This window comes from Cytobacillus mangrovibacter (assembly GCF_042865275.1).
GTDB lineage: Bacteria > Bacillota > Bacilli > Bacillales > Cytobacillaceae > Cytobacillus > Cytobacillus mangrovibacter.
On record NZ_JBIACJ010000016.1, the window covers coordinates 1 to 57671 of the forward strand.

General features: G+C 37.3%; 54 protein-coding genes, 1 rRNA gene, 1 pseudogene and 3 riboswitches (1 of these 59 running past the window's edge). Of the genes and pseudogenes, 16 read left to right on the forward strand and 40 right to left on the reverse strand.

Going from position 1 to position 57671, the window contains the following annotated elements; translation table 11 throughout:
• The 21 genes from ACFYKT_RS19635 to ACFYKT_RS19735 all read right to left on the reverse strand — a co-directional run.
• Positions 1-217 (reverse strand): 16S ribosomal RNA (locus tag ACFYKT_RS19635); the annotation flags it as partial.
• Between the two features lie 381 nt (positions 218-598).
• Positions 599-2659: a glucose-specific PTS transporter subunit IIBC gene (gene ptsG, locus ACFYKT_RS19640; protein ID WP_389222995.1), complete on the reverse strand. Its 2061-nt coding sequence runs from the start codon at positions 2657-2659 to the stop codon at positions 599-601.
• Positions 2660-2835: 176 nt separating this feature from the next.
• Complete coding sequence (locus tag ACFYKT_RS19645) at positions 2836-4164, reverse strand: NCS2 family permease (protein WP_389222998.1); 1329 nt, start codon at positions 4162-4164, stop codon at positions 2836-2838.
• A gap of 243 nt (positions 4165-4407) precedes the next feature.
• A riboswitch (purine riboswitch) is annotated at positions 4408-4509 on the reverse strand.
• A gap of 278 nt (positions 4510-4787) precedes the next feature.
• Positions 4788-6341 (reverse strand): glutamine-hydrolyzing GMP synthase, encoded by a 1554-nt coding sequence (gene guaA, locus ACFYKT_RS19650; protein WP_389223001.1) that lies wholly within the window; start codon positions 6339-6341, stop codon positions 4788-4790.
• A 165-nt stretch (positions 6342-6506) separates the two neighbouring features.
• Positions 6507-6608, reverse strand: a riboswitch (purine riboswitch).
• A gap of 198 nt (positions 6609-6806) precedes the next feature.
• Complete coding sequence (locus tag ACFYKT_RS19655) at positions 6807-9011, reverse strand: DUF4129 domain-containing transglutaminase family protein (RefSeq protein ID WP_389223004.1); 2205 nt, start codon at positions 9009-9011, stop codon at positions 6807-6809.
• Entirely contained in the window at positions 9008-10225 is a 1218-nt protein-coding gene (locus ACFYKT_RS19660; RefSeq protein ID WP_389223007.1) for a DUF58 domain-containing protein, read from the reverse strand. The genes ACFYKT_RS19655 and ACFYKT_RS19660 overlap by 4 nt, the downstream gene beginning before the upstream one ends.
• Positions 10226-11182, reverse strand: a complete 957-nt coding sequence (locus ACFYKT_RS19665) for an AAA family ATPase (protein ID WP_389223010.1) — start codon at positions 11180-11182, stop codon at positions 10226-10228.
• Positions 11183-11367: 185 nt separating this feature from the next.
• A complete protein-coding gene (locus tag ACFYKT_RS19670; protein ID WP_389223013.1) occupies positions 11368-12012 on the reverse strand; it encodes an OmpA family protein in 645 nt (214 codons plus the stop codon).
• Positions 12013-12068: 56 nt separating this feature from the next.
• The gene (locus ACFYKT_RS19675) at positions 12069-12794 is read right to left on the reverse strand and encodes a hypothetical protein (protein WP_389223016.1); all 726 of its coding nucleotides are present in this window, start codon (positions 12792-12794) and stop codon (positions 12069-12071) included.
• Positions 12795-12805: 11 nt separating this feature from the next.
• A complete protein-coding gene (locus ACFYKT_RS19680; RefSeq protein WP_389223019.1) occupies positions 12806-13606 on the reverse strand; it encodes a hypothetical protein in 801 nt (266 codons plus the stop codon).
• A gap of 61 nt (positions 13607-13667) precedes the next feature.
• A complete protein-coding gene (locus ACFYKT_RS19685; protein ID WP_389223022.1) occupies positions 13668-14969 on the reverse strand; it encodes a hypothetical protein in 1302 nt (433 codons plus the stop codon).
• A 37-nt stretch (positions 14970-15006) separates the two neighbouring features.
• On the reverse strand, positions 15007-15660 hold the full coding sequence (locus ACFYKT_RS19690; RefSeq protein WP_389223025.1) for a pilus assembly protein TadG-related protein: 654 nt from the start codon (positions 15658-15660) through the stop codon (positions 15007-15009).
• On the reverse strand, positions 15657-16052 hold the full coding sequence (locus tag ACFYKT_RS19695) for a TadE/TadG family type IV pilus assembly protein (RefSeq protein ID WP_389223028.1): 396 nt from the start codon (positions 16050-16052) through the stop codon (positions 15657-15659). Before ACFYKT_RS19695 ends, ACFYKT_RS19690 begins: the two co-directional genes overlap by 4 nt.
• 42 nt (positions 16053-16094) lie before the next feature.
• Positions 16095-17495 (reverse strand): VWA domain-containing protein, encoded by a 1401-nt coding sequence (locus tag ACFYKT_RS19700; protein ID WP_389223030.1) that lies wholly within the window; start codon positions 17493-17495, stop codon positions 16095-16097.
• Between the two features lie 85 nt (positions 17496-17580).
• On the reverse strand, positions 17581-17784 hold the full coding sequence (locus ACFYKT_RS19705; protein WP_389223033.1) for a hypothetical protein: 204 nt from the start codon (positions 17782-17784) through the stop codon (positions 17581-17583).
• Positions 17785-17877: 93 nt separating this feature from the next.
• Positions 17878-18813 carry a type II secretion system F family protein gene (locus ACFYKT_RS19710; RefSeq protein WP_389223036.1) on the reverse strand — a complete coding sequence of 312 codons (936 nt, stop codon included), beginning with the start codon at positions 18811-18813 and terminating at the stop codon, positions 17878-17880.
• 4 nt (positions 18814-18817) lie between these two features.
• Positions 18818-19744, reverse strand: coding sequence for a type II secretion system F family protein (locus ACFYKT_RS19715; protein WP_389223039.1), 927 nt, complete (start codon positions 19742-19744; stop codon positions 18818-18820).
• A complete protein-coding gene (locus ACFYKT_RS19720) occupies positions 19722-21098 on the reverse strand; it encodes a CpaF family protein (protein WP_389223042.1) in 1377 nt (458 codons plus the stop codon). Before ACFYKT_RS19720 ends, ACFYKT_RS19715 begins: the two co-directional genes overlap by 23 nt.
• Positions 21099-21124: 26 nt before the next feature.
• Positions 21125-22294 (reverse strand): AAA family ATPase, encoded by a 1170-nt coding sequence (locus tag ACFYKT_RS19725; protein ID WP_389223045.1) that lies wholly within the window; start codon positions 22292-22294, stop codon positions 21125-21127.
• Between the two features lie 95 nt (positions 22295-22389).
• Entirely contained in the window at positions 22390-23139 is a 750-nt protein-coding gene (cpaB, locus tag ACFYKT_RS19730; protein ID WP_389223048.1) for a Flp pilus assembly protein CpaB, read from the reverse strand.
• A gap of 1000 nt (positions 23140-24139) precedes the next feature.
• A complete protein-coding gene (locus ACFYKT_RS19735) occupies positions 24140-24814 on the reverse strand; it encodes a GntR family transcriptional regulator (RefSeq protein ID WP_389223052.1) in 675 nt (224 codons plus the stop codon).
• Between the two features lie 233 nt (positions 24815-25047).
• Here ACFYKT_RS19735 and ACFYKT_RS19740 point away from each other — a divergent pair, with 233 nt between their 5' ends.
• The 4 genes from ACFYKT_RS19740 to ACFYKT_RS19755 all read left to right on the forward strand — a co-directional run bounded on the left by ACFYKT_RS19740 (position 25048) and on the right by ACFYKT_RS19755 (position 28605).
• Positions 25048-25845 (forward strand): transporter substrate-binding domain-containing protein, encoded by a 798-nt coding sequence (locus tag ACFYKT_RS19740; RefSeq protein WP_389223055.1) that lies wholly within the window; start codon positions 25048-25050, stop codon positions 25843-25845.
• Positions 25846-25961: 116 nt separating this feature from the next.
• On the forward strand, positions 25962-27116 hold the full coding sequence (locus tag ACFYKT_RS19745) for a saccharopine dehydrogenase family protein (RefSeq protein WP_389223058.1): 1155 nt from the start codon (positions 25962-25964) through the stop codon (positions 27114-27116).
• A 51-nt stretch (positions 27117-27167) separates the two neighbouring features.
• On the forward strand, positions 27168-27824 hold the full coding sequence (locus ACFYKT_RS19750; RefSeq protein ID WP_389223061.1) for an amino acid ABC transporter permease: 657 nt from the start codon (positions 27168-27170) through the stop codon (positions 27822-27824).
• A 28-nt stretch (positions 27825-27852) separates the two neighbouring features.
• Positions 27853-28605, forward strand: a complete 753-nt coding sequence (locus ACFYKT_RS19755; protein ID WP_389223064.1) for an amino acid ABC transporter ATP-binding protein — start codon at positions 27853-27855, stop codon at positions 28603-28605.
• 194 nt (positions 28606-28799) lie between these two features.
• On the opposite strand, the gene ACFYKT_RS19760 is transcribed toward ACFYKT_RS19755, so the two are convergent.
• The 6 genes from ACFYKT_RS19760 to ACFYKT_RS19785 all read right to left on the reverse strand — a co-directional run bounded on the left by ACFYKT_RS19760 (position 28800) and on the right by ACFYKT_RS19785 (position 33712).
• On the reverse strand, positions 28800-29339 hold the full coding sequence (locus ACFYKT_RS19760; protein ID WP_389223067.1) for a DUF2812 domain-containing protein: 540 nt from the start codon (positions 29337-29339) through the stop codon (positions 28800-28802).
• Positions 29336-29656, reverse strand: coding sequence for a PadR family transcriptional regulator (locus tag ACFYKT_RS19765; RefSeq protein WP_389223070.1), 321 nt, complete (start codon positions 29654-29656; stop codon positions 29336-29338). Before ACFYKT_RS19765 ends, ACFYKT_RS19760 begins: the two co-directional genes overlap by 4 nt.
• Before the next feature lie 186 nt (positions 29657-29842).
• On the reverse strand, positions 29843-31006 hold the full coding sequence (locus tag ACFYKT_RS19770; RefSeq protein ID WP_389223073.1) for an MFS transporter: 1164 nt from the start codon (positions 31004-31006) through the stop codon (positions 29843-29845).
• Complete coding sequence (locus ACFYKT_RS19775) at positions 30999-31430, reverse strand: MarR family winged helix-turn-helix transcriptional regulator (RefSeq protein WP_389223076.1); 432 nt, start codon at positions 31428-31430, stop codon at positions 30999-31001. Before ACFYKT_RS19775 ends, ACFYKT_RS19770 begins: the two co-directional genes overlap by 8 nt.
• A 228-nt stretch (positions 31431-31658) precedes the next feature.
• Positions 31659-32135, reverse strand: coding sequence for a hypothetical protein (locus tag ACFYKT_RS19780; protein WP_389223079.1), 477 nt, complete (start codon positions 32133-32135; stop codon positions 31659-31661).
• A gap of 140 nt (positions 32136-32275) precedes the next feature.
• Positions 32276-33712, reverse strand: coding sequence for a DHA2 family efflux MFS transporter permease subunit (locus ACFYKT_RS19785; RefSeq protein ID WP_389223082.1), 1437 nt, complete (start codon positions 33710-33712; stop codon positions 32276-32278).
• 171 nt (positions 33713-33883) lie between these two features.
• Here ACFYKT_RS19785 and ACFYKT_RS19790 point away from each other — a divergent pair, with 171 nt between their 5' ends.
• Positions 33884-34429 (forward strand): TetR/AcrR family transcriptional regulator, encoded by a 546-nt coding sequence (locus tag ACFYKT_RS19790; RefSeq protein ID WP_389223085.1) that lies wholly within the window; start codon positions 33884-33886, stop codon positions 34427-34429.
• 144 nt (positions 34430-34573) lie between these two features.
• On the opposite strand, the pseudogene ACFYKT_RS19795 reads toward ACFYKT_RS19790, so the two are convergent.
• Both ACFYKT_RS19795 and ACFYKT_RS19800 read right to left on the reverse strand, forming a co-directional pair.
• Positions 34574-35143: pseudogene (locus tag ACFYKT_RS19795) on the reverse strand (spore photoproduct lyase family protein); the annotation flags it as partial.
• A complete protein-coding gene (locus ACFYKT_RS19800; protein ID WP_389223088.1) occupies positions 35140-35406 on the reverse strand; it encodes a transcriptional regulator SplA domain-containing protein in 267 nt (88 codons plus the stop codon). The pseudogene ACFYKT_RS19795 and the gene ACFYKT_RS19800, both read right to left, overlap by 4 nt.
• 163 nt (positions 35407-35569) lie before the next feature.
• Between ACFYKT_RS19800 and ACFYKT_RS19805 the strand changes: the two genes are divergently transcribed.
• Positions 35570-35998 carry a YugN family protein gene (locus tag ACFYKT_RS19805; RefSeq protein ID WP_389223091.1) on the forward strand — a complete coding sequence of 143 codons (429 nt, stop codon included), beginning with the start codon at positions 35570-35572 and terminating at the stop codon, positions 35996-35998.
• A gap of 87 nt (positions 35999-36085) precedes the next feature.
• Here ACFYKT_RS19805 and ACFYKT_RS19810 read toward each other — a convergent pair whose 3' ends face one another.
• The 5 genes from ACFYKT_RS19810 to ACFYKT_RS19830 form a co-directional block, all read right to left on the reverse strand.
• Entirely contained in the window at positions 36086-36886 is an 801-nt protein-coding gene (locus ACFYKT_RS19810; RefSeq protein ID WP_389223094.1) for an EAL domain-containing protein, read from the reverse strand.
• Positions 36887-37063: 177 nt separating this feature from the next.
• Complete coding sequence (locus ACFYKT_RS19815) at positions 37064-37906, reverse strand: CheR family methyltransferase (RefSeq protein ID WP_389223097.1); 843 nt, start codon at positions 37904-37906, stop codon at positions 37064-37066.
• 3 nt (positions 37907-37909) lie between these two features.
• On the reverse strand, positions 37910-41170 hold the full coding sequence (locus tag ACFYKT_RS19820; RefSeq protein ID WP_389223100.1) for a response regulator: 3261 nt from the start codon (positions 41168-41170) through the stop codon (positions 37910-37912).
• Between the two features lie 43 nt (positions 41171-41213).
• Complete coding sequence (locus tag ACFYKT_RS19825) at positions 41214-43727, reverse strand: EAL domain-containing protein (protein WP_389223103.1); 2514 nt, start codon at positions 43725-43727, stop codon at positions 41214-41216.
• Positions 43728-43830: 103 nt separating this feature from the next.
• A riboswitch (cyclic di-GMP riboswitch) is annotated at positions 43831-43918 on the reverse strand.
• A 661-nt stretch (positions 43919-44579) separates the two neighbouring features.
• Complete coding sequence (locus ACFYKT_RS19830) at positions 44580-45044, reverse strand: PilZ domain-containing protein (RefSeq protein ID WP_083954051.1); 465 nt, start codon at positions 45042-45044, stop codon at positions 44580-44582.
• Positions 45045-45271: 227 nt separating this feature from the next.
• Here ACFYKT_RS19830 and ACFYKT_RS19835 point away from each other — a divergent pair, with 227 nt between their 5' ends.
• Genes ACFYKT_RS19835 through ACFYKT_RS19855 form a run of 5 tightly spaced genes read left to right on the forward strand, consistent with a single transcriptional unit; the run spans position 45272 to position 47586 of the window.
• Positions 45272-45517, forward strand: a complete 246-nt coding sequence (locus tag ACFYKT_RS19835) for a spore gernimation protein GerQ (protein WP_389223106.1) — start codon at positions 45272-45274, stop codon at positions 45515-45517.
• A gap of 16 nt (positions 45518-45533) precedes the next feature.
• Positions 45534-45902 (forward strand): spore coat protein, encoded by a 369-nt coding sequence (locus ACFYKT_RS19840; RefSeq protein ID WP_389223109.1) that lies wholly within the window; start codon positions 45534-45536, stop codon positions 45900-45902.
• A gap of 18 nt (positions 45903-45920) precedes the next feature.
• A complete protein-coding gene (locus ACFYKT_RS19845) occupies positions 45921-47057 on the forward strand; it encodes a zinc-dependent alcohol dehydrogenase (protein WP_389223111.1) in 1137 nt (378 codons plus the stop codon).
• A 16-nt stretch (positions 47058-47073) separates the two neighbouring features.
• Complete coding sequence (locus tag ACFYKT_RS19850; protein WP_066400459.1) at positions 47074-47268, forward strand: hypothetical protein; 195 nt, start codon at positions 47074-47076, stop codon at positions 47266-47268.
• Between the two features lie 18 nt (positions 47269-47286).
• Entirely contained in the window at positions 47287-47586 is a 300-nt protein-coding gene (locus ACFYKT_RS19855) for a spore coat protein (protein ID WP_066400456.1), read from the forward strand.
• A gap of 145 nt (positions 47587-47731) precedes the next feature.
• On the opposite strand, the gene ACFYKT_RS19860 is transcribed toward ACFYKT_RS19855, so the two are convergent.
• Positions 47732-48829 carry an L-dopachrome tautomerase-related protein gene (locus ACFYKT_RS19860; RefSeq protein ID WP_389223116.1) on the reverse strand — a complete coding sequence of 366 codons (1098 nt, stop codon included), beginning with the start codon at positions 48827-48829 and terminating at the stop codon, positions 47732-47734.
• 523 nt (positions 48830-49352) lie between these two features.
• Between ACFYKT_RS19860 and ACFYKT_RS19865 the strand changes: the two genes are divergently transcribed.
• Complete coding sequence (locus ACFYKT_RS19865) at positions 49353-50360, forward strand: DUF3231 family protein (protein WP_389223119.1); 1008 nt, start codon at positions 49353-49355, stop codon at positions 50358-50360.
• Positions 50361-50594: 234 nt separating this feature from the next.
• On the opposite strand, the gene ACFYKT_RS19870 is transcribed toward ACFYKT_RS19865, so the two are convergent.
• A complete protein-coding gene (locus tag ACFYKT_RS19870; RefSeq protein WP_389223122.1) occupies positions 50595-51458 on the reverse strand; it encodes an SDR family oxidoreductase in 864 nt (287 codons plus the stop codon).
• Positions 51459-51662: 204 nt separating this feature from the next.
• Between ACFYKT_RS19870 and ACFYKT_RS19875 the strand changes: the two genes are divergently transcribed.
• On the forward strand, positions 51663-52097 hold the full coding sequence (locus ACFYKT_RS19875) for an Rrf2 family transcriptional regulator (protein ID WP_066400448.1): 435 nt from the start codon (positions 51663-51665) through the stop codon (positions 52095-52097).
• Positions 52098-52431: 334 nt separating this feature from the next.
• Here the strand turns inward: ACFYKT_RS19875 and groL are convergent, their stop codons facing one another.
• Positions 52432-54066 carry a chaperonin GroEL gene (gene groL / locus ACFYKT_RS19880; RefSeq protein WP_389223127.1) on the reverse strand — a complete coding sequence of 545 codons (1635 nt, stop codon included), beginning with the start codon at positions 54064-54066 and terminating at the stop codon, positions 52432-52434.
• 62 nt (positions 54067-54128) lie between these two features.
• A complete protein-coding gene (gene groES / locus ACFYKT_RS19885; protein WP_389223130.1) occupies positions 54129-54413 on the reverse strand; it encodes a co-chaperone GroES in 285 nt (94 codons plus the stop codon).
• 270 nt (positions 54414-54683) lie between these two features.
• On the opposite strand from groES, the gene ACFYKT_RS19890 reads away from it, so the two are divergent.
• Positions 54684-55415 (forward strand): CPBP family intramembrane glutamic endopeptidase, encoded by a 732-nt coding sequence (locus ACFYKT_RS19890; RefSeq protein WP_389223133.1) that lies wholly within the window; start codon positions 54684-54686, stop codon positions 55413-55415.
• Entirely contained in the window at positions 55412-55618 is a 207-nt protein-coding gene (locus ACFYKT_RS19895; protein WP_389223136.1) for a YdiK family protein, read from the forward strand. Before ACFYKT_RS19890 ends, ACFYKT_RS19895 begins: the two co-directional genes overlap by 4 nt.
• A 33-nt stretch (positions 55619-55651) precedes the next feature.
• On the opposite strand, the gene ACFYKT_RS19900 is transcribed toward ACFYKT_RS19895, so the two are convergent.
• Positions 55652-56308 carry a redox-sensing transcriptional repressor Rex gene (locus ACFYKT_RS19900; protein ID WP_389223139.1) on the reverse strand — a complete coding sequence of 219 codons (657 nt, stop codon included), beginning with the start codon at positions 56306-56308 and terminating at the stop codon, positions 55652-55654.
• Between the two features lie 26 nt (positions 56309-56334).
• Entirely contained in the window at positions 56335-56823 is a 489-nt protein-coding gene (gene moaC / locus ACFYKT_RS19905) for a cyclic pyranopterin monophosphate synthase MoaC (RefSeq protein WP_389223142.1), read from the reverse strand.
• A gap of 145 nt (positions 56824-56968) precedes the next feature.
• On the opposite strand from moaC, the gene ACFYKT_RS19910 reads away from it, so the two are divergent.
• Positions 56969-57671, forward strand: partial view of an ABC-F family ATP-binding cassette domain-containing protein gene (locus tag ACFYKT_RS19910; RefSeq protein ID WP_389223145.1) — the start only. The gene runs 1223 nt beyond the window's last position; only the first 703 of its 1926 coding nucleotides appear in the window; its start codon is at positions 56969-56971; its stop codon lies beyond the right edge, outside the window.

A 57671-nucleotide genomic window follows, 5' to 3' on the forward strand; every position in this document is an offset into this window, starting at 1 on the left:
AAGCCATCTTTCAGCTTTCCCTCATGAGAGGAAAAGAATTATCCGGTATTAGCTCCGGTTTCCCGAAGTTATCCCAGTCTTACAGGCAGGTTGCCCACGTGTTACTCACCCGTCCGCCGCTAATCTTTGGGAGCAAGCTCCCTCAGATTCGCTCGACTTGCATGTATTAGGCACGCCGCCAGCGTTCGTCCTGAGCCAGGATCAAACTCTCCAATAAAGAGTTGATTAGCTCATAAATAAAAATTTAAAACGTTGACGTTTTTGTTCGTTCAGTTTTCAAAGAGCAATTTAATTATTTTATTTCGTCGCTCAGAAGCAACTTTATTAATATATCATTTCTCAATCACACTGTCAACTACTTTTTTCACTTACAAAATGTCGTTAACTTGTTCGCGACTGTTTTTATATACTAACATCTTAATGATCCATTCGTCAATAAAAACTTTATTTTTCTTCAATAGTTTTTCAATCCCATAAAATCGTTGTATTTGCTGCCCCTCATAATAAAACAAATACAAACGAAATAAAGTACGTCCGTTCATCCAAATTAAAGAAACTAGCCTCGTTAAAAAAGACTAGTTTCTTCTATAGAATATATTCAGTGTTTTGTTATTGAAATAATTTGTTTTTCCTTAATATCGACCATACCGGATTTATTCATAAAAACAGATTCCCCTTCCTCCAAATTAGTGAAAACAATAGGTGTTATAATAGAAGGAGCATTTTCCTTTATAAAATCAAGATCTACCTTTAACAGCAGCTGCCCTGCTTCCACTCGATCATTTTCAGCAATAAAAGTTTCAAATCCCTCTCCCTTTAATTTAACTGTATCAATTCCAACATGTATCAAAATTTCACGTCCTGAGTCAGAAATAATACCAATTGCATGTTTAGTCGGGAATAGATTAACAATCTTCCCATTGACAGGGGATACGATTGTTCCTTCAGCTGGAATGATCGCGAAGCCATCCCCCATCATTTTTCCAGAAAATACGGCATCAGGAACTTCAGTGATCGGTTTCATTTCACCTTTAATCGGTGAAATAAATACATCTTCACTATACTCAGCTTGAAGAGCCTCAGGATTTATTTCCTCTATTTGCTGCTCCACACCGCCTTCCGGTGCCTTTTCAACTACACGTGGTCTTTTCCCATCTATAATATCTTTCATTTGGCCTTTGATAATTTCAGACCTTGGTCCAAAAATGGCTTGAATATTGTTTCCAACTTCTAATACCCCTGCAGCTCCAAGCTTTTTGAGACGGCCTTTATCCACATTTTTACTATTATTCACAGAAACCCTCAATCGTGTAATACACGCATCTAGGTGTGAAATATTTTCTTTTCCACCCATTGCTTCGAGAACCTCATAAGGCAAATCTCCACCTTTGCCAGTACTAGAGACTTCTTCTTCAGTTTCTTCCTCACGTCCAGGTGTTTTCAAATTGAATTTCCTTATAGCAAAACGAAAGCCAAAATAGTATATAACAGCAAAGACTAATCCAACTGGTATGACGATCCAAGCATTTGTCTGTGGATTAATTAATCCAAACAGAATATAGTCAATGAGTCCTCCAGAAAAGGTCATTCCAATTTTCACATTTAGCAAATGCATTGTCATGAATGACAGCCCTGCAAAAATAGCATGAATTCCAAATAAGACAGGAGCGACAAATAAGAAGGAAAATTCAAGTGGCTCTGTGATTCCAGTCAAAAACGAAGTTAATGCCGCTGATGCCATGAGCCCGCCAACAACAACCTTCTTCTCCGGACGTGCTTCATGATAAATAGCCAACGCTGCTGCAGGTAAGCCAAACATCATGAACGGGAACTTCCCTGTCATAAATGTACCAGCTGTTAGATTTTGAACATTGTCTGTAATTTGTTTCATAAATATTTTTTGGTCACCACGAACCAATTCACCAGCTTTTGTTACATATTCTCCAAACTCATACCAAAATGGAGAATAGAATATATGATGCAGTCCAAAAGGAATAAGCGACCGCTCTATAACCCCAAAAATAAATGCTGATAAAGTTAAATTAGCATGCACCATATTCTGAGAGAATGCATTCAAGCCAGTTTGTATCGGCGGCCAAATAACAAGCATTAATAATCCAAGTAACACAGCCGCCCCTGCTGTAATAATAGGAACAAATCTTTTACCAGCAAAAAATCCTAAATAAGAAGGCAATTCGATTTCATAAAATTTATTATAAAGTGCTGCAGCAATGATCCCTACAATTATCCCCCCAAACACACCTGTTTGAAGTGTTGGGACCCCCAAGACATTCGCATAATTAAGCCCATTTACATCTTCTGCTGTAATCCCAGCTGCAGTTCCCATTGTTACATTCATAATTAAGTAGCCGATTATGGCAGCAAGACCTGCTACACCATCACCACCAGCCAAACCCACTGCTACCCCTACAGCAAAAAGCACTGGGAGATTTCCGAAGACTATATCTCCAGCATTCTGCATAATAGAAGCAACCATATTCACACTGCTATTATCTAAAAATGGTGCTAAATCAAGCAATGCTGGATTTTTTAGCGCTGCTCCTAGCGCAAGTAATATACCCGCTGCCGGCAAAAGGGCTACTGGAAGCATCAACGCTTTTCCTACCTTTTGCAAAACACCAAAAGCTTTTTTAAACATAATTAAACCTCCTAAATATAAGCAAAACTATTCAACCTCTATTTCACGAAGAAACAAAAAAAGAAGACTATATGGGTATCTTCCCCAAAAGTCTTCTAATCATTTACTTTCATCGCTTATACATTAGTCATTGGATCAAAAAAGGAGACTCGTTAGTACGAATCTCCAATACATAATTATTTTAAGAATATAAAGTATAGAACGAAGACAACAAACAAGAAATACATAATTGGATGAATTTCTTTTGAACGTCCTTTGATTATCATTGTGATTGGATAAAAGATAAATCCAATCGCAATCCCTGTAGCAATACTATACGTTAACGGCATCATGACAATCGTTAAAAATGCCGGAACTGCAATTTCAAATTTCGTCCAGTCAATTTTACCTAAAGAAGCTACCATCAATACTCCCACAATAATTAGAGCTGGTGCCGTAACTGCTGATGTAATAACTTCTAAGACTGGGAAGAAAAATAGAGCTAACAAGAAAAGTCCTGCTGTTATAACGGAAGCAAAGCCCGTTCTCGCACCAGCCGCAACTCCAGACGATGATTCAATATAAGAAGTTGTTGTTGAAGTTCCAAAAATAGCACCAACAACTGTTGCAGTTGAATCAGCCAATAGTGCTTTTCCAGCACGAGGCAATTTATTTTCTTTCATTAAACCAGCCTGATTCGCAACACCAACTAAAGTCCCTGCTGTATCAAAGAAATCAACAAAAAGGAAGGTCAATACAACAACTAGCATATTTGTCGTAAAGAAAGTACTATCTCCAAATGCTTGAAATGCAGCTCCAAAGGTAGGCGCCACACTTGGAACAGAATCAACAATCTTTTCTGGAATATCAATTAACCCAAAAATCATTCCGGTAACTGATGTGATGACCATTCCAATGAAGATTCCACCTTTAACCCCTTTTGTCATTAAAATAACAGTAATTATAATTCCGAAAATGGCTAGTAATACATTTCCATCTGAAAAGTCACCTAGCCCTACTAAAACGGCATCATTATTTACAATAAGCCCAGCACTTTGAGCACCTACAAATGTGATAAAGAGTCCAATACCTGCACTAACTGCGTATTTTAATTCAGCAGGAATAGAATTAATAATTTTTTCACGCAATCCTGAAAGTGATAAGATAATAAAAATAACACCTGAAATTAATACCCCACCTAAAGCATGCTGCCATGGAATGCCCATTGTTAACACAACTGTATAAGCAAAAAAGGCATTTAATCCCATCCCTGGTGCAAGAGCAACTGGATATTTCGCTAATATTCCCATTAGTAATGAACCTATAGCAGCCGCAACAGCAGTTGCCACAAAAACAGCTCCATAATCCATTCTCATCGAATCTGGTAAATCCGGGATGTCCATTAACGATAATGTTATAGGATTAACTACTAAAATATAGGCCATAGCTAAGAATGTTGTTAGGCCACCGATTATTTCACGGCGGTAATTTGTACCTAGCTCTTCAAACTGGAAGTACTTCTTCACTTTTTCTTCCCCCTCAATTGTCTATTTGTTTTTCTTTTAAAGACTTTCGTTAAAGTATATTGCTGATTATCAATTAATAGCAGTCTAATTCTCCTAAAAAGAAAGAATTTTCAAAAAATAATTGTAAAGATACAGCAGATCATTAACAGAAAGAAGCATTAAAAAAACGCTGCGGTTTAAAGATACCGGAGCGTTGACAACAGGGTTTATGCAATTAAACGGAAACCTAAATAAGGATATACCTATTAATTACATTTACCTCGTAGTCAAGCTATTTACGGTAGCTCGGTAGAAACTTTTGGGCCATATTCCCCAGATTATACGACGTATTACGACAATATTTAATTCTCTTTTATTCTATCAGCCCTATAAGAGTTCGTCAATAAAAAAACGAACATTTACATGTCCGTTTTTTTAATCGTTCGTATTTATGTTCATTCAAGCAATTGAGCCGCTTTGAATTTTATAATTCGCTGACCAAGCCGCTTTCGCTTTTCTTATTGTCTAGCTACAGCGCCTAGCCCCTCGAGGTCATAATCCAATCCATCAAAAAGGTTAAAGAACAACCTTTTCGCTGGCTTGTCTTATGCTTGTCGGGGCTGACCAAGCCGCTTTCGCTTTTCTTATTCCCACTCAATTGTTGCTGGTGGCTTGCTTGTAATGTCATAGACTACACGGTTGATATGGTTTACTTCATTTACGATCCTTGTTGAAATAACCTCAAGCACATCCCAAGGGATCCTTGCCCAGTCAGATGTCATGCCATCAATAGAGGTAACTGCACGGATGCCAATAGTATAGTCATATGTCCGGGCATCTCCCATTACTCCTACACTGCGGATGTCAGGAAGCACTGTAAAGTACTGCCATATATCACGATCTAGGCCAGCCTTTTTGATTTCCTCGCGGAGAATATAATCTGATTCACGTACGATTTCTAGTTTTTCCTCTGAAATTTCGCCTAGAACTCGAATACCAAGGCCTGGGCCTGGGAATGGCTGTCTCCACACAATTTCATCTGGAATGCCAAGTTCTGTACCTACAGCACGTACTTCATCTTTAAATAACGTGTTTAATGGTTCAATTAGTTTAAATTGCATATCCTCAGGGAGACCGCCAACATTATGATGGGACTTGATTGTCTGCGCCGTTGCTGTCCCACTTTCAATAATATCCGTATAAAGTGTTCCTTGCGCTAAATACTCAATTCCTTCAAGCTTTGTCGCTTCATCATCAAATACATAAATAAATTCATTACCGATAATTTTGCGCTTTTGCTCAGGATCTGCCACACCTTTAAGTTTGCTAAGGAAACGGTCTTGGGCATCCACTTTGATTACATTCATATGGAAACCGTCTGCAAATGTCTTCATCACACTATCTGCTTCCCCTTTACGAAGAAGGCCATGATCGACAAAAATACATGTAAGCTGATCACCGATTGCTTTATGGATAAGAACTGCCACAACAGAAGAGTCCACTCCACCACTCAAAGCACAAAGCACTTTTTTATCTCCAACTAATTGACGGATTTTTTCCATTTCTACTTCAATGAAGTTCCCCATCGACCAGTCGCCTTTACACTCACATACGCCAAATACAAAATTCTTCAAAATGTCGTTGCCGTAAACAGAGTGAAGAACTTCTGGATGGAATTGAACAGCATATAAGCCGCGTTCTTCATTACTCATTGCTGCAATTGGGCATGATGGATTTGTGCCATCAATTGTAAATCCTTGAGGTGCTTCCACGACAAGATCGCCATGACTCATCCAAACGGTTTGTTCATCAGGCAGATCCGCAAATAGCTTTGATTGATTTTCAAGCTTTAATAAAGCTTTCCCATACTCACGATGCTTTGCCTTTTCTACCTTCCCGCCAAAATGCATCGTCATTAACTGCATGCCATAACAGATTCCAAAGATCGGTAAACCAAGGTCAAAGATTTTCTCATCACAATGGAAAGCACCTTCTCCATACACACTGTTAGGTCCACCGGAAAAGATAATTCCCTTTGGATTCAACTGTTTAATTTCTTCAGCTGTAATGGTGTGGGGATGTAATTCACTGTACACACCAAACTCTCTAATTCTGCGTGTAATTAACTGATTATATTGGCTTCCAAAGTCCAATACGATAATCATTTCTTGATTGTTCCATTCTGCTTTCCCCGTCACACGGTTCACCTCATTATGTTAATTAAATTCTTTTACCCTATCTTTATTGTTCTCTTTTGCCAAAATAATATCTCAGATACTAGTTTGTTTTACATAAAAAAAACCAGAATTCTTCCCTCGTAATAAATAGCGAAGGCAGAATTCTGGTTTCCTAAAGAAATGGCAAATAGAATTATCTGCCTTCATAGTCAAATCATTTACGGTGATCTGGTAGAAACTTTCGATCCATATTATCGAGGATATATGAAGGATTCATTTAATTTTTTTATAGAGAATTGTCTAGCTCCAGTGCCTATCGCCTATCAAACTTCAGGTCTCCTCCGCAACGATTGCGTCAACATCGGTTCGCTAGCTCTCACCGTGTTTCCTTTATCGAAAGGAAGAGCCCTTCCAGTTTGTACGGCGATGACCAAGGCACTTGCGCTTTTCTAATAAACCTATTGTATCAACAGGTTATTTTTTTGGTCAAGCGATTGTCTTTTTAATTAAATTTTCCCACAATTCCTTCGTCTCTTTCCAGCTTCCTTCTTTAAGTTTTCCTTTGTAGATGAGATGTTCATAACGAGCAGTTAAACGGCCCATTTCTTTTGAAGAGAAGAAGCGATCAACATAATCCGCGTAATCCCTAAGCGTCTGTCCATCCTTACGCTGCAAGCCATAGCGATCTAATTCTCTTAATAGAATTAAATACGCTTTCGAGAAATTCTCATCTTTTCTTGTCCACTTAAATCTCCAGGCTAAATAATATGGAAGCCACCTTCCACGGATACGATAAATAATGAAAGTAAGCATGGCCAGTGCTAAAATAGCGAACACTGCCAGTTTCCAGTATTCTTTTAATGCATTTTTGATTGGCTCAATAAATGTTTTAAGAGAAAAGGCAGGAGCTTGCTTTTCATTTTCCTCTGTTAATTTTAGCTTTTCCTTTTCTTCATTTTCTGGCGTTTCCACTTCAGGCTGATTAGTATTTTGTGAAGCTGTGTCAAAATTAAATTGTGCACTATTCGAGAAACCCTGTGTAGGCTCAAATGGCACCCAGCCAATACCAGGAAAATAAACTTCGACCCATGAATGAGCGTTATTATTTGTTACCTCAAAAATCCTGCGACCCGATTCACTAAGACCTTTATATTCCCCTTCAGTATAGCCCTTCACCCATCTCGCTGGAATTCCAATCGACCTTGCCATAACCGCCATCGAAGTGGAGAAATTGTCGCAATATCCTCGTTTTGTATCAAATAAAAACTGGTCAACATAATCATCATCTTGATCTGGGACAGCAACATCCTTCTGATCATACGTGAATCCCGCTTTTCTAAAATAGCCTTCCAGTTCCCTTACTTTCTCAAACCAGGAGTTCTTCCCCTTGGTAACTTCTTCCGCCAGTTCACGAATCCTTGGAGGCAAATTCTCTGGAATCTGGGTAAACTTACTGATAAACTCACCATTTGCTGCAATTTTATCATCTGAACTGGCATCCATAAGTGCGGTTACACTATATTTCGGAATATCATATAAAAGTGTATATTGATTTACAGGAATAGGAATATTCCCTTCTAAGGAATGGATTTTTTCTGTTGCAATCTCCATTTCAAAAGAATACAAGGGGGATGCATCGATTTGCTTAATGCCAAGTGGATACACCAAATGTGAATAATTCCCCACAGCAAAGACGGTGCTTGACTCCTCCGCCATTTCTGCAATCTGACTATTGTTAAAGGAGTGGATCGGTACGTCTTCACCATATCCAAACATGACTCTTTCTTCCCGGGAACTAGATGTATCCCACCCTTTTCCTGTATATATATCCTTAGACTCTACTTTCCAATAATGGCGTGACTCAGCCTCCACACTGAATACTAGCTGATTATCTCCAACAAAAGGTCCGCCTAGTTTGGAGTCATCCAATCCATAGCCAACTTTTTGGACCCCACTTCCACCACTCCCACTATCTTTCCCATACGATTTAAGATATGGCACGGGGTCAGGCCAAATAGGTTCTGCTTTCGGGGAAGCAAGTCCGAAGCCAACGCTTAGAGCAATCATTGCGATAAGAGGGAGCATCCACTTTCTCATACGAATCGTCTCTTTGCTAATGGCCTCTTTATCAAGGAGTCGGTAGAGGGTCAGCATACCTAATACAGCAAAGCCCGAAATAACCGTTCGAACAATTGCCCATCCTGCCTCATAAGTAGTAAACGTATCTAATACTGTAATATAGATTAAAGTCATGAAAAAGAAGATAAACATCTGTTTTCGATTAATTAGCCAATATTGAATTAAATAAGTCATCAGCCCAAGCAGGACAAATAACAGAAAACTTCTGAAAGGATTGCTTAAATTGGGCCAATCCCTTGCAAAAAGAACTTGAAAATTCTCGATAAAATCCTTTATAAAAGGAGGTACCCATTTCAATTGAAAAAAGGACTCTTCTACATATAGATAGTGTAGGGCAGATACGATATACACACACTTAATCAATCCGCTCAACAGAAGTGGTACTCTCATGAATGACAATAAAAGTGAGATGAGAATAAATATGAGAAACACCGAAATATTCGATGTGTCTGTCAATTCTTCAAGCGGTCTTAACCACTCCCAAAGAAGAAAAAAGCCAAACACATACATAAAAAAAGTGGTTAAATCTTTTTTTCCCTTTCTTGATGTCATCTTCGAGCCACCTCCGAAAATACAGCAGAAAAGTGGCCATCATGTACCAAAACGACACGTACTCCTCTCGCATTTGCAGCAGCCTTAAGTGTAAGCTCACTCTGTGAGAGTGATTCCTTCTCATTTTTTAGAAGGAATATCGTTACAGCCCCATTCTTCGAAGTAAACCTTCCTGCCTTTTCTATTAAAATTCTAGTAAGCTTTGCTGTTATTAGCATCAGATTATTACTTTGCATTAGATGTGTGTTTTCAACCTCAAGCACCCGGTCAAACGATACAGAGCTGTTATCCTTCACCTTTGCAAGGTGATAAAAAAGCTGCTGCTGCTGACTTTCTCCTCCCCTAATCGGAAAGGCAGTTCGCTCTGCCGCTGAGGAAAGAAAGCCGACATGGGCTCCCTTTAAGAGAATGGCTTTAATAATGGAGGCTGAGAAGGATACAACGGCTTCAAAGCGACTGTCTGGGGAACAATCCATCAGAATATACACATCATGTGACTGCCTCTGTTCAAATTCCTTCGTCATAATATCATTGCGCTTCGCAGTCGCTTTCCAGTTAATCCAAGAAAAGCGGTCGCCAGGCTGATATTCTCTAATACCAATTGCCATAGAAGTATCCCTTTGTACACGCTCTCTTGAAGCCGTCATTCCCTGATCATATTGATTTTCCATCGTCTTATAAATTAATTCCTCATAAGATGGGTAAACAATGATTCTGTCCTCTATTTGGATTTGCTTTTCTTTTTCAATTAATCCAAGCAGATCTCCAGTCTTTACCCGTATGGATTGAAGAAAATGCTCCCCCCTTGGTAATTTATCCACTTGATATTCCCAAGTAATTTCCTTTTGAAAACCAGGAACGACAAGTGCCTTTGATCCATTTCTTTGCTGTGAAAAGATGAGCTTGCCGTTTACACAATCCTCCATGACTAAAAAAAATAACGGGAACGCTGTTTTCCTTCTGATCACAATCGTCACCTTTAATGGTTCTCCGGCATTATATTCGCTCTTAAGAAACGTTCGCTTTACCTCAACAAAATTCATCGGATAAAAGGATAGGAAAAGTGCGTATAACGCAAAAGGCAGAAAACTATAAAATAAAAACCAGCTTACAAACCCGCCTTGAAACATCGCATAAGAAAAGGTAATCACGATAAGGAAAAATAAGACAATTAATTTCCATACCTTTTTTGTTGTAGAAAATAGTTGATTCATTTACTTCACTAACCTTCGAACGGGAACTGGAACGGTAGAAACGACTCGATCCACCACTTCTTCCGCTCTAATTCCTTCAAATTTCGCCTCAGATTTCAAAATGATACGATGGGAAAAAACAGCTGGAGCCAAATACTGAATATCATCGGGAAGGACATAATCCCTTCCGTACATAAACGCATAGACTTGAGCCGCTTTCATTAAAGCAATCGATCCCCTAGGGCTAACCCCAAGATAAACGCTTGAATGTGATCTCGTCCGAGTGGCCAGTTCAACAATATAGCGCTTAATTGTCTCATCTACATGCACTTCTTTAATCTGGTCCTGCAGATCTCTCAGTTCCTCTAGATCAATTACCGGCTCCAGTTCATCAATTGGCTTCACTCGCTGTGCTCGGTTCAATACTTCCATTTCATCCGCCATATCTGGATAGCCCATTTTCATTTTCAGTAAAAAGCGATCTAACTGTGCTTCTGGTAGTGGATAAGTTCCCTCATATTCAATCGGATTCTGTGTAGCCATAACGAAAAAGGGTTTTTCAAGACGATGCGTGACACCGTCAATGGTTACACTGCTTTCTTCCATCCCTTCAAGCAGGGCTGATTGAGTTTTCGGTGAAGTACGGTTTATCTCATCAGCCAAAATAATATTCCCCATAATCGGGCCAGGTCTAAATTGAAATTCCATTTCCTTTGGATTATAAATGGAAACACCTGTTACATCTGATGGCAGCAAATCCGGTGTGAACTGAATTCTTCTGAAGCTTGCCCCTACAGATTTTGCTAACGCACGTACCATCATTGTCTTCCCTACACCCGGTACATCTTCAAGCAGGACATGTCCCTCAGCAAGCAGGGCAATAATACTTAATTCTGCTACCTTTCGCTTGCCAATCATTACTTTTTCTATATTTTCTAATACCCTTTCAATCATTGGGTGGATATGTTCACGAGTCATATAGCCCCTCCTGTTATCTTCCTAGTATTTCTTGCCATTATCATTAGAGATTTTTAATAAACTAGTATCATATATTTATTTAATTCGATATTTTTTGCTAAAATCCTGCGATAATAAAAATTCCCTGAAAAGGAAATTCCTTTCAGGGAGAGGCAGGCTACTCTACAATTACTGTATCTAGGTGTTTATTTATTTTCTAACGGTTCGACAATAATCTCAACACGGCGATTTTTCTCTTTTCCAGCCTCTGTCTCATTCGACGAAACTGGCTTTGTCGAACCATAGCCTTTCGTTATTATTTTTATCTTTTCTACATTTACTAGTTTCTCCAAATAGTGTTGTACTTCTTTCGCCCGCTCTTCTGACAATCGTTGATTATACTCCGGCTCTCCTTGATTATCTGTATGTCCATTAATTAATAGATTCGCACCCTCGTACTCGTTTAAGTCCTCACTTAATTGCTCTAGGGTTTCAATAACATCTGTTTTTAATGTACTCTTGTCAAAATCGAATAGCAAATGACTGGGAATATCAATGACAATTTCATCCTCTTCTACAGAGACTGTTACACTTGGATCGAAATTCCCCGGTGTAAATGTACCAGGTTTAAAGGTGCCTGGCTTAAAAGTGCCAGGTTTGAATTCCCCTGGTGTAAACGTACCGGGTTTGAATGTTCCCGGTTTAAACTTCGCATCTTCTTCCTTCTTTTGTTCTTCACTATTTGTTCTTTCGGTAGTTGCATCACTTGCCGCATCTTTATCTTTTTCACTGCATCCTGCTAAAATGAATAACCCAGCTATAATAAAAATAATCACCCTTGAAAACTTCATAAATGACGCCCCTCCTCTTTAAGGAATTGTCTATGTTTTGCATACGTCAGTAAACCTTAACGATATTGCTCTAATTGTTGAAAATATTCATCTTCATGCAGGAGATCTGCTTCCCCATTCCAGTCCAGATATTGCTTAGCAATGCTAAAAACAAATAGCGGAAGTAAGAACATATTTACTACCATCATCGTCCAGTTTGTAACTGCCATCTGCCCCGAAAAGACAATCGCTAAAAATGAAAATAGATAAGTGCCGATAAAATCAATAGCTGCAAATAAGAGCAGCAGCCCACATAAGCTGATAAAGTTTTCTTTTCCAAATGAGATTGACTTCTTTAATACGACTTTAAAAGACTCGTCTTCTATTACTTTTACAAATGGGATTCCCATGAAAAAGACTAAGAGAATGATGCCTGGAATTATAAACAAAAGAAGCCCTACCGTTGTAAGAATAGAAAATGGGATACTGACTAAATAAATAAAAAAAGCATTCTTTAACAAATCAAGATAAAGCTTGCCTGCCTTAACTTTCCCCGTCCTTGTGTACTGAATAACTAGACTGATCAGTGGGATCAGCATAATAAATACTGCCATCAGCATAAATACACTTTGAAAAGCACTCGGCCATAGCGGAATTTGAAAATAATAAAATGGCATTGAAACGTAATTAACTAGGATCGTATAAAGCATTTGAATTGGCAGGATAACTGTTATTCCAATAAGCAGAACATAGAGGAAATTCCCCTTATAAAGCTTGAAGGCATCTTTGATTGATGCTAACATTTGACCCCCTCCTATTTTGGGTTGCGGAGTTTATTCCACACGCTTTTTGCATTTTCATGCTGCTCAAGAGGAAGATCATCTCCGAGAACCATTTTTCCTAGCTCATCTGCTTGTTTTAGATTTGCTGGTGTATTCTTCATCATATTATTTTGAAACGGCTTGAGCTTAAAATAAATACCCCAACCAGCAGAATTCAACGGCCATCGCTTTGATGAAACAAACGACCAGATTATCTCCCTCTCTTTTTCCGTTTTCAATTGAATTTCATTTTGTTTATATGCTGCACGAGTCATTTCAACAATACATTTTCTCATCTCTACTTGATCATGCTCTGTGGCAAGCTCCTCAGAATTTGTCCGATCCCATATCTCTTTTGCTTTTTGAACGGATTGGTTAATTATCACTTGATATTCAAGCACCTTCTCAGCAGTTATCTTATATGAATTGTAGGCCCCTGATAAATCTGATGGCAAATGTAACTTTTCTTCGATCTCCATCAGAATGCCTATTAACTTTTGGTAATTTTCCCTTTTCCCTGATTTAACCCACTTTTCCCCGATATTGATAATGGTCTCGATGGAAACATTATAACTATTGAAAATAAGTGCTTCTCTTTGTACTTGATGAAAAGGAGGAACAACTCCGTTTTCTCTTATAATTAATTGCTCTGCAGCAGGAGCAAACGTAAAGTAATAATATACCTCATTATTAACATGGAACTTGGAGGGAAATACATCTGGGGTTTCATTTTCCTTGTAATAGGATTTCAATATTGCTTTAATTGGCTCCGGTAAATTATGCATTCTAATCATTCTTGCTCCCCCTATAGAAAGGCCCCTCAATTAATTCAGGGGCCCTTTTCTCACCTTTGTTCTAACCAAACCAGCCGGCTACTTTTTTAAAGCCTGATTTTACTGCATCAATCCCGCCTTTAACCGTATCTCCGACAAATTTAGCCGCCTTCTTAATGCCTTGACCCACTTTCTTCGCAGCTTTCACAATCGTCTCTTTATGCTTAACGACCATTGCTCCAGCCCATAGTACACCTCCAACGACTGCAACCCCTGCGGCTATTGGTGCACCAACCCCAGTTGCAGATAAAACGACAGCACCTGACATTAAGGTTTCACCTAGACTAGCAAAGCCATCCACGTTATTCCCGTTTGCGAAATTCATGATTGTCTCTGCACCTGAGATTCCCGTACTAACGGCCGCCATCCATGGGGCAGCTTTGCCCGCAATGCCTGTGCCCATATCGAAGGATTTCGTAGCATTTGATAAAAAAGTACCTGTGCCAGAGGCAGCACTACTAAAGCTACCACCTGTTGTGGCTGCATTCCAAGCCGATTTAATATCCGTCCAGGAATTGAGAAAGCCACCTAAATGCTTAGCATGATCTACTCCTGACCAAATATCTAACCCCAGATTTCCTACACCACTTAATAAGGAGTCGTCTTTAAAAACGTTTTCTAGTTGATTTTTCAGGATGCTCTGTGATAACCCCATATGGAAATCTTGCCCATACTTATCCCAATCAATATCTACTAGAGTATGTTTATCTAATCCTTCAATTGCTGGAAAAATCATACTGTCAGTAATAAATTTAATTGTATTATAATTTGGATCATCTTCAAATGGGAATTTAGGTGAAGTATTAGAATCTGGATTCCCTGGATTCAAGCTATTCGGGTCGAAATTACTGTTATCACCATTAGGATGTTCAACATTTCCAGGAAGATCTATATAGGGCGGATTAAATGATGAAGGAGGAAAGGAGCCACCGTTCCCTCCTTCAGGGTTTGTTGAAGGACCGCCGCCTGTTATGTTTCCAGGAGATGTATCACCAGGAGTGAATTGACCCGGGCTAAATTCCCCAGGTGCGTAGTCGCCTGGTGTAAACTCACCAGGGGTGAACTGACCAGGTGTAAACTCGCCGGGAACAAAATCGCCAGGGGTGAAAGTTCCCGGATTAAAGTTTCCAAGATTAAAATTACCTGTGCTGAAATTTCCTGGATTAAAAGTTCCGGTGGAAAACGTCCCAGGCTTAAAATTTCCGGTTTGGAAATTCCCTGTCGCAAAGGCCAGACTAGGCAAAAAACTTATAACAACAATGAAAGCAACCATGAATCCAGCAGCTATTCTTCTTGTAAACAATTTTCCCCTTTTGCTCATCAAAACTTTCTACTCCTCCTCTCAAGAAAAGCTACTATTTTTACCAGCCTGACGACTCAACAAATGAAATACTTGGCCCCTTTCCCTTTTGAGGAATATCACTATTACTTCCAAACTGGAGGCCATTATGGTTAATCACATTGAATTCTGTTTTTGCGATTACTTCAATCCGATTTTCATCACGAAGAAAGTTCCATTCATAATCTGTCCCTTTACCAAAATTCTCCTCTATAATATGCTTCACAACGTAAGGAATAGAGGATTTGGCGGAATATAATGCTGCAGTGATTTTTGCCGGAAGCTCTTCATCATCGGGAATCTCGCTTAATAAAACTTGGTTGACCGCTTGAATATGTGCTTCATTACTTGAAAGGCTAGCATTAGCCGAAAGTATGGCACTTTCCATATCGGTTACCTTCTCTATGAGAGGTTCAAATTCGAGTATTTCTACACCATTTTCATCTATCCCAATGATTACTTTTTTCACATGACTTTGAATCACATAATCTACTTTCTCATATACAACACTTGTAGCTGCTAAGCTCGCATGCTCTGCAGCTATGGATGCCTGTTCCTTTTTTGTAAAGACCATCGCGATATTCAAAACGAGTATGAGCATGATTCCAACAATGGCAAAGCTAAAAATAGTTAGAATTACTCCACTGCCACGTTCATTCTTTATATATTGCTTCATTTAATTACCCTGCCAGTTGCGGTATGTGTAAGTGGGACTGATGCGGTCTTTCTCCACTCCTTTGGAACAAAGACAAGTCCATGCTTTAATTTAACCTCTGCAACAAACTCTTTACTTCCAGGATGATCTGGGATCTCAAAGGCTTCAAATGTCATGATGTCACTATACCCAATCGCATTTTCAGCCACTCTTCTCGCTTCTTCTTCTTTTTCTGTTACTGCATAGATTTTAGCTGCCTCATTAACAGCTGACTGCGCCTGCATAATGGTTATCCCAGACGCAACCGCCTGCCATAAGATCAAGAAGAAGAAAAGATAATATGGTATAACCATTAAAAATTCAAGAGTGATCGAGCCTTTTTCATCCCGAAGTTTCTCTTTTATCTGGAGCATAAGATCCACCCCTCATTTGAAAAACTGCAGCTAGCAAATGATTTATTCCACATTGCTATCATATTTCTTGTTTATCTCTTCTTTCGCCTGTTCAAGGTTTTGATCAGCTAAGTTACGCAAGTCCGATTCAATCTGTTCGCCCAGTTCAATGGCTTGGCTGAATCTTTCACTTGATTTAGCAGATAATTGCTGAAATGCAGCCTTGCTTATATGCCCCTCATCTCTCAATACTCTTAGAGGTTGAAGAATATTCATATCTTCATTCCCATTCGCCTCGCTCCATTCAATATTGAAGGATGGGATGTTCTTTAGGAATTGATCATTTCTATTCATTTTTACTGTATAAGTAGCATCCTTCTTCCATTCCTGCCACTTCTCTGCAATCATTCTTGCCTTTTGTAACTCTTGTTTTAATTCTTCTTGATTTCGTGCATTGTTGTACATTCCCTTTGCAGCTGCAGCTACTTCCTTTAGCTGTTGTTGACCTTTCGCATCTAAATCAAATCCGATTACATTGACGATTGGCTGGATATCCGAATCAGCTAGCTTCTTTGCTTCATTGACCGGGTCCCCATTACATGTTTCAACCCCGTCGCTAACTAAATAAATGATGTTCGTGTTCTTATCACTCTTGTATTGGGATAAATCATCTTTTGCTAACTCCATCGCTTTTGCGAGCGGAGTCCATCCTGCTGGTTTAATTTGACTTAATGCATTATTCAGTACATTTTGATCATAAGATTGCATTTCATAAATAAGCTCATTACTTTTACAAGAGAGCTCTTTATCTTTATTGGCTCCAGTACCTTTATGACCATATACTCGAAGGGCTATATTTGCTCCTTCTGGTAAAGAATCCGCAAACTCCTTGATCGATTCTTTTGCCATATCCATCATCGTTTTTCCATTGATAAGATTCCCCATACTCCCGCTCGCATCAAGAATAATCTCAACATTTAACTGTTCTTTAAATTGGTAGCGCTCATCTTCTGTGTCAGGACTTCCAAACGCTTCAATTGCTACTTGATCGAGTACATTCGCTGGATTAGGGAAATCTTCATGAAAAAGGGAAAGTGATTTCCGCCAGTATAATTCAATTTCTTCTTCAGAGGGGTCATCTCCGACCTTTGGTAATTCCCTTAAGATATTTACAATTTCATTCTGTTCTTCAGAGGTCAAATCGTCATATCTCTTTCCTGAAAATAGCCCTGGGGCAGTATGAACAAATTCTGTTACGGTCATCGAAGGTTCAGGGAGTTCCGCTAATTGCTCTTGTAAGTTAACAGTCTCCTGTTCTTCTTCATCCTTGTCTTCTAGCTGTGTCTGCTTTTCCTTCTCATTAGGCTCTTGCTGTTGACCAGATTCCGTCTGTTTTTCACTGCAAGCTGTCAACAGCATACACCCAAGCAGAAGAATGACTAACACAGGACTTTTTTTCCTCATAAAGAACAAACACTCCTCGAAAAAATGATAGTGGCAATTGAACATTCAATTACCACCCCATACTTCTTACCTATAAACAATATGATTACAAGCTATCTTTAATTTTTGTGAAAATTTGTGTAACAATATCAGAAATACCCGTGCTGTCTTTAAACGCCGCACCTAATATCGCAGCAATTGTCACTACAACTGCACCAACAGCTACCCACTCTAATGTCTGTGCACCTCTTTCATTTTGAAGAAGGCTCTTGTACTTAACATAATATTTCATACACTGCTTTTTAAGCATCGCTTCTCACCTCCTTTCAAATAACAAAAGCCCAAGGCACCTGGAGCTAGACAACTCACTAACTCTACTGTTATCCATTTTGTAAAAAACATTTTATTTAAACATATTTAGCAAACTATCTTCACCTGTAAACATATTCAAAATGAGGAGTCCACCAATTAAGAGCATGACGGTTGGCATAACTATGAATGTTGTAATTAATGTAATCTTCGGTGAGGCCTTTGCAGCAATTTCCTTCACCTTTTCTTTTTTCATTTGGCGCATTTCGTTTGCTTGGATTTTGAATGTTGTTGCTACTGGTACACCGAGACGAGAGCCTTGAATCAATGACTTGATTAATGATTGGAATGCCTGATTATCATTTCTTTCTAGCATTCTTCTATATGCCTGTTCCCTTGGCACCCCTAAGTCTATTTCCTGATTGAATCTAGAAAACTCTTCACCTACCGGACCCTGAAAATAGGGGATAATATCCCTCAGCGCCTGGTCCAGCCCTAGTCCAGCTTGAAGGGTTACACTCACAGTATCTAAAAAGTCTGGTAGAACAAAGCCAAGTTCATCTTGTCTTTTCTTTGCTTTATCCTTTAACCAGAATATAGCAGTAAAATATCCAGCTAAAGGCAAAATGAGAAGGAGAAACTGGGCAAAAGGAAAACGAATAATCATTAATAATACCCCTGTGATGAAGCAAACAAGCAGCATGAATATTTTCAGCCCCTGAAAGCGTTCAACGGTTAGATTGTATGGGTAACTTGCCTGCATAAGCCATCGCTCTACATCATGAGATTCGCTAAAAAAATTGATCCGGTTTCCCAATGCCGAAAAGTCATCTGCATAGTAGAAGGTTTTTTCCAGCATTCTTTCACGGCTCGTTTTTCCTTTCTTCAGATCGAAACGGTTAACCATCACATTTTCTTGAATATGCTGTTTCAATGCTTGCTTTTCAAGCAAATAATCGTAAAAAAACTTTAAGCTTAGTGCAAATAAAAATAAACTAATAATGACACTGATTAAAATCATTCCATCCATACAGCTACACCCTTATATTGGTCACTTTTTTGACTAAGAAGAAAGATAAAAACGTGCCAATGAGAAATAATACAAGGAGAATGATACCGATTCCTGAAAACAACGGATCTAAAAATCCCTCAACCACATTGTTCATAATCAGTAGTAAAAATACAGGCAAAACAGGGACAATATAAGCAACGTACCTTTGTTCTGCAGTCATTGTTTTTATTTCCTGCAGAAGAAGCTTTCTCTCCTCAAGCGTCTGCCCCATTTCATCTAAAACAGCATGCATATTTCCCCCTGCCTGCTTTTGGATTAACAGTGAGGCAATAAACAGCTGGTACTCTCTCGAAGAAATTCTTTTTTGTAAATTTCTTAAAGCACGATTAAAATCGACACCTAGCTGCAGCTCACCATATAATCTTTGGAACTCTTCCTTTGCCGGTTCGTTTAATTCCTGTGCAGCAATGCCAATCCCTTGTGTTAAAGTCATTCCAGATCTCGTTGAATTAGCAAGAATCCGGCAAATCTCTGGCAGCTGATCATTCATTCTTTCCTGAAATTTATTCTTTCTAATTAGAAAGAGCACACGTCTAATGACTTCCATTAAAATAAGTGCAACCACCAGATTAACTGGGAATTGAATGCCAAAAAAATTACTCAAGATAAATGCAGTTATAATTGCACCAAACAGTAGAATGCCATAAAATTCTGAAGCCATTAAATGGATGTTTGCACGCTTTAATTGATGAATCGTCTTCTCTCCAAATTTCGTTTGGTCAAATTTATCACCTAGTATAAGTACAAAGCTTTTCCGATTATTCTTGCTCCCAAACCACTTGCCAACTTTATTTCGCCACTCTTTTTTTGCGGTTCGGAAGCCTAGGAGATTATAAACACCCCAGAGACCGAATAGGACAGCAAGGCTATAAAGAATAGATATGGTCACTATTCCTCACCTCTTCTTCTGCCTGAAAAATAGATTCATTAATATTTGCCCCAAACACTCTTAATCGATCTAAGCATTTAGGAATAATTCCCGTTGGGGTAAAATAGCCTAATACTTTTCCATCAGAATCAATGCCCGTACGTTTGAATCTGAAAATCTCTTGAATTTCCGCTTCTCCACTGGGCTTTTTCACTATCTCAGAGATGGATATCAGCTTTCTCTGCCCATCTGGCAGACGCATTCCCTGTACAATAAGGTCAAGTGCACCAACGATGTATTCCCTAATAACCTTTGAAGGCAAATCCATTCCTGCCATTATGACCATCCCCTCTACACGTTTTAATGCGTCAAGTGGAGAGTTGGCGTGCACGGTTGTAAGCGATCCTTCATGTCCAGTATTCATCGCCTGAAGCATATCAAATGCCTCAGCTCCCCGAACCTCACCTACGATAATCCGGTCTGGTCTCATTCGAAGGGCGTTTCGCACTAATTGCCTAATCGTAATTTCACCCGTTCCTTCTACGTTTGGCGGCCTTGCCTCCATACCGACAACATTCGGACGGCCAAGCTTCAGCTCAGCAGAATCTTCTATTGTTATAACCCTTTCTCCATTCGGTATCGCCCGTGCCAGTGCATTTAATAATGTTGTTTTCCCGCTGCCCGTACCACCTGAGATCAGCACACTCATTTTTGCAAAGACAGCTGCATGAATAAATTGAGCCATCGACTCATTTAAAGAACCAAAGTCTATGAGATCACTCATTTGATACGGGTCTGGCCTAAATTTTCGAATGGAAATCAGTGTTCCATTTAAACTAACGGGTGGAATGACTGCATTTACACGGCTCCCATCATGGAGTCTTGCATCAACCATTGGGGAACTCTCATCCACACGTCTGCCTAATGGAGCAACTACTCGGTCAATAATATGCCTCACATGTGCTTCATCACGAAATTGTAAACCTGTTAATTGTAATTGCCCTTTTTTCTCGATATAGACTTCATTATGGCCATTAATAAGAATTTCGGTAATTTCATCATCTTGAAGCAAAGGCTCAAGTGGGCCAAAGCCAACAGATTCATCAATTAAGCGAGTAAGCAAGGTTTCCTTATCACGTCTAGAGATAATCACCTTTTCTTCTGTCATAAATTGGCTTATCAAACGTTCAATGGCAAGCCTCATTTCACCTTGAGTGAGACTTGTTAGCTGTTCAAGATTGGTTTCCCTAAGAAGCCTTGCTTTATAGTGTTCAATTAATTCTTCAATATAGGGACTATCATAAGTGGTATAGCTTCCCTGTGCCTCTTTATTTATATCTGGCTGCTTTTTTTCTGATCGGTTAAACAATGACATAAGTGACTGACCTCCTTTCCCGTCGCCTATTTAAGAATCGTTAATGCCCACTTCCGTATATCCTTCGCCATTGGAATAAGCTTCTTTTCTTTCGTTGCTTTGCGAAGAGGTTCTCCTTTATTAATAAAGGTTTGGACACCCTTTATGTCCCTTCTCACCTCTGCTCCAACTGGTGAGGTAATAAAATTCTTTACATCCGTCGGGGTAAGCTCATTTTCTCTTCCTTTTTGGTTAACAACGATTTGCAAACGCCCCTCCGTATCCATTCCCAAACGTTTAAACAAATCTTCCACATGTTTAAACACTTGGAAGGAAGGTGTATCAAGATTCATAACATAATAGATTGTATCCGCTTCTTCCAAAGCAACATATGTATTAGCCGACATATTGGATGGCAAATCAACGATAACAAAATCATAGCTGCGTCTGCATGCCCTTAATAGTTTAGTAAAGAAATCTTCATTCAAACCTTCTGCAATTTCAGCATCTCTAGGGCTCAATAAAATCTCCATTTTTGAAAAAGGCTCTTTCTCACTGACATTCCGAATATGATTTTCATTTAATTCATTAATTACCGGCTTTAAATCAGCAAGTGATCGATTGCTTTCAATCCCTAGGTACATATCTGCGCCGCCAAATTGCAGATTCATATCAATAAACAACACTTGAGCTGTCGATTCTAATTTCAGTGTTTGCGCAAAAGTACTTGATAGAAGCGTTGATCCGCTGCCGCCTTTGCCACTGTAGAAAGAATAGATTTGTCCTCTGCCACGCCGCAATCCCCCTTGAAGGGACACAGCATTGTTCGTGCTCTTTAAACTTTGTTCCTTTGCAATCAACAGAATTCTTTCTATCCGATCACTGAACTGACTCATCTCATCCGGAAGAACAAAGAAATCCGTTGATCCTGCCCTTGATGCATCCCGCAGCAACAGAAAATCCTGCTGTTTTGCAATAAAAACAATAATGATATCTGGATATTCACTATGTATATATTGAACAAGCTCTATCCCTGATTCATCCTCTGGATTGACAAGCAGTACAACATCAGGGGAAATACGATCAATTTCCATTTTCACCTCTGAAGGAGCAGCCTGCTGCAAGTTGGGATACAGCTGCAATGCTTGCTGTATAATCTGCTCACTTATTCGTTTATCATCACTAACAAGCAGAATACTGCTTCCTGTACCCATCATTCTTGTACCTCCAACTATTTATATACGTTTCTTCTAATCTGTTTTTGAGAAATAATCGTCATTGAATAGAGATGAACCATTACACTACTGAGTAGTTATTTTCCCTGACCTTCTGCTTTTTCCACCTGGTTATTTGTGGGAACCTCTTCTGTCTTTTTTACTTCTACTGTATCTTCAGGCTTTATTTCTACTTTCTTCTTGGCAGGCTTTTCCTCCGTTTGTTCTATGGGAGCTGCCTTCCCTACATTTGCTTTCAACACTCGTATACTATCAGCGTAATTTTGCATATGGATTAATTTTGGCGCTTCCTCCTTCGATACCTCGAGAGCCACACCTCTGAATTCATTCTTACTTTTATCTACTCGAAAGACATGGACGTCCGTCATAAAGATTTCTGTTTTAGGTTCTCCATCGAATTGCTGAGAAACAACAATATCGACGCGATCTAGATCATTGAGCTCCTGATCAAACGACACTCGCTCATTACTAAATAGGGCAATTAAACGATTGTTCGGGTCACCCACCTCTGAAAATGGCTTTAATAGATTTTCAGAGATCATATCCCCTTCTGATAACGGCACAATAGATACTTTATTCGTAATATCCTTTGGATCCTTCACATGTGATGCCGTAACAAATTTATTCGGAAGATCGACTGTTTCCACCATGTCAGGCTTTATAATCGTTCTTGAAGGGATATCAACATTTGCCACATAAACCTTTGTCGTTCCACCCAAATTCGTATTCAGCTCTTTAACCTTCTGCAAGAACATATAGCCTGCAATTAGTGCCAGGATTAATGAAATAGAAATAAATATGATGGCTCTTCTCTTTGACTCTAACATCCAGTATCTTCTCTCCCATTTATTTATTACAGTTCTATTACAAGTAACTTAAATAGATTTATCGTAATCCAAAATTGGAAACTTCTTCTTGCTTTAACTATATAATTTCTATCACGCGTTCACATTTCCGTCAAATTTACAAATGAGGAAGTCGAATTTTGTCTGTAAGTATGTACCTAGTAAATCTCGAAATTGAGATTTTTTTCTATGTTAAAAGGACCAATTTGATACAGGATAAGAGATAGATATTCATTAATAATTGAATACAAACATGTATGTAATTTTACATTTATTACAATTTGTAGTCCTATTAAACTATTTTCTGCCAATATAAGGTGCTTACCTTTAAAGGGACAGATTCAGATAAGGAGAATAGTAGCAATGAAAATAGAGGATAATCAAGTTGGGAGTATAGTAGCTCCATTTTTTAAATTTTTTTAAACAACAATTAAGGTAAACAGGGGCAAAGAAAAAAGGCCTTGCAGAGATTTCACTCTCCACATAGCCTTCAACCGTTCCAGTGTTTCCTTAGGGGACACCAGATCCCTTATTTTGCGACAAACTGAGTGATTCCTTGAGTTTGCGGACATAGGTTCCGCTATCTTGTTAAAAAGCAGTGATTTCTTAGTGTATTTTTGTAAATAACGTACCCAGTGTCCGCTCATCCCTTAAATAGCGGCATTAAACTAAAATAACGGATTCACTGTCCGCTTACAATGATATTAGTAAGCTACTGAATTATTCCCGCTAGTCCTTTCTTTCTTGCCATGCAGTAAAGAGCAGAGGATTTTCCATTAACCCTATTTAATCAAACGTTTGATTAATACCTATGTTCGTATTTCCATTTTCAATCAAACGTTTGATTCATGGACAGAGGACAGGTTCATTGTCCCAGTTTGAAGGACATGAAGGACATAAAGTGGTTCTTATCTTTTAATTTCCGGAACAAATGAAAACAGCGTACATAACACGCTGCTAATCATTTTAGGATTTTAGATTTCTAAAAAATCTCATCTAATTCTTTATATTCATAATATCCATTTTCAACACTTATGATGGAATGTTTAAAATGATTTTCTAGTGCTATTTTTAATTCCGTTTCCCTTTTTTGTTCCATTAAACTTAGAATATGATCATGTTCATTCGGACTGTAAGCATCTAGCTTTATGCTATTAAAAAACTCATCATAAAGAATCAAGTATATATTCGTTTGAATAATGAGCCGTTCAATAAATTCATTTAAAAACTTATTATTGCATTTTTTAGTTATAGCCACATGAAAATCCTTATTTATCTTAACGAAGGCTTCCACATTTTTATCGGATAAGGCCAGTTTTTCTCTTTCGATGATTTCCTTAATAGTATCAAAGTCATCATTCGTCAAATACTCCATAGAAGCCCTCGCTGCAATAAATTCTAATTTCCCCCGTAGCTCATATGCTTGGGTGATCTCATCTAGGGTTGGACTTGTTACAAAAGCTCCTTTATTCGGGATGATATCTACTAATCCTTCAGAAGCTAAGTTCCTTAGTGCATTTCGAATTGGGGTGCGGCTTACCTTTAATGTAGTAGAAATATTATTTTCAATTAGCTGTTTTCCTGGTGCTAACTTCCTTGCTAAAATAGCTGTTTTAATATGGTTGTATACATGATTCTCTACAGAGTTTTTTTTCATAAACCCCCGCCTACTTTCTTCATCTAATTGAAAAATCACTGTTTGTTCATCTATTCCAAATTTTCTAAATATATTGACTTTAATATTTCTCTTAGTATACACTATAGTAAATTGTAGTACAATTTTGGACAACAATGAATATTTTTCAGAGCCTTTTTAAAATTTAACGGAAGGGGAATAACGATTTTTTTGGGTGAAAGCGTTATCAAGAAAAATTTAAAGGGGTTTTTATTATGAGAAAAAAATTGTTTTTGTCTTTTATTGTCATTCTATTAACCGGAATTATTGCAGGATGTAGTGGTGGAAATGAAGCAGGTGGAAATGAAAAACAAACGGTTTTAGAAAGAGTTGAAAAATCAAAAGTTTTAAAGGTAGGCTTTGAAGGAACCTATCCTCCATTTAACTTCGTAGATGATAAGCAAAATTATATAGGATTTGATGTAGATATTTCGAATGAACTGGCAAAACGATTGGGCGTTGAAACTGAATTTATCGCAACAAAATGGGATAGCCTTCTTGGCGGATTAAAGTCAGATAAATTTGATATTATTATCGGCCAAATGACGGTAACCGAGGAACGAAAAAAGAGTGTAGATTTCACAGACCCATATGTTGTCACAGGATCTGTTCTGGTCACTAGAGAAGATACAAATGATATTACCAAACTGGAAGATATTAAAGGGAAAAATGTTGGTGTTGGCGGCGGAACGACATTTGAAGAAGTGGCAAATAGTGTGGACGGAGCAAATGTCAAATTATATAAAGCAGTTAGTGATTATGTCCAAGACCTACAGAATAAAAGATTAGACGTTATTATCAATGATCAATTATTAATGGGCTACAATATTAAAGAAAATAATTTACCGCTCAAAATTACAAGTGAAATTCTTAATAAAGACGAAATTGGTATGGCAATAAATAAAGGGAATGAAGATTTTGTAGATAAAATCAATGAAGCTATAGCTGCCATGAAGGAAGATGGAACCTATGATGAAATCTACAAAAAGTGGTTTGGAGAAAGTAAATTATAAACTAATCATGTTGACCGAAAAATATTTAATTAAAATTAAGAGAAAAAGAGTTTTCTAAACTGATAGAAATACTCTTTTTCTCACCTATTAATGGAAAAGTTTGAGGAGGAGTCAAAATGCGAGCAGTCGTTTTAGGAACAGGAATGATTGGTACGACAGTAGTTACAGAGTTAGCAAAGTTTCCAAATATTGAATCTGTAACAGCAGTCGATGGTGTCAAGGCAAGTGTTGAAAAATGCATTGAAATTGCTGCTAATCCTAAGGTTATCGGTCAAGTAGCATCCCTTCAAACCGAGGAAGATATTACAAGAGTTCTAAAAGATGCGGACGTTGCTGTAGCTTGCTTGCCGCATTCCCTGAGTTTACCTGCGATTTCAGCTGCCATTTCTACAAAATGTCATCTTATCGATTTAGTTGGATCAAAGTTTGAAGAAAAAATGGAGTTGGATCAGGCCGCAAAAGATGCAGGCGTTCTTATTATGCCAGGCTGTGGGGTAGCACCAGGAATCACAAATTTTTTAGCAGCTCAAGGGATTGAATTATTGGATGAGGCTGATGAAGCAGTCATGATTTGCGGTGGAATCCCAAGATTCCCTGTCCCTCCATTATGGTACCAGGTTGTTTTTCGATTAGAAAGTGTATTAGGTCTGTATACGAGACCAGCATTAGCAGCAGAAAATGGAGAACTTATTAAATTGCCTCCCCTTTCAGGCCTAGAAAAATTATCATTCCCAGAGCCAGTTGGTATTTGTGAAGCAGTAATAACGGATGCTCATAGTACAGCACATACACTTAAAGATAAGGTGAAAAAACTATATGAGAAAACAGTTCGTTATGAAGGGCACTGGGATAAGATGGGGACCTTAGCAGAACTAGGCTTCTTAGATGACCAGCCTTTAAAAATTGACGGGCATTACATAACTCCAAGAGCATTTGCTGAAAAGGTGTTATCACCTAAGTTGCAAGGGAGCTCCAAAGAGGATATTACTGTTGTCCGGGTTGAAGTAAGTGGCATTAAAAATGGAAATCCGACAAAGTACACATGGGAAATGGTTGATTTATATGACCATAATAGAAATATTACATCCATGGCAAAAACAACCGCATTACCAGCCATGCTGCTTGCCAACTGGATTGCACGGAAAAAAATAAATGCCGTTGGAATTGTACCTATTGAAAACGTCATTATTAACGAACACTTTGATCCATTTATTGAGGAGTTAAGAACATTGGGAATTGAAATTGCATTTAAAGAAGAAGTTCTCGTTTAATGTTCTTAAACTTAAAAGAATTTGTTAGATTGTTAGATTGGGGGAAACTTGATGAATTTATCAATTATTATTGAGTCCTTGCCAACTTTACTAAATGCTACTCTAATGACTATTTTTTTGGCAGTTATTTCGATAATTATTGCGCTCTTTCTAGGTTTTTTCACGGCATTAGCAAGGATTTCTAAGATTAAACCTTTAGAAGCAATTGCAAGAGCATATGTGTCAATTATTCGTGGAACTCCATTATTGGTACAGGTTTTTGTTATTTATTATGGACTACCACAAATTAATGTCGAATTAGATCCAATCCCTTCAGGAATTCTTGCTTTAAGTTTAAATGCGGGTGCCTATTTATCAGAATCCTTTCGTGCAGCCATTCTTTCAGTTGATAAAGGGCAGATGGAGGCTGCTGTCTCCCTTGGTATGACTTACGGACAAGGGCTACGCAGGATTATCCTTCCGCAAAGTCTTCGAATTGCTATTCCAACATTGTCAAATACATTTATCATTCTAATTAAAGATACTTCCCTTATTTCGGTCATTACGGTTACCGAACTATTGCAAATGTCCTCCTTGCTTATTGCAAAAACGTTCGAACCTTTAACCATTTATTTATTAGCCGCTGCTATCTATTGGGTTCTCATTACTGTTCTAACAACGATATTGGATAAAATGGAAAAGCGCACATCTCAGCATGTAACACTCTAAAATTGGCTTAACAAAGAGAGGGATGGGTATGAGCATAATTCAGTTAAAAAACCTTAAAAAGAAATTTGGAACGAATGAAGTTCTTCGGGGAATCAATCTATCCGTAAATAAAAGTGAAGTTGTCGTTCTTATGGGACCCAGCGGTTCTGGAAAATCAACATTATTACGCTGCCTGACCTTTTTAGAAGAACCGACCGAAGGAATCATTCAAATTGGAAATCACGAAGTAACGGCCGGTGAACTAAATCGTAAACGAAAGAATGATATAAGAGAGTTAAGAAAAACAACAGGCTTCGTCTTTCAAAATTTCAACTTATTTCCTCATAAAACAGCCTTAGAAAATGTGATGGAGGGTCCAATCGTTGTCCAAGGGAAAAGTAAGGAAGAAGCCATGCAAATAGCTAGACCCCTTCTTGAAAAGGTTGGACTTGGTGAACGCTGTGATCATTATCCCTCCCAGCTTTCAGGAGGCCAGCAGCAAAGAACAGCAATCGCTCGAGCACTATCTATGAAACCAATGGTTATGCTTTACGATGAACCTACTTCTGCTCTAGATCCAGAATTAGTTCGCGAAGTACTTCAAGTAATAAAGGACCTGGCTCAAGAAGGGATGACAATGGTCGTCGTCACTCACGAAATGCATTTTGCTAAAGAAGTTGCTGATCGTGTTATATTTATGGACGGCGGTGTCATTGTCGAACAAGGAACATCAGAAGAGATTTTCGATCATCCAAAAGAAGAGCGAACAAAGAGATTCCTATCAAAAGTGAGTGGTGAATAGAGGGACAGGGGGACAGGTCCCTCGTCCCAGTTTCGTTCAACTATTTAAAACACCGGGACGGTTCTAATGTTTCGTTAATGGGTACTTTGTCTGGTTCCTTATGTCCCCCTTAAAGAAAAAAGGCACGCGGAGATTTAACTCTCAACAGAGCCTTCATTTAGTGAAACACGAGAACCGTCCCTGTGTTTCCCCAGTTACTCGAAGAACTTCTGGTCTTTCTCTAAAAGTCTTTTACGCTGTATTATTTTTATAATTGGATATGCAATCAGCAATGCCGCAGCTATATTAAAAACCCCAATTGTTGGATTTATGAATCCATACTTTGCTTTATCCCAAAAAATACTTATGTTCGCAATCCCCATCCAGGCATTAATGAAAAAAAGCAACGCAAAAATATTTAACATACGTTTATAATAGGCAATTTTCGACTTGGCATCAGTGTATAGTTCAAATGGGCCATCACTTGCTGCCTTTTTCATGTATACCCATCCACCCAATTCATTAATAATTAAAATCCCACTATCCTTCAGAAATTCAAAGTAATCCTTCTTTTCTTTTGAAGACATCCCACTAATAAATTCATTGCGGTAAATAAACGCCCCAGGCTCTCCCATTGTAAATGTAAAGCGTCCGAAGGAAAACTTCTGTAAATGCCAGCCTTGTGCCCCCATTTCATTAATCCATTTTTCCTCTTTTTCAAAATCCCCAAACAAGCGATACAATACTTTCTTCACGGTAAGTCCTCCCCCTTCGCAATCGCCAAGCCATTATTGTAGAGCTCACAAAGTCGATTGACTTCGTATTCAACCATCAATTTACCAGTATCCGTGATCACATATTCCTTTTTTCTTCCATCCTCATCTAGTGGAATAATCCATTTTTTATTAACTAATGTTTTAATGGCTCCGTAAATGGTTCCGGCTCCAAGTACAACACGGCCGTTGCTTAGCTCAGAAACAAACTGCATTATTCCATATCCATGCCTTGGTTCATACAGTGATAAAAGAATATAATAAACACCTTCTGTTAATGGAGCTTTTTCCTCCATCATTACACCACCTATCGTCAACCGTTATATCGTCTGCTGATATATAAAGTATATCAGCGGACGATATATTAGTCAACAAATTTTGGAAATAATGGTTTTAAAACAGCAGGGCCAAAGAAAAAAAGCCCTGCAGAGATTTTACTCTCTACAGAGCCTTCATTTAGTGAAACATGAGAAACGTCCCTGTGTTTATTCTTTTTTGCCATGCAATAAAAAGTAAAGACCAGATGATAACAAAATTACAATACTTAAGATCATGTATAGTGCACTATAACCCGTAATTGGTATGATAAATCCGAGTAGGTAGGGACCGAATCCTAGTCCGGCATCGAGAAATATAAAGAAAGTTGAGGTGGCTAATCCCATGCGGTGAGCTGGAGTCAGCTTTATGGCAATTGCCTGTGTACATGACTGCATATTTCCGAATCCGAGTCCAATAAGAATACCTGCTGCTAATAACGTAAGGCTGTTGTATGCGAATCCTAAAAGCAGCATTCCAGCAGTAAAGAAAATAAACGCCGGATACATCACATAGTTTGCGCCTTTTACATCCATTAACCGTCCAGTAAATGGACGTGAAATCAATACCGCTATTGAATAGACGAGGAAGAAAAAGCTTGCTGCACTTACTAGGTCAATTTCAATAGCATAGAAATTTATAAATGATAGAACACTAGAGTAACAGAAAGCTACAACTAGCGTAATTAATGCAATTGGAACAGCCTTTGGTTCTATAAATTGAGATAGCTTAAAGCCTTTAGTCTCATTTGTTTTTGTTGCTCCCTCCAGCACCGGTACATACACAAAGAATGCTGTGATCAAACTAATGATGCCTAATATAAGGCAAAGACTGAAAATGATTTGAGTGCTCGTATGCTGGCTCATGTATAGACCAACAAATGGTCCAACTGCTGTAGCCAATGTCGCGCTCATACTGTAATAACCAATTCCTTCTCCTCTACGTGATCCAGGAATAATTTGAGCTACAATAGTTCCAGTCGCAGTACTCGCAATTCCTAGCGTAATTCCATGCAATAAGCGAGTAATAAGCAGGAAGCCTATCCCGAAATGAATAAAGTATAATGTTGTCGATAAAATATATAGAATTAATCCAATGAATAAAGTTCTTTTACGTCCAATTAAATCAATACTACGGCCGATAAACAGACGCCCAATTAATGTCCCCACAATAAAAATTCCTGTTACAAGTCCGGCTTGGCTTGCAGTAGCATGATATTCATCTACCGCATAGACACCTATAATAACAATCAACAAATAAAAGACTAACGTTAGCAAAAAATTAATGCTGGACACGATAATAAAATCCTTCGTCCATAATTTAGACTTACTCACTTTTGTTACCCTCACAATTCAAAATATTCTCTTGTATTTTAGGAAGAATATGAAAAGCAATCTTTTGCTCCTCTTCTGCTATCCCTTTCATCACGCTAATTTCTAAAGTTGTTATTTTTGTTCTGCATTCTCTGTAAATCTGTTCTCCTATTTCTGTCAACTGAATGACTTTTTCTCTCCTATCCTTACCAGGAATTTGCTTCACCATTTGCAGTTCCTCCAAACGGTGAACTCTCCTCGTAATCGTTGGCTTCTCTACATTATATTGATTTGAAATATCCACAAGTGTAGATGGCCCATTGTTTTTTATATGAAAAATAACTTGCCATAAAGAATAAGAAAGCTCATAAGTGCTCAATAATTCATTCAATCTAGTAATTAGTGACCGATATAGGCTTAAATATCGTTGAAAAAAACCTTCCACCTCACACACTTCCCTCTATAAAAAAATAGTTATCCTAGATAACAATTACCAAAGGTAACTATATTCTTTTTAAAAAAAAATGTCAAGGTGAACACCGGGACGGTTCTCACGTTTCATCATTAGGAACTTTGCCTGTTTCCTATGTTTCTTTCAAAGAAAAAAGGCCCCGCAGAGATTTTAATCTCTACGGAGCCTTTCATTTAAGTAAACATGAGAACCGTCCCCATGTTACTCGCCAATATTATCCGCTTCAAGACGATTTTCGCAGAGAGCAAAAAGCTCTCCAATAAATGTCTCTATTTCTGAAGAAGTTTGTGGAATGGGAATTTGACGAATGGGTGGACCAAAGTTCTTTGTGAAGTAATCTTTTCTATCTTGGTTCTTTCCATCTCGCTTTGCTGGACTATACTTCCAAACAATATGTGGATTTCCATCAATCATATCTATATTTTTTAATTCTGCCATGGCTTTTTTATTTTGAGAATAGATTACTAAATAATAGTTATCCCCTGAATGAATAAAAGTAAAGAGATAGCTACTATTATTGTCGTGTTTTGTAATCTCAAAACCAGAGACTGCCTCTTTACCTTTTTGAAAGCCTGGAAGGAAATTTTTAACGGTAGTATCTAATTTTTTAATGTCAAATAAAGTTAGGTTGGATTGTTCCAACGCATTTGATAAGAAAACAACTTGTTCTTTTTCCAACATTCATTTCCCCTTTTCGTTGATATATTCATTTTACCACTAAGATTTAGGGAAAACTGTGATGTAGCACCAGTAACATGAATATATCATTTTTTCACAATTGGGTAGTTAAACAATAGCATCCATAGCAAAATGAATTTTCATTGCAGCTCTTCTGCTTTTTCAGACGACATAGGCTTTTTTACCGGTGTAAACAATGTGATCACAAGTGCCACAACTGCTAAAATCATCATGAAGTAATAGGATTTGCTTGAGGCAAAGATGGATGCCAGTTCCGTAATTTTTTCTGTCACACCTTTATTGACTAAATCGCCTGCATAATCAGTTGCTTTTGATGTATAAATTGTTACAACAACCGCTGTACCAATCGCCCCTGCAATTTGGCGAACCGTATTGTTTACAGCTGTGCCATGTGTAACAAGGTCCTTCGGTAATGCATTTAAGCCTGCTGTGTTCAGTGGCATGGTAATAAAGCTTAAACCGATACGTAAGAAAATCGTACGAATCATTAAGAAAGTAAACGTAGTTGTATCTGTTAAGTCGGTTACAACCCACATTGAAGGAATGACAAAAATTAAACCGATAATGAATAATGGCTTCGCACCAAATCTGTCATACCATTTTCCGGTAACAGGCGATAGGACTGCATTGATGATGGCTCCTGGCAATAATAATAATCCTGCATCAAATGCTGTAAAACCACGACCATTTTGTAAATAGATCGGTAATAAAATCATATCGGCATATAACATCATCGTTACGATAATGTTAATGAGAGACGTCATTGTAAATGTTTTATTTTGGAACACACGAACATTTAAGAATGGATCACTTGCGCGTAATTGACGCGTTGTGAATAACACTAACACTAAGATCCCTGCAATAATTGATGTTAACACCAGCGCATCGTCCCAACCATGACTACCAGCATTACTAAATCCGTATAATACTAGACCGAATCCGATTGTTGATAGAATGACACTTAGTACATCTAATTCTGCTTTTGATCCTTCAGATATGTTAATTAAATATTTAAATGCTAATAGAATAATAATCCCTACAAGTGGGATTAAGCCGATAAACAACCAGCGCCATGATACATATTCAATGACGAAGCCAGATAATGTTGGTGCGATCGCTGGCGCAAAAATCATAGCAAGCCCTATTAGGCCCATTGCGCTTCCTCGTTTTTCAGGCGGGAAAATAAACATAACGATGCTCATCATGAGCGGCATAATAATCCCTGCACCTGCAGCTTGGATCATACGTCCTATTAATAAAACCGCAAAATTTTGTGCGATCGCACAAAAAATCGAACCAATTAATAGTAATAGCATGGAGCTAATAAATAATTGTCGTGTTGAAAATCTCTTCATTAAAAACGCCGTTACAGGAATTAATACCCCATTAACAAGCATGAATCCTGTTGCTAGCCACTGGACGGTTGTCGCACTAACATTAAACACTTCCATAAATTCACTTAATGCAACATTTAAAAGGGTTTGGTTTAAAATCGATAAAAACCCTCCCAGCAGCAATACAAACAGTAGTACTTTCTTATTTATATCTTGAGTCATAGATACTAACAAACCTCCTATTTACTTTATCGACATAGTGACGATAAAATAAATTGTAACAACTTTTAAAAGAAGAGACCACCAACACTTTTCAATATTCCGTCAACTATGCAACACTTTTTAGAAACATGTCGTAAAAATATTAATTTAATAGATAATGGGGGCATTAAAATGTCTGTAAAGAAAGAAGATCCGCGTGCCATTCGCTCCAAACGCCTTTTGAAGGAAGCTGTCAAATCATTATTAATTGAATCACAAAATTTAAAGGAATTAACTGTCCAAAAAGTAACAGCACAAGCTGAATTAAATCGAGCAACATTCTACTTGCATTATTTAGATATGCAGGATTTATTGAAGCATGTCGTTTATGACATTTTCGCCGATCTGTCTAAGAAGTTATCACCGTTACTACAGCTAGAATCTGTAAATTCAGATGAACAGATGATTACCTTCTTGGATTATTTCTATCAACACCGAAAATACGTATCCGTGCTGTTCGAAGAAAAAGCCTTCCAAAAGAAACTCCACAACTTTATCGTGGATTTCGTTCAAGCTAGACGCGATCTACGAAAAATAGTAACAGAAGATGCAGTTTCAAAAGATATTATCGCGTCATCAATTCTAGGTATTTTAATGTGGTGGATTCGAGATGGAAAACACTATAGCTCTGAATATATTGCAGGGCAAATGTCGGTGTGGATGACTAGGAGACAATAGGAACACCGGGACGGTTCTCACGTTTCATCAATTGGAACTTTGCCTTTTCTTCATGTTTCTTTTAAAGTAAAAAGGCCCCGCAGAGATTTTACTCTCTACGGAGCCCTTCATTTAAGGAAACATGAGAACCGTCCCCATGTTTATTGTTTTGCCATTATGCTTTGCATCCAATAAGTGATCAACATGCTCAAACTTTGTAACAAATCTTAATTTCCCATACTCTGACTGGCCAAAATGCTCGATAGCCCGTTTCAGAGAATGTGTTAAATGATCAACCCCAACGATATCGGAGGTACATGCTGCTTCAAATCTAGTAATTTCCGGTGCTCGTTCATCTATATATTTATCTGCTGCCTCCAGTATCTCATCTACATTCACATAGATACGAATATATGGCTTGCTACCCATCGTCGTCTGTAAATAGCAGTAATGACAATGCCCCATACAGCCTGTTGCGAACGGGATAGCATATTCAGCAGAAGGTTTGGACGTATCAAATTTCAAGGTTTTTCGAACCCCAACCACAAGTGTAGACTTTGCCACTCGATATCTTTGAAAATCATTATCTCCAGGAAGATTTCTTACCTGATTATGCGACGTTGTATAGCGTATTTCTACATCCATTTTTTCAAACTTCTCTTTTAACTCTTTTCCAAGTGGGTATTCTAATGCATTAGGTTCAAAATAGACGAGCTTAGGAGTAAATGGCTTCATTCAAATGAATTCCCTTCTGAAATATCACCAAAATAGTAGTTGTATGCTTGTTCCGCCTCTTCTGATGTACCATAGATCGCCATTTCATTTGTTAGTGGATAATAAGTTTCATAAAGAAAAATAGCTAATTCACCTGGGTTTTCGGGATGATTCACAACGGCTGCTTCCTGTATATTTGCTACATTTTGCGTGTGAGGATTGCGATAAAAAACATGCACAATGTCTCCAGCATTATAGCCTTGCTTACTACTGCCTAATTCCAACTCAAATCACCTTTTTTCTTTTTTCTAATTAGTATCCTTAACATTTTCCCTATTATAAATATAAAAAATGATTTCCTTTTCGTGGAAAAGGTTACGAATAATAAATGTATGACTTTGGAATTATAATATTAATCGAAAATATGGCTTAAGAGGAGATCATTTCATGATAGAGTTGCGGTCTGAGATCGAAGGAAAAAGAGGCCATTTTGGCCAGCTTCAAAATAGCTTTCTTACACATGGATGCAGTTTCTGCAGTAATTTTGATTTTCATCAAGGCAAATTTGATACTGTTCTCTGGCGTGAAGGCGGGGAAACCATTTATTTAAGAATGCCTTTTAATGTGGTACACGGGATGCTTGACTCAAGTAATACGATTATAGAGTTTGGCACCCCTTTCGTCATCAAGCATGTGGTAAATATTGGCCTTGATTATGATCAGAATTCCCTTCTTACAGCGACAACAGGGTTGGATCAGTTTCAAAACCCGATAGACCAAGATGGGTATATTCGGGATAAAAGCAGGTGGGCTCTTGCCGGGGAGGAAAAAATACGAAATTTATTAGACTCCTCCTATGAACTATTTTCATCTTAAAACTACTTCAAACGAAAAACTCCTCCATTTTTTTACACACTGTAAGAATAATGGAGGAGAAGTTTTTCCTGCTGCTTGGAAGATCATTTATACATGAAAGGCTAAAGGAAAAACGTTATGTGATTTCCTTAAAAAGCTTTGATCGTTTAACTTTTCAGGTCTTCCTAATAAATAGCCCTGTCCAACTGGTACCTGCAATGATTTTGCTATTGCCAAGTCAAGTTCCTTCTCTATTCCTTCTAAAATTAAAGTCAATTCTTGATTTGAATACTCAATTAAAAGAGAAAGCATCCGCTGCTTTTCCTTTGACGTTGATAGTTCTTTAGAAAAATACCGATCCATTTTAATCACATCGGGCGAAAATTCAATGATTTTTTGTAAAGAAGCAGCCCCTCTGCCAATATCATCTAAAGCTATTAAAAAGTTCTTTTTTCTTAAAAAAGATATCTTTTCTTTTAGTTCGTGATTCTCCCAAATATGTTCTTCATCTTTTGTCTCGTTTATCTCAAATACTATTTTCCCTTTAGCCAGCGGATAATACATGAGTATATGATTAATTAATTGATAAAATTGTTCATTCAATAAAGTAGAGGGAAAAATATTAATAAACAGCAATTCTGCGTTTGTACTATCAAATGGAAAGCTGCCAATTGCCCGTAAAATGGACATTGAATCAATTTCATATAAGTGACCTTCCTGCCTAGCCTGATCTAAGAATTGCTCAACATTATGATTTTGAAATGTATTAGGTAATCTTAATAAAGCTTCATATCCAAATATTTGCCAGTTATCTAATTTCCACATTGGCTGGTAAGCATGTTCCATTTCATAGCTGTCTACTATACATGATTGTATTACATTCAGGATAATCACCCCAACTTCATTCATTTATCTTCTATTGATTCCAATTATGCTAGTTTTTAGGTGATAATGATATCACCACTCCTTCTCAATCTCTTACTAAACAAAGCTATGGAATAGGAAGCCATTCCTATTTCACTATTTGGAGAACAAAAAAGACCCGAATCTTGAACTCTTTTGATCCAAGTTTCGGGTCTTCCCTATTCACTTTATTTTCCTATATAGCTTCTGACCCGCTGCAATAACTTCATAGGATCCATCTTGATCCATGTTATTTACCGTTTCGGTATCGCCTAGACCAAGAAATCCAAACAAACCCAAACTTTCGTAAAAGAGTTCATGTACCCTTTTTTGCAATGGCTTATCGAAATAGATTAAGACATTTCTGCAAAAAATAACATGGAATTCATTAAACGAACGATCTGTAACAAGATTATGTTGAGCAAAGACTACGTTTTTTGTTAAATGGCTATTGAACTTCACATAATTATCTCTTACACAATAATAATCAGAGAAGGCGCTTTTCCCGCCTGACTGAATATAGTTACTTGTATACTTCCTCATACTCTCTAAGGAATATAAGCCTGATTTTGCAGCCTTTAATACGTCAGGATTTAAGTCTGTTGCATAAATTTTTGTCTTTTCATAAAGCCCTTCTTCATGGAGGAGAATGGCCATTGAATACACTTCTTCCCCCGTTGAACATCCCGCATGCCATATTCGAATAGATGGATACGTTCGCAGAATGGGTACAACCTTTTCCCTAAAGTGGAAGAAAAACATCGGGTCGCGAAACATTTCTGTAACGTTTATAGAGAAATCCGCAATAAGCCTTTTCAGGCATTCCGTATCATGCAAAACTTTTTCTAGAAGGCCAGTAATTGAAGTTAATTGCTCTGCATACACTCTGTGCCAAATTCTTCTCCGTATAGAATTATAGGCATAGTTACGAAAGTCATATCCACACCATTCGTACAAACCTTGTAAAAGTAAATTGATTTCGATCTTTTCTAAATCCTTATTTATTCTATTTTGACTCGTATTCATATCCTACCTCTTGTAACGCGCTTTTCCCTGCGGATATAGCCAGACTCTTATCAATGAGATAAGCTGATTAAGATCAATAGGCTTGACGATGTAATCTGATGCCCCTGCCTCGATACATTTTTCCCGATCTTCCTTCATAGCCTTTGCTGTTAGGGCAATAACAGGTAAATCAATAAAGTCTGGCATCGCTCTTAATTTTCTTATAGCCTCATATCCGTTCATCTCTGGCATCATAATATCCATTAAAACCAAATCAAAATTCGAATTTTGCTCTAAGATGTCAAGACATTCTACTCCATTTTCTGCGAATGTAATATTCAAGCCAAGCAATTCAAGAACACTTGATAATGCATACACATTACGGACATCATCATCCACGAGCAAAATCCTCTTCCCTTCTAAAGAAGGATCAATTTTGATTTTTTCCATTTCAAACTGATCAACATCTGTAGAATCATGACTGGAGTTTAAATAAAGAGAAAGTTCCTCTTTTAATCGCTGGGGCGAGTGAACATCCTTTATGATGATAGAATGTGCATATTTATTTAGAAAGATCTCCTCTTTCGATGATATTTCTCTTCCTGTGTAGATAAAAACTCTTACATTATCATATTCAGGCTTTGACTTTATTTTTTCAAGTAACTCAAAACCTGACGTATCCGCAAGGCCTAAGTCCAGCACGATACAATCATATTGACCAATCTTTAACTCCTCTATCGCTTCTTTCCCTGTGGACACGGCCTTAATAATTACATTTCTGTCCCCAATAAACTCCATTAAGCTATTTCTCTGTATTTTGTTATCATCTACAATTAAAAGATTTTTAATATCACTCTTTGTTTCAATGCTTTCAGTTATGCTTCGTTCAGAAGGTATTAGACTCCCTTTGTCAGAAGCCAAAGCCGCTTCACATTCTATTATTTCAGTTGTAACGGCCACTTCATCTATTAATTTGCCTACTTCTATTCCCTGATAATCACCTAAATAAAAAGTAAAGGTGCTGCCTTTCTTCTCTTTACTATTCACTGTGATTTCACCGCCTAAGCGGGCAGCAATTTCGCGGCAAATAGATAAACCTAGACCAGTGCCGCCAAATTTCCGGCTTGTTGTCCCATCAGCTTGCTGAAATGCCTGAAAAATAAGCTCCTGCTTTTCTTTTGGAATTCCAACCCCAGTATCTGTGATGGAGAATGAGAACATCGGTTGTTTATTAATGACTACACGATCAATTTCAAAAGTTACTGCCCCTTTGAGAGTAAACTTAAATGCATTAGATAATAAATTCTTTAACACTTGCTGCAATCTTAGTTCATCACTGTTAATAAAGTGTGATTCGTCATCACTTACTTTAATATTAAATGTTAATTGTTTCTCATTCGCAATTGGCCTAAAGGTTGATTCAACAAAGGCCGCTATATCTTTCATATATATTTTACTTATATTTATATCCATTTTCCCAGACTCAATCTTAGCCAAATCAAGAATATCATTGATGAGCGCTAACAAATCATTCCCAGAAGAATAAATTGTTTGTGAAAATTCCACTTGTTTATCTGTAAGATTTCCACTGTGATTATCCGCCAATAATTTAGATAAAAGTAACAAACTATTCAAAGGCGTTCTAAGCTCATGTGACATATTAGCTAAAAACTCAGATTTATATTTTGAACTTAAAGCAAGCTGCGTAGCCTTTTCTTCCAATTCAGCCTGCGTTTTCTCCATTTCTTTGTTTGTCATTTCGATCAACTTATTTCGTTCTTCCAGCCGCAGTGCTTTTTCTCTTAATTCATTATTGGCCTGCTCTAATTCTTCTTGCTGTTTTTGGAGCTTTTCTTCAGATTGCCGCAAGAAATTAGTTTGCTCCTCTAGCTCCTCATTTGTCATTCGCAGTTCCTCTTGCTGAGACTGTAGCTCTTCAGACTGGGATTGAACTTCTTCCATTAACATCTGAGATTCTTCCAGCAATTCAGCCAACTGATTTCTACTTATAATACTATCTATAATAATACCTAACCCTGAGAGCATTTCTTCAATAAAAGCTTGCTGTTTAGTTGAGAAAGGCTTGAAGGAGGCAATTTCCAATACCGCCTTTACATCATCTTCAAATAAGATAGGCAATACATAAATGTTTAATGGAGGTGCCTCTCCTAAGCCTGACTTCACACGAATATAATCCCCTGGAACATCTGTAAGAATAATAGGAGATTTCTCTAGAACAGCTTGTCCAACAAGTCCTTCACCTGCAATAAATGTATTAGAAAGATGTTTTCTTTCCTTAAAGGCATAGGAGGCAAGTAATTTATAGATAGGTTCCGTTCCTTCATTTCCCCCATCCTTTAAATAAAATACGGCATGGCTAGAATCTGTTAATGGCACGATTTTGGTTAGGAAAGTCCGAGACAGATTTTCTAGGTCATGCATCCCACTTAAGCCCGTTGTAATATCAGCAATGTTTGATTTAATCCAAGTCAAGTCCTGTTCCTTTTTTGTTTGTTCATTGAGTGACTCCACCATTTGATTAAATGACGCAGCAACCTCATCAATTTCATCATTGGATAAAACCTCAACTTTAGTATTTAGATCCGCATTGCCATTCGCTACGCTATTCATTACACTTGAAACCTTATTTAATCGTTTAGCGACTGACCAAACACTCTTGGAAAGAAGGCTAATTATGATTAAAAGACTGATTAGGGATAGAATGCTGCCTATTATTATTTGCTGTCTAAACTCTTTTAAAGAGGTTTGCATGGAGGAATTCATGTTACTTTCAAACATATCCGTTAAAACAGTAATCACTTTTAAAAATTCATCCTGGATGGCAGTCCCATCTGTCGTTATTAATTCAATCGCTTCCCCCTTTTTTCCTTCAGAAAGAAGCTGTGCGACTTCATCTTTATAAACATTAAATTTTTGGTTTGTAGTTCTTAAATCCTCAGTAATCTTTTTATGTTTTTCCGTATTAACTTTGGTTTCAATTAATGCAATGTTTTGTCTTACTGTCTCACTTTGCTGGGCTAATAAGGATAACCCTTGATTAATATCTTCTTTTTTATCAAGTAAAGCAATCGTTCTTAAACTAATCGATTCATTTTTTACTTCTCTATGAATTTTACTGGCAATAAAAGATAAATCATAGTTTGATTGTGTCTTTTCACTCATATCCTGCAGGCTATTTAGCTGGAACCAACTTATACCAATTAGTATAAATATAAGGATGGGCAAAGTAGTGAGAAGCATGAATAATTTTATTCTAATTTTCATTGATTAGCTCCTTAAACATTTTTTCCCTCTAACTTTTACTCAGTTATTTTGTGAATGTGATATTTTTCCCTTGCTCGATACAAGTCTGATATACTTTCGCCATTGCTTGTAGACGGTCATTTACTGTGAGCTTCTGGAAAATCCGCGTAATATGATTTTTAACCGTATGCTCACTAATATATAATTTATCAGAAATTTCCTTATTCGTAAGTCCCTTCACAATTAACTCGAAAACATCCATTTCTCTTGTTGATAGTGAATAGACTGTTTGAATATGATTAAGTGCTGCACTCAAGACTTCTTTGTTATAGTCAATAACCGATGTTTCATTATTTTCTAATGTATTTTTACTTTCTATGGACGCGGATTGATTATCAGTATAGAATTTTAATTTCTCCTCACTTTTTTGTAAAAATGATTCAAAATCTAATGGTGATAAAGGGGGACTAAATAGATAACCTTGAATGACCTTACAGTTATACTTCCTTAGAATATTTAACTGCTCAATCGTTTCAACACCTTCGGCAACTACTGACATGTTTAAACTATCTGCTAATGAAATAATCGTGGAGATTAACATGTTATTTTTAGGTAAAGTTGATATATCTTTAATAAACGACCGATCAATTTTAATGGTATCGACCGGAAAACGTCTTAAATAATTCAGCGAGGAGTAACCAGTACCAAAGTCATCAATACTAATGTGTACACCTAATTTTCTTAACTGATTTAATGTCTTTGTTATAGTTGTTTGATTTCCCATTAGAATGGACTCTGTAATCTCAATTTCCAATAGCTCGGGATTAAAATTAGTTTCAATCAGAATTCCGTTTATCGTTTCATAAAGATCCTTTTGCAAGAATTGCTGTGCTGAAAAATTGACAGCAACACGAATAGGCGGCAACCCTTTCTTTTGCCAAGCACTGCTTTGTTGTAGGGCATTTCTAAGTACCCATTCTCCAATTTTCACAATTTGGCCAGTTTCCTCAGCTAAAGGAATAAATTCAGAAGGTGATAATGTCCCCCAGCTTAAGTGTTCCCAACGTATCAGCGCTTCTGCACTTTTTATTGTTCCCTGATCAATGTCTACCCTTGGTTGAAAGACAAGTGTAAACTCTTCACGTTCTATTGCTTTACGCAAATCATTCTGCAGCATAAAGGATCGATAGGATTGGATGTCCATTCCAGAATGATATACTCTATATTGATTTTTCCCTTGTTCTTTTGCACGATACAAGGCAGCATCAGCACTTTTCATTAACATTTGTTCATCTCCGCCATCATAAGGGAAAATACTGATTCCTATACACACGGTAATGAATAACTCATAACTATCAATATAAAATGGAGCTTTAAATACTTCTAATATTTTTCCTGCAATTTCCAAGGCATGCTCTCTATCTGTATTCGGCAATAAGATATTGAACTCATCACCGCCCACCCGCGCAACCAAACCTAATGTTTGCACACTGTCTTTTATTCTTTTTGCAATTTCTTGAAGAACTTTATCACCAATAATATGACCAAGTGAATCATTAATATATTTAAATCGATCCATATCTAAATACATAACTGTTAATGTCTGATTGGTTTGCCTTGCATGATTTATCTTTAAGATTAATTGATCATTAAAAAATCTTCTATTTGGCAATTCTGTCAAACCATCATGATAGGCCATATAAGTGATCTTTTCCTGGTATTGCTTCTGATTGGTAATGTCCCGGATCGTGCAGGCAATAAAACAGCGATTATGAACCCAGCGTTTGCCAATCTGAACCTCAGCAGGAAAAGCCGTTCCATCTTTTAATGTAAGAATTACTTCATCTAATTTCTCGTACCCTATGAAATTATTCAAATGATTAACGGCTGATAGAACACTGTTAATATATTCTTCCGTATCAACACCTGTGAAAAGTGTGGTTATGTTTTCCCCTAGAATAGCCGCTTTATCTTTTTTAAACATCTTCTCCGCTGCGGGATTCACCTTTAAGATAACCCCATCCTGATTGACAATGATCATCGAATCAATGGAAGTCTCATTAATGACATTCGCCAGTTCTTCAGAAATTCGCAGCTGTGCTGTCATATTAGACAACTCTGAATTAGCCTTCTCTAGTTCTCTTTTCTTTTCAGTCAAATCTTCAGCTTGTTGTATAAGAAGTTGTTTCATTTTGTAGAGTTGAACAAATCCTTCCACCTTTGCCTTTAAGATGACTGGATCAAATGGTTTTAGAATATAGTCAATCGCTCCAATTGAGTAGCCTGTAAAAATATGCTCGGAGTCAAGATTATTGGCAGTAATAAATAGAATGGGGATATTTTTCGTCTTCTCTCTTGCTTTAATGATTTTCGCTGTACCAAAGCCGTCTATACCCGGCATTTGAACATCTAATAATATCGCAGCAAAGTCGTATTTTAATAAGTGTTTTAACGCCTCTTCACCCGAAAAGGCTTTTATTAAATTATATTCCTCTCTTTCAATGATTGCTTCCAGAGTCAGTAGATTTTCAGGCCGATCATCAACTAATAATAGATTAATTTTTTCATTGCTCTTCAAAATAAAGTGTCCACTCCTCTCTGTAAAGTCTGATTTCCTTATAAAAAAAAGACTACCTATATGGGTAGCCTTAAATAAACATTTACTTCTATGTTTACTTTTTACTGGCAACCCGACTATCATTGTCCCTTTGAGACTTTAGACTCGTAGCTTTGCGTCCTTATCTTTCAATAAGTTTGCCTAAATAATTTAGTTCTAATAGTTTTTGTAAAACTACAGTTTACAGTTGTTTACTTTTTACCTTAAGCACTTCTTCCTATTACCTTGTTAATTCATTTATACTATACGAATAATATTAAGTAAATGATTTTGTCAATTTTGGGAAAATTATGCCGAAGGTGGTATACCGGGGGATTTGTAAATATTTAATTTCTATTTAATGTTTGAATAAATCTTCGTTGAAACTTAAAAAATAAAAATAGAAGCATCCCATAAGTTTTGGTCAAATTGTGGGATGCTTCTGTTAAAATTCTCAGGGTTAGCATTCCACTTTCGTGTTGCTAACCGATCCTTATGTCAAGGGTTTGACGGGCAGATTACATCATGCCGCCCCTAAGGTGAGAGTGTGTAATATCTTTAACCTAGTGTGTGTAGAGTGCGGTATATCAATGTTTTGTTAAATTCTGACTGTAACATCTTTAACGAGGTTTTACTATTTTTTACTGGATTGCGTTAGCAAAATGTTAGCAATTTGCTAGCCTGGTTACGACCACGAAATTAACAATTTGCTATTAACGGATTTACCATATAGAAACGTCAAAAGGTTTTGAATATCATTTTCTATATGAAAATTCCCAATTTATTGTTCTTATATAAGCACGAATATCAATTGTGAAAGGGCTTCAATATTCATCAACCAATTTTGCCTCGATTTTCAACTTGAAAATTGTGTATTGCTAAATTTAATCTTGTTATGTCTTTTACAGATAAATCAACAAACTGTACACCATAAGAAATTGATTTCCCTTTAATGTAATCTTCTCTTCTCATGATTTTACCTTTTAAATCAAATAATTCGCCGTAGAAGGTAAAATTAATTTTTATTATAATATTGTATTTTACAGGAAATTCAAAAGACGTTAGAAACTTCAGACCACCAATACTAAGATCCTCGATTACTCCATTAAAATTCCTATTCTTTAATTTCCCTATAGAACTATTACCAAATTCCATTAGAGTAAAAGTACTTTCTATTTTAGGAAGGTTTATTCTATAAGAATTTCTCTTTTCAATTGGACTAGTCTTTTTAACGATATTTAGGTTATTTTTAGAATATCCACCTCCGATCCAAAGTATACAGGGTTGGCCAGGGGGGATTTATTTTCACAGAAAAATAGAGTATAAAATCGGATTATATCCATAGAATACAAGATTTACTATTTCGCGGATAATTCAGGATCTGTAATTGGAATAAATACTCCTTCCATACCTTTAAAGAGGGAGGTTGTCATATATCCATCTTCTTGCAAAAAATTTATAATAATTTTATTTTGAATTTGGAAATATACCTTTGTATAAATAAATCAATAAGAAGGGAACCAAAAATGGACAATCAAAAATTAGCAGATCATGAATCATTAGATTTACATGAAGTTATCAATTTTAAAACCCTTTGCTTAGCGAAATCAAAACTAATGCAAGGACTCGTATTTGATCATGATTTGAGAGCACTAATGCAAAAAGATGTTGAACAATCCATTCTAGCGCTTGGAGAATTACAGGCAGTTTATCAACGTGCACCTTTTGAAGCTCCTGTTCCTCAAAACCGGCCAACACCAATAATAAATTGAAAGGAAGTATAATTCATTGAATAATGACTATTTAGACCCTATAAACTCGTTACATGTACCCGAGCTAGCTGATACCACATTTGCAATGGATTTCCTTCTTCGTGCCAAAGAAGGTGTCCGGAATATTGCAGTCGCATTAACAGAGTCTGCATCACCTGATGTTAGAACCCTCTTACGAACACAGTTAATGCAAGGTATTGCCATGCACCAAGAAATTACAGAACTAATGATTAATAAAAAATGGTTCCATCCATACGAACTAAGTGAACAGTATAAACTAGATCAACTCTCTGCCAACAATACATTGATGATTGGCAAAATGAATCTATTCCCGGTTGAGACCAATAGAAAAGGTATGTTTGACCGGACACCTGATGATCACTAACACTGGAGGCTGTATAACATGAAGGCAGTAACATATCAAGGTATAAAAAATGTTGTAGTTAAAGAAGTTCCAGATCCAAAGATTGAAAAACAAGATGACATGATTATTAAAGTAACGAGTACAGCTATATGTGGGTCTGATTTACATTTAATTCATGGCATGATTCCTAACCTGCAAGAAAACTATGTTATCGGCCATGAACCAATGGGAATCGTCGAAGAAGTTGGTCCAGGTGTGACTAAGGTAAAAAAGGGAGATCGAGTCATTATCCCTTTTAATATAGCATGCGGTGAATGCACTTATTGTAAAAACCATTTGGAAAGCCAATGTGATAATTCTAATGATAATGGTGATATGGGTGCCTATTTCGGATATTCTGGTACGACGGGTGGCTATCCAGGTGGACAAGCCGAATATTTAAGAGTGCCCTTTGCCAACTTTACTCATTTCAAAATTCCAGAGACTTGTGAAGAGCCGGATGAAAAGTTAACAGTTATTGCCGATGCGATGACTACTGGTTTTTGGAGTGTTGACAATGCAGGCGTAAAGGATGGAGATACAGTTATTGTTTTCGGCTGTGGTCCAGTTGGTCTTTTTGCTCAAAAATTCTGTTGGTTAAAAGGGGCAAAGCGTGTCATTGCAGTTGATTATGTCAATTATCGCCTTCAGCACGCTAAGCGCACCAACAAAGTAGAAATTGTTAACTTTGAAGACCATGAAAATGTTGGAAGTTATTTGAAGGAAATAACCAAAGGCGGCGCTGATGTTGTCATTGATGCAGTTGGTATGGATGGTAAAATGACTGATTTAGAGTTCTTGGCGAGCGGAATGAAGCTCCAAGGCGGAGCATTAAGTGCATTTATCATGGCTTCACAAGCAGTGCGTAAAGGCGGGACAATTCAAGTTACTGGCGTTTACGGCGGCAGATATAATGGTTTCCCTCTTGGAGATATTATGCAGCGAAATATCAATATCCGTTCTGGGCAAGCACCTGTGATTCACTATATGCCGTATATGTTTGAATTGGTTTCGACCGGAAAAATTGATCCAGGAGATGTCGTAAGTCATGTACTTCCACTTAGTGAAGCAAAGCGTGGCTATGAGATTTTTGACACAAAAATGGATGATTGTATAAAAGTCGTGTTGAAACCTTAAGGAAGGAGGTTAATAAATGAACTACGCCTTACATGAAGTTCTTGAGGTCCATGAGATGGCTGCATTTAAGACTAACTGTTTAACTAAATCAAAAACGATGAAAGCGTTAGTTACAGATCAGCTATTAAAAGATATTATGCAGCAAGACATTGATGTATCTACAAGACAATTACAAGAATATGCTTCTATCCTTTCAAACGCTAAGCAGTAAATTAGGAGATGAATGAACATGAATCCAATCATTGAAACTTTAACTGGCATGGACGCACTATCGGATCAAGTGGTTGCAATGGATCTACTCATTTCAGCTAAAAGTGGAATTAGAAATTATGCCATGGCCGTTACGGAGGCAGGAACACCGGAAATTAAAGAAATGCTTACTCGCCATTTAGTGGAAGCTCTTGATATGCATGAACAAATATCTGCATATATGGTAGAAAAAGGATGGTACCATGCTTGGGATACAAACGAACAGATTAGTTTGGATTTAAATAATATCAATACAGCATTGAACTTACCGACATTATAAAAAATCCCAAGGAACAGTTTAACTATCACAAGATAAACTGTTCCTAGTAAGCGATTTTGATTTTATTTCGCAGAAGTAATTAAAATTAATAATCCATTCTTACTAGTGTTTGTTTAACCACTAAAAACATTAATTGACTATTTTATTATGAAAACGTCGGAGCAGGAAATTCACCAATTTTCATACGAAGTAAACTATATGGTTTCTGTCGTAGGTCTTTTCCATAATGAAATCTAGGCTGCCGATGTAATTGGTTCACAATGACATACAAATATTGATCCGGACCAATTGAAAAAGTATCCGGCCACAAAATTCTCGGATCATGTGCGATGGTTTCCATTGTGCCATTCGGCAATATTTTACGGATACTGTTGTTTTCATAGTCTCCAGCATAAACAGCTCCCTTTGCATCGGTGATCATTCCATCAGACGCACCTTTTTCTCCCCAATACACCACATGAAAAGGTAAATCCATGTCCGGTATCGTTCTGTCTCTCAGGGCTTCTGTTGAGATCGAGAACAAATGACGACTGGTTAGTGGAGCAAAATATAATATCTTTCCTTCGGGAGAAATCGCAAGACTATCAGAAGCCAATCTAAATGGAGAAGTTGAACCATCTTTGTTTCGATTCATTAAAATTTGACCTTCTACTTTCGGTAACATATAGGGATCTGGTGAAGTTGAATTTGCACCATTTAACCGTCTAAACGCGTTTCCATTTGATAAATCTACTACGATAATAGCTCCTGGTCCTCTTGTAGAAGAATCCGTTATAAAGGCATAACCCGCTTTCCCAACACGAAAATCAAAACGGACATCATTCAGATAAGTTGTAGGCAGGACAACATCTTCTGTAAAGGTATATACTTTTCTTATTCTATTGGTTTCCAAATCAACAGCGACTAATTTTGCCCCTCTTTTAATAGGTTCAGAAAAATTGGGTGCCGCTGTATCTAATATCCAAAGCGTTCCCCTTCCATCAGCCACTACACTTTGAACACTGATGAAAGTCGTTGTGATATTCTCGGGGTTAACCAAATTAGTTTGTAAATTAGGATAAGGTTGCAATTTATTCTCAACAATTTCCGCCACCGTAAATTTAACATCGTCTCCCCATTTCGGAAAACAAATGAAAATACGACCGGTTTCTGAAACAGTAACACCTGTAGGCATAGCCCCATAAAATGAATAAACTAGTTCTAAATTACCGAAATATTTTTCACTAGGTAACATAGGTTTCATAATATCCTCCTTTAGCATTGTAAACGGATATTCTCCTATATATGATTTATATCTTTTCTAGTGCATGTTTTTTAGTAAGTTTTTCTATATGAAAAGATGATTGAAGCGATTGTTTTAGAAATTTAATAAGTCTTCAAAGGAAACATTTTACTTTAAAGTTCTCTAGATGAAGTTGAATTCAATTAGCAGGTAACGAAGTTCAATATTCCCGAATCAACGTTCAGTTGTTAAAAATAAAAATTGGTGAAGTTTACTTTTTAACTTTATGTAGAAATATACTTAAACTAAACTTCCATTTAGTCCCATTAAAAAAATGACCTCCGCAGCGCTCATCATCCTGAACAAATCACAAACTTTTTAAAGTCCCCCATTGCTGAATATTCGAAAAAGCCCTTTTAGTTATGATACATCCCTTATCAAACCAAAAAATTATTAATTTTCCATGCAATATTACATAATTGATAAAAAAATAACAGATACTTGTTATAGAAAATAGAATAAATCTTAAAAAGGAATTGATTATATGGATAATACAAAGGCTGTAAAGTTAACTGCGGGTGAGTTAGCACACTGTTGGGAACAGTTAATGAATAATAGTATGTCAAATGTTGTTATGGAGTATCTTACTTTAACATCAGAACTAGAAGAAGTTAAATCTCTTTGTAGTGAGGCGGGTTCTATTTTTAAATCTTCTTTACAATTTTTTGAATCTGTTCTACGAAGTGAAAACTATCCAATCCCTAAAGGCTTTAACATTAAAGATGATTTAAACCCAAATGCCCCTAAGATGTATTCAGATGTTTTTATACTATTTTATTTAAATAATATGTCTAAAATTGGAATGTCCTTAACAAGTATGGCACTATCGGATTCAGTAAGGGAGGATATCCGCAATTTTTTCCACGAACAATTAAAAAACGTTTCAAGTTTATTTGAAAGTACAACAACGATTCTATTGGAAAAGGGAGTATTTGTAAGACCTCCTTCAATTACCTCCACTCAGGAAACAAACCCAATTGCAAATAAAGGATTTTTGGGTAATTTCTTTAATGATAATAGAGAATTAACGGCAAGAGAAGCAAATGAGCTACACAAAAATGTTTTTATGAATTATATTGGTAAAAACTTATTAATTGGATTTATACAATCTACATCTAATCAGCAATTAATAAGTTTATTGCAACATGGAAAAGAATTATCTTTAAATATTATAGACAAATTAGGTGATATTTTAGTTCAAAATGATTTGCCTATTTCAATGACCTGGGATACAAATGTTTTGGATTGTAAAACATCTCCTTTTTCAGATAAATTAATAGCTTATCTATTAGACCAACTTAATCGTGATGGTATCGCCAGTTATGGATATAGTGCAGCAGTAAGTATCCGAAAAGATTTAAAAACTACATATGCAAAGATAATTGCAGATGTGTATCAATATGAAGAAAATATAAAAACCTTTATGATAAAAAATGAGTGGATGGAGAAACCTCCCGTTGCACTAAATAGGGATAAGCTTGCTCATGACTAAAGAAAAATAAAGCTACCAAAGTACGGTAGCTTTTTGGTTTTTCAAAGGAGTATACCAAATCTCTTTTAAGAGATGGTGAGTGTACCAGATATATGAAAGCCATTATTCCATTACCTTCCCTTTAGTGGCAGAACACTAAACTTTAATTTTTTTCGACAAAAAGGTGTTAATTTAAAGTTTTCCATCAAATAAAAAAACCGACTTAATGTCGGTCTTATAATTCTTTCATGTGGTTTATGAAATTCGATTAACAAGTTGAATCAGTGCTTCGTTGATCGGCGTAACTGGACGACCAAGAACTTTCTCGAAATCATTGCTTTCAACTGCTAGTGAACCGTTTCTAATGCTTTCTTGAATCCCTACTACAATAGGAATCACAAAATCAGGTAACCCTATTCCTTTCATGATCTCAGCATATTTTTCGTCACTAACTTGTTGTACAGGAACTTCTTTACCCAATACATTACCAAGAGCTGATGCCAATTCCTCTTGAGTTAAAAGAGGACCAGAAATTTCATACACTGTATTTTCGTGGCCGTTTCCAGCAAGAACTGCTGCAGCGGCATCAGCATAATCTTGTTGCAGTGCCCACCCTACTTTTCCTTCTCCTGCCGAAGTTACCCACGGGGATCCTGCAATTACCCCTTGGATGCTCCCGACTTCGTTTTCCAAATACCAATTGTTACGTAAGAAGGAATATGGAATACCCGTTTTAATGATGGCTGCTTCTGTCGCTATATGAGGAGGTGCCATTAAATTTTTACTTTCTGTTGCATTAGCAATACTTGTGTAAGCAATAAATTTTACCCCTGTACGCTCAGCCGCTTGGACAGCATTAGCATGTTGATGAATTCTTGTTTCATTGTCACCATCGGCTGAAATTATTAATAGGCGGTCAATCCCTGTAAAGGCATCATCTAATGTTTCTGGACGGTCAAAATCGCCTTGACGAACTTCCACTCCACGTTTACGAAGGTCTTTTGCTTTCTCTGGATTTCGGACACTCACCACCAGATTATTTGCAGGTACTGATTTCAATAACGATTCTACAACTTTTGAACCTAATTTTCCCGTTGCTCCAGTAACTAAAATTTTCATTAATATTCCCTCCGTATAAGTTTTATCTGTAACAATTTTGACTACATGTATTTATTTTAGTTACATGTAACCGTTTTGTCAACAGGTTAAATGATATATATTATTTTGGCTATATTTTGGTATAATAAAACTTGTAATCAAAATAATTACATGATGAAGAAAAACAATAATATAAATATTAATTAATAGAGGCGGTGACTGAACATGTCCATCAGCAGTCGATTTGCAGTAGGAATTCATATATTGGCTCTAATTGAATTAAATAATGAAGGAGTTACTTCTTCTGAATTTTTAGCTAAGAGTGTTAATACGAACCCAGCCGTTATAAGAAAACTAATGGGGATGTTAAAAAAAGCTGGTTTGATAGAAGTAAATCCGGGAATTGCAGGTGCTAAACTCGCAAAGAAATTATCTAGTATCACCTTGTTCGACGTATATAAGGCAGTGAATGTTGTACAAGATAAAGAGTTGTTTAGCATACACGAAAGTTCACATCCTGATTGTCTTGTAGGAAGAAACATACAAAATACAATTGAACCATTATTCACAGCTGCCCAATTGGCAATGGAGAAGGTTTTAAGAAATGTTACTTTAGAAGATGTTGTGAGAGACATTGCTGCTAAAGAAAATATCTGTTAAAAAAGACATTCCAAAGGAATGTCTTTTCTCTTCCTTAAGTGAAGCACTTCACACAAGTAAATCATACTTAAAAATAGCAAAACAAGTGTAAAGAATTGCTTAAATTTTCTAATCCATGAGCAGTTGGTTCTTGTGCGCAGTAAATAGTCTACTACGTATTACAAGAGTTAATTAGTAAGTTTGTACCCGAGAGAATGTAGTGAACATATAACACAAAAAAGCTTCTCAAAAGTTGGATAAACTTTTGAAGAAGCCTCTCTTATGTTTACCTAATGTTAGCAATTTGTTAGCAAAATCACTTTAGACCCTTATATACCAAGGGATTGAGCGGTTATCACATCATGCCGCCCATTCCACCCATACCGCCCATGTCAGGCATACCCATGCCTGCACCAGCAGGTTCTGGCTTGTCAGCAACAACAGCTTCTGTAGTTAAGAACATAGCTGCTACTGATCCAGCGTTTTGAAGAGCAGAACGTGTTACTTTTGTTGGATCAACGATTCCAGCTTCAACCATGTTAACCCACTCGTTAGTTGCAGCGTTGAATCCTGTTCCGATTGCTTCGCGCTTTAAGCGGTCAACAACGACAGATCCTTCTAGGCCTGCATTGTGAGCGATTGTGCGTACTGGCTCTTCCATCGCACGTAATACGATGTTGATACCTGTAGCAACGTCGCCTTCAGCTTGAAGTGCTGCTACTTTATTGTATACGTTAAGAAGGGCAACACCACCACCAGAAACGATTCCTTCTTCTACCGCTGCGCGTGTAGAGTTTAGGGCGTCTTCGATGCGAAGTTTGCGTTCTTTTAGTTCAGTTTCAGTTGCAGCGCCAACTTTAACAACTGCCACACCGCCAGCTAATTTAGCTAAGCGCTCTTGTAATTTTTCACGGTCAAATTCAGAAGTAGTTTCTTCCATTTGAACGCGAATTTGGTTCACGCGACCAGCGATTTGTGCGCTGTCTCCAGCACCTTCAACGATTGTTGTGTTTTCTTTTGTTACAACAATTTTAGAAGCGCGTCCTAGAGATTCAATTGTAGCTGATTTAAGATCACGGCCTAATTCTTCAGTGATCACTTCACCACCAGTAAGAATAGCGATATCTTCAAGCATTGCTTTACGACGGTCGCCAAATCCAGGTGCTTTAACAGCTACTGCATTGAATGTTCCGCGAAGTTTGTTCACTACTAGTGTAGAAAGTGCTTCACCTTCTACATCTTCAGCAACAAGCAATAATGGCTTGCCTTGTTGAACAACTTGCTCAAGAACAGGTAGGATTTCTTGGATGCTTGAAATTTTCTTATCCGTAATTAAAATGTACGGATTGTCTAATACAGCTTCCATTTTGTCTGTATCTGTTACCATGTATGCAGAAGCATATCCACGGTCAAATTGCATACCTTCTACTACATCTAGCTCTGTAGTGAAGCCTTTTGATTCTTCGATTGTAATAACGCCGTCGTTGCCAACGCGCTCCATTGCTTCAGCAATTAATTGACCTACTTCTTCGTCAGCAGCAGAAATCGCAGCAACTTGTGCAATTGATTCTTTGCTTTCGATTGGTTTAGAGATCGCTTGTAATTCTTCAACTGCTGTTGCAACTGCCTTTTCGATACCTTTGCGGATACCCATTGGGTTTGCGCCAGCTGTTACGTTTTTCAGACCTTCACGGATCATTGCTTGAGCAAGAACTGTTGCAGTTGTTGTACCGTCACCAGCAACATCATTTGTTTTGCTTGCAACTTCAGCAACAAGCTTAGCACCCATGTTTTCGAAAGCATCTTCTAATTCGATTTCTTTCGCGATTGTTACACCATCATTTGTAATTAACGGTGAACCAAATTTTTTCTCAAGAACCACGTTGCGTCCCTTTGGTCCAAGAGTTACTTTTACTGCATCTGCAAGTGCATCCACACCGCGAAGCATTGAACGGCGAGCATCTTCACTGAATTTAATCTCTTTTGCCATTTGTAAAAAACCTCCTCTAGAATTATGAAAAGTTATCTTAACGTATTTGTACTGTTAGTTAATTAAGCAATAATAGCAAGAATATCGTTTTCGCGTAGGATTAAGTATTCTTTGCCTTCGAATTTAACTTCTGTTCCAGCATATTTTGAGAAGATAATGCGGTCGCCGTTAGCAACTTCAAGGGCTACACGCTCACCATTCTCAAGAACGCGGCCTGTACCAACAGCTACAACTTTACCTTCTTGAGGCTTTTCTTTAGCAGTGTCCGGCAAAACGATGCCGCTTGCAGTTTTTTCTTCAGTTTCAACAAGCTCGATAATAATTCGATCACCTAGTGGTTTTAACAAGTGAAACAACCTCCTCAATATATATGTAATATTATTTATTAGCACTCTATCTGTCTGAGTGCTAACACAATTATTATATTAAAGAATATGAATTCTATTTGCAAGAGTGAAGCTCAACTTTTTTGTAAAAAATATTCATGAAAGCTTCTAAATGTATATTGCTATAATAATTAAAATTGGTACTGAAAGCTTCTAATTGAAACATAAACCCTATTATGAGTAAAATAGATGTATATGAACTTGACCAACTTTTACTAAGGAGACAAGATATTGAAAAAGGAATACTGGATTATTCTTATTACTTATATTGCCATGCAATTTTCGAGTATCATTGGAGTTCCACTGCTCGTCTATGCAGGCGATTTGATGGGTAAAAATCTTGAAGATATGCAAATACTTGCGGTAGCCTATTGGATCGTTATTAGCTTCACCATTACAATAATCATCACCTTAGCACTATTGCGAAAAGAGATGAAGTCAGTCCGAGAGCTAAGAGATGCATCATCCATCTCTTCTTCTATCGCTTGGGCAATTGGCGGAGTTTTTCTAGCCTTTTTTGCCCAAACTATTGCAGCAAACATTGAAAACCTGCTTGGAATTGAAATGGGATCTGAAAATACACAAGATATCATGATGCTAATCCAAACTTTCCCAGCCGTTATCATTGTCAGCTCAATCATTGGACCTATACTTGAAGAAATAGTTTTTCGAAAGATCATTTTTGGCGCACTTCATAAACGGTTTAATTTCTTCTTATCTGCTTTATTCAGTTCAATTATTTTTTCACTGGCACATACAGAGGTTGAGCATACCCTTTTATATTCAGCTATGGGCTTTACATTTGCTTTCCTTTATGTCAAAACAAAAAGGATTATCGTTCCTATCTTTGCTCATGTATCCATGAATACATTTGTTGTGATAATCCAATTAAATCAGGACAAAATTGAAAACTGGCTAAAGGAAATGGAGAAACTTCAAGCCTTTATTGGAGGATTACTATGAGAAGAACACCACTTTTTTCTGGCATTATTTACATCATCCTTGGACTCCTTTTTACTTATTTAGCTACTCAAAACATCCAAAGGGAAAATGGCTGGGGCCTATTCACAGTCTTTCTCATTATTATTGCTACCTTTGACCTTGGAAGTGGCCTCCGTATGGTTGCCTTTCATTTCAAGTGGCAAAAGGAACTAAAAAATAAATGAGCCTCCGTATTGGGGCTCATTTTTTATATGCTTTTACTCTTCTTTTTCATCCACAGTCGGATAATGCTTTAAAAAATAGATAAGTGATTGAAGCTCGACAGCTAGGTCAATATGATGAATCCGAATCGTAGACGGAACCGATAATCGGGCTGGGGTGAAATTCAATATTCCATTTACACTCCCCTGAACAATCCGATCGGCAATCGATTGGGCTGCAATGGCGGGAACAGTTAATATCGCTACTTGAATATTATGTTCCTTAATGATCTTCTCCAGATCATCCATATGATAAACCGGGACATCTCCAATGGTTGTGCCGACTTTATTCTTGTCTACATCAAAAGCTACTTCTATTTTTGTATTATTATTTTTGAGAAAATTGTAGTTTAAAAAGGCTGTACCTAGATTTCCTACACCAATAAGCGCTACCTTTGTCAGCTCATCCTGATCCAAAGTCTTCCGAAAAAAGGTCAGAAGATAATTGACATTGTATCCATATCCCTTTTTCCCTAATGCACCAAAGTAGGAGAAATCCCTGCGGATGGTTGCAGAATCAACCTTTACTGCCTCACTTAGCTCTGCAGATGAAACCCTCTGTTTGCCAGAAGAATGTAAATTTTTCAGGAAACGGTAGTACAAAGGGAGCCTTTTTGCAGTTGCTTGCGGAATTTTCACTGTTTCATTCGACATTTTTCATCCACTCTCCCGAAGTTCCATTATATCGTATCTCTTTTATAGTCCCCATTTTTGCCGCCAGTTTTTTCAACTAGATAGGTTTTTCCTATTATCATTCCTTTATCGACTGCTTTACACATATCATAGACAGTTAAGGAGCAAACAGATGCAGCTGTTAGCGCTTCCATCTCTACCCCAGTATTTCCCTTTGTTTTAACAGATGCAGTTATTAACAAAATATATTCCTCTTGATCTATTTTCCAAGAGAAGGAAATATCCACTCCTGTCAGTGGAATTGGATGACACATCGGGATTATTTCCCATGTTTTCTTACATGCCATCACTCCAGCAACCTGAGCAACTGCTAGAACATCTCCCTTTTTCATTTTATTTGAAGTAATTTTTTCGTATATTTCTTTGTTTACGGTAATACTTGAATGAGCAATTGCGGTCCGAACAGTTTCAGGCTTATCACTAACATCGACCATTTTCGCTCTTCCTTCTTGATTAAAATGAGTAAAATCCGTCATATAGAAACACCTCTCAACAAAATGATACACTATTTTTATCCATTTGTATGTACTTTGTGCAATCCTACACTTTCACATAATCATCCATTATTGCCCATCATATATGAATGGGTTACACTTACTCTATACTATAGAGGTGAAGAGAATGATTTTATTACAAGTAAACCAGTTAAACAAAAATTTTGGTGCTGATCCTATTTTATCGAATATAAAGCTAGAAGTACAAACGAGAGACCGAATTGCCCTTGTTGGTCGAAATGGAGCTGGAAAGTCCACGCTGTTAAAGATCATCGCTGGACAAATATCTTATGATTCCGGTGATATTATTAAACCAAAAGACGTAAGAATTGGCTATCTTGCTCAAAATACTGGCTTAGAGTCTGATCGATCCATTTGGGATGAAATGTTGACTGTATTCGAGCATCTTCAAAATCAGGAAAGAGAAATACGCTCGCTAGAGAAACGTATGTCTGACCCAGATGCATTAAGGAATCAGCAAGAATACGAGAGGATTCTATCGGAATATGACAGACGCCAAGTCCAATTTAAAGAAGAAGGCGGTTATCAGTATGAATCAGATATCCGTTCAGTCCTCCATGGATTAAATTTCCATTCTTTCAGTTATGATACGAAAATATCTACTTTAAGCGGCGGACAGAAAACAAGGCTCGCTCTTGGTAAGCTCTTATTAACAAAACCTGATATTTTAATTTTGGACGAGCCTACCAATCATTTAGACATTGATACATTAACATGGTTAGAGCAATACCTGCAGGGATATGATGGAGCCATTCTAATCGTCTCTCATGATCGATATTTTCTAGATAAAGTCGTTTCACAGGTTTACG

What these genes read in the sequence shown, in the direction of transcription:
- ACFYKT_RS19765 (WP_389223070.1), bottom strand. Translation starts at nt 29,656, where the DNA reads ATGATGGAGGAAAAAGCTCCATTAACAGAAGGTGTTTATTATATTCTT.
- ACFYKT_RS19755 (WP_389223064.1), top strand. Translation starts at nt 27,853, where the DNA reads ATGAGCATAATTCAGTTAAAAAACCTTAAAAAGAAATTTGGAACGAAT.
- ACFYKT_RS19735 (WP_389223052.1), bottom strand. Translation starts at nt 24,814, where the DNA reads ATGAAAAAAAACTCTGTAGAGAATCATGTATACAACCATATTAAAACA.
- ACFYKT_RS19815 (WP_389223097.1), bottom strand. Translation starts at nt 37,906, where the DNA reads ATGAATACGAGTCAAAATAGAATAAATAAGGATTTAGAAAAGATCGAA.
- ACFYKT_RS19785 (WP_389223082.1), bottom strand. Translation starts at nt 33,712, where the DNA reads ATGACTCAAGATATAAATAAGAAAGTACTACTGTTTGTATTGCTGCTG.
- ACFYKT_RS19705 (WP_389223033.1), bottom strand. Translation starts at nt 17,784, where the DNA reads ATGCTTAAAAAGCAGTGTATGAAATATTATGTTAAGTACAAGAGCCTT.
- ACFYKT_RS19860 (WP_389223116.1), bottom strand. Translation starts at nt 48,829, where the DNA reads ATGAAACCTATGTTACCTAGTGAAAAATATTTCGGTAATTTAGAACTA.
- ACFYKT_RS19900 (WP_389223139.1), bottom strand. Translation starts at nt 56,308, where the DNA reads ATGTCGAATGAAACAGTGAAAATTCCGCAAGCAACTGCAAAAAGGCTC.
- ACFYKT_RS19720 (WP_389223042.1), bottom strand. Translation starts at nt 21,098, where the DNA reads ATGTCATTGTTTAACCGATCAGAAAAAAAGCAGCCAGATATAAATAAA.
- ACFYKT_RS19855 (WP_066400456.1), top strand. Translation starts at nt 47,287, where the DNA reads ATGAATCCAATCATTGAAACTTTAACTGGCATGGACGCACTATCGGAT.
- ACFYKT_RS19655 (WP_389223004.1), bottom strand. Translation starts at nt 9,011, where the DNA reads ATGACATCAAGAAAGGGAAAAAAAGATTTAACCACTTTTTTTATGTAT.
- ptsG (WP_389222995.1), bottom strand. Translation starts at nt 2,659, where the DNA reads ATGTTTAAAAAAGCTTTTGGTGTTTTGCAAAAGGTAGGAAAAGCGTTG.
- ACFYKT_RS19750 (WP_389223061.1), top strand. Translation starts at nt 27,168, where the DNA reads ATGAATTTATCAATTATTATTGAGTCCTTGCCAACTTTACTAAATGCT.
- ACFYKT_RS19695 (WP_389223028.1), bottom strand. Translation starts at nt 16,052, where the DNA reads ATGCTCCAGATAAAAGAGAAACTTCGGGATGAAAAAGGCTCGATCACT.
- moaC (WP_389223142.1), bottom strand. Translation starts at nt 56,823, where the DNA reads ATGACGGATTTTACTCATTTTAATCAAGAAGGAAGAGCGAAAATGGTC.
- ACFYKT_RS19790 (WP_389223085.1), top strand. Translation starts at nt 33,884, where the DNA reads ATGTCTGTAAAGAAAGAAGATCCGCGTGCCATTCGCTCCAAACGCCTT.
- ACFYKT_RS19690 (WP_389223025.1), bottom strand. Translation starts at nt 15,660, where the DNA reads ATGAAGCAATATATAAAGAATGAACGTGGCAGTGGAGTAATTCTAACT.
- ACFYKT_RS19805 (WP_389223091.1), top strand. Translation starts at nt 35,570, where the DNA reads ATGATAGAGTTGCGGTCTGAGATCGAAGGAAAAAGAGGCCATTTTGGC.
- ACFYKT_RS19660 (WP_389223007.1), bottom strand. Translation starts at nt 10,225, where the DNA reads ATGAATCAACTATTTTCTACAACAAAAAAGGTATGGAAATTAATTGTC.
- ACFYKT_RS19820 (WP_389223100.1), bottom strand. Translation starts at nt 41,170, where the DNA reads ATGAAAATTAGAATAAAATTATTCATGCTTCTCACTACTTTGCCCATC.
- ACFYKT_RS19835 (WP_389223106.1), top strand. Translation starts at nt 45,272, where the DNA reads ATGGACAATCAAAAATTAGCAGATCATGAATCATTAGATTTACATGAA.
- ACFYKT_RS19675 (WP_389223016.1), bottom strand. Translation starts at nt 12,794, where the DNA reads ATGTTAGCATCAATCAAAGATGCCTTCAAGCTTTATAAGGGGAATTTC.
- ACFYKT_RS19845 (WP_389223111.1), top strand. Translation starts at nt 45,921, where the DNA reads ATGAAGGCAGTAACATATCAAGGTATAAAAAATGTTGTAGTTAAAGAA.
- ACFYKT_RS19810 (WP_389223094.1), bottom strand. Translation starts at nt 36,886, where the DNA reads ATGAATGAAGTTGGGGTGATTATCCTGAATGTAATACAATCATGTATA.
- ACFYKT_RS19850 (WP_066400459.1), top strand. Translation starts at nt 47,074, where the DNA reads ATGAACTACGCCTTACATGAAGTTCTTGAGGTCCATGAGATGGCTGCA.
- ACFYKT_RS19875 (WP_066400448.1), top strand. Translation starts at nt 51,663, where the DNA reads ATGTCCATCAGCAGTCGATTTGCAGTAGGAATTCATATATTGGCTCTA.
- ACFYKT_RS19870 (WP_389223122.1), bottom strand. Translation starts at nt 51,458, where the DNA reads ATGAAAATTTTAGTTACTGGAGCAACGGGAAAATTAGGTTCAAAAGTT.
- ACFYKT_RS19670 (WP_389223013.1), bottom strand. Translation starts at nt 12,012, where the DNA reads ATGAAGTTTTCAAGGGTGATTATTTTTATTATAGCTGGGTTATTCATT.
- ACFYKT_RS19740 (WP_389223055.1), top strand. Translation starts at nt 25,048, where the DNA reads ATGAGAAAAAAATTGTTTTTGTCTTTTATTGTCATTCTATTAACCGGA.
- ACFYKT_RS19745 (WP_389223058.1), top strand. Translation starts at nt 25,962, where the DNA reads ATGCGAGCAGTCGTTTTAGGAACAGGAATGATTGGTACGACAGTAGTT.
- ACFYKT_RS19895 (WP_389223136.1), top strand. Translation starts at nt 55,412, where the DNA reads ATGAGAAGAACACCACTTTTTTCTGGCATTATTTACATCATCCTTGGA.
- cpaB (WP_389223048.1), bottom strand. Translation starts at nt 23,139, where the DNA reads ATGTTAGAGTCAAAGAGAAGAGCCATCATATTTATTTCTATTTCATTA.
- ACFYKT_RS19865 (WP_389223119.1), top strand. Translation starts at nt 49,353, where the DNA reads ATGGATAATACAAAGGCTGTAAAGTTAACTGCGGGTGAGTTAGCACAC.
- ACFYKT_RS19725 (WP_389223045.1), bottom strand. Translation starts at nt 22,294, where the DNA reads ATGATGGGTACAGGAAGCAGTATTCTGCTTGTTAGTGATGATAAACGA.
- groL (WP_389223127.1), bottom strand. Translation starts at nt 54,066, where the DNA reads ATGGCAAAAGAGATTAAATTCAGTGAAGATGCTCGCCGTTCAATGCTT.
- ACFYKT_RS19700 (WP_389223030.1), bottom strand. Translation starts at nt 17,495, where the DNA reads ATGAGGAAAAAAAGTCCTGTGTTAGTCATTCTTCTGCTTGGGTGTATG.
- ACFYKT_RS19665 (WP_389223010.1), bottom strand. Translation starts at nt 11,182, where the DNA reads ATGACTCGTGAACATATCCACCCAATGATTGAAAGGGTATTAGAAAAT.
- ACFYKT_RS19710 (WP_389223036.1), bottom strand. Translation starts at nt 18,813, where the DNA reads ATGGATGGAATGATTTTAATCAGTGTCATTATTAGTTTATTTTTATTT.
- ACFYKT_RS19680 (WP_389223019.1), bottom strand. Translation starts at nt 13,606, where the DNA reads ATGATTAGAATGCATAATTTACCGGAGCCAATTAAAGCAATATTGAAA.